The following is a 56,866-nucleotide window of genomic DNA, read 5'->3' on the forward strand; positions in this document are numbered from 1 at the left end:
CAACGAGGTTTTCGAGGTCGCTACACTTTGGGCGCAATTGCCTGCGTTGGCAGAGACCGTAGATGCTGAAACGGTTGAAGCCATTCTCGAAGAAGCGGGCAAGGTCACCGCTAAAAGCATCGCGCCACTGAGCCGTAGTGGCGATGAAGAAGGTTGCCACTGGGACAATGGAGCGGTGACTACCCCGGCCGGTTTTGTCGATGCCTATCGCACCTATGCCGAAGGCGGCTGGGTTGGCGTAGGCGGCGATCCTGAGTTCGGCGGCATGGGCATGCCCAAGGCGGTGTCGGCCCAGGTCGAAGAAATGATCAACTCTTCCAGCCTGTCCTTCGGGCTGTACCCGATGCTGACTGCCGGGGCCTGCGTGTCGATCAACGCCCACGCCAGCGATGAATTGAAAACCACCTATTTGCCGAATATGTACTCGGGTGTGTGGGCAGGTTCCATGTGCCTGACCGAGCCCCATGCGGGCACCGACTTGGGGATTATTCGCACCAAGGCTGAGCCTCAAGGGGATGGTTCCTACAAAGTCACTGGCACCAAGATTTTCATTACTGGCGGCGAGCATGACCTGACGGAGAACATTATCCATCTGGTGCTGGCCAAGCTGCCGGATGCACCGGCCGGGCCTAAAGGTATCTCGCTGTTCCTGGTACCCAAGTTCATGGTTCACGCCGATGGCAGCCTGGGTGATCGCAACCCGGTGACCTGTGGCTCGATTGAACACAAAATGGGGATTCAGGCCTCGGCCACCTGCGTGATGAACTTCGACGAAGCGGTCGGCTACCTTGTGGGCGAACCCAACCGTGGCCTGGCGGCGATGTTCACCATGATGAACTACGAGCGTCTGGGTGTTGGCATCCAGGGCCTGGCTTCGGGAGAGCGTTCGTACCAGAACGCTGTGGAATATGCCCGCGACCGCCTGCAAGGGCGCGCAGCTACCGGCGCTCAGGCCAAAGATAAAGTGGCGGACCCGATTATCGTGCACGCGGACGTGCGTCGCATGCTGTTGACCATGAAGGCTTCGAACGAAGGTGGCCGTGCCTTTTCGACCTACGTGGCCAACCAGCTGGATATCGCCAAATTCAGTGAAGACCCGGCGGCGCGTGAGCGCGCCGATGGCCTGGTCGCCTTGCTGACCCCCGTGGCCAAAGCTTTCCTGACTGACTTGGGGCTAGAAACCACCGTGCATGGCCAGCAAGTATTTGGCGGCCATGGCTACATCCGGGAATGGGGTCAGGAGCAACTGGTACGGGATGTGCGCATTACCCAGATCTACGAGGGCACCAACGGTATCCAGGCGCTGGATCTGGTGGGGCGCAAGATCGTTGGTAACCAGGGGGTTTACTACCGCCAGTATGCAGACGAGATTCGTCAGTTTATTGCCTCGGCAAACCCGGATCTGAATGAGTTCACCCAGCCTTTGGCTGCGGCTTTGGACACACTCGACCAGTTGACGGCCTGGGTTCTGGACCGTTCGCAAAATAACCCGAACGAAATCGGCGCAGCCTCGGTCGAGTACCTTCAGGTTTTTGGTTACACAACGTATGCGTACATGTGGGCGCTGATGGCCAGGGCCGCGTTGGGCAAAGAGTCCGCTGAAGCGTTCTATGCCAGCAAGCTGGGCACTGCACGCTTCTATTTCGCGCGTTTGCTGCCTCGTATCCACTCCCTGAGCGCGTCGGTCAAGGCGGGCAGCGAGTCGCTTTACCTGCTGGATGAAGCACATTTTTAAACTGTTGAGTGCAATGTAAGCATTTGCTTACATTACATGCTGCCATTCTCCCATATCGTCAGATTGGATCCAGAGGTAATCTACTTCCAATGGACGTAGAGCAGGAAGCTCAAAGCAACAACAGGGACACGTAGGATTCTGCCAGGATGGCGGAGTGAAAAGGATGTCAGGGAAACAGTCTGCAAAACCCCGCTTAGGCGGGGTTTTCTTTTTTGTGCGTCAGAAATTTCTGTCCACGGTTTCAGCACATCCCTTGTGGGAGCGGGCTTGCTCGCGATTCAGACGCCGCGGTGTTTCAGTGTGCCAGCGGTGATGCAATCGCGAGCAAGCCCGGCCCCACATTTACATAGTGGCATCCTGTGGGTGCATCACATCCTCAAGCAGTGTGCGCAACAGCCCCAGCGTCGCTTGTTGCCGCTGTACATCGCGGCATACCAATCCCACCTTCAGCGGCACCCTCGGTTCACTCAGGGGTTTCCACAGCAGCGCCTTGTCGTCGTGTTCATGGCGCGAGCGCCCCGGTAACACGGTGGCCAGTTTGCTGTGGGGCAGGCTGTCGAGAATCCCGGCCATGGTGTTCAGCTCGGCCTGAACCTGTGGCCGCCGCCCCAGATTGGCCAGCTGGGTTTGCCAGATCTGGCGCACCTGAAACTCTTCCCCCAGCAGCAACATTGGCAGCTCTGCGGCTTGGCTCAGGGACACCTTCTTGAATTCGCGTAACGGATGCTCAGCCGGGATGACCAGTTGCAGTTCATCTTCGTACAGCATTATCCCGTGCAGCCCCGGTTGGCGCGGCGGCAGGTAGCTGATCCCGATGTCGAGTGAGCCATTGAGCAGGCGCCGTTCGATCTCGATACCCGTGAGTTCGTAAATCTGCACCACCAAATGAGGTTGTGCCTGACGCACCCGCTCCAGCATTTGCGGTACCAGACTGGTGTGCACGGTCTGCAGCACGCCGATGGCAATGGTGCGCAGGGCCTGGCCCTGGAAGTTGTGCAGGGCCTCTTTGGCTCGCTGCAGGCCATCGAGCAGTGGCAGCGCGTGGTTGTACAGGGTGTGCGCCGCGAGGGTAGGCAGCAGGCGTTTGCTGCTGCGCTCGAACAGGCTGACGTCGAGGTTGTGTTCGAGCTGGCGAATCTGCTGCGACAGGGCTGGCTGCGAGATGGAAAGACGCTCGGCAGCACGGCCCACATGGCCTTCTTCATAGACCGCGACGAAATAACGCAGTTGCTTGAAATCCATAAGTAATACTTATCGAAAATGCTTAAAAAACGAAATGGCTCAACGGGCCGCAGGCGCCTAGTCTACGCCCATTCCACAAGGCTCATCGAGCCTGAGATGCTGATGCGCAGCGGCGTTATACATAGGCAGGGCAATAAACCCATCGAGAGGTTTACCTTCTATATAAACAGCCGGCAGTTGCAAATCGAATCTGTTTATGGTCACAAGGTCCGCGTGCATGAACCTGTTTAACCTGCGTCGCCATTCCCCCAGCCTTGAAGAGATGGCTGCTCATTCTGCGCCGTCGATGTCTGGCAACCACCCGTCCCGTCAGTACCTGATGCCCTGTGTTGAGCGCGAAGCCCAAGTGTTTGTGCGCGGGCAGGGTTCGTGGATGTGGGACAGCGACAGCCGTGCGTACCTGGACTTTACCCAGGGCGCTGCCGCCAACAGCCTGGGCCACAGCCCGGCGGTGCTGGTCAAAGCGATGGCTGAGCAGGCGCAATCGCTGATGAATCCAGGCACAGGTTTTTTAAACCGTGGCATGTTGAACTTGGCGCAACGTTTGTGTGAAAGCACCGGCAGCGATCAGGTGCATTTGCTCAACACCGGCGCCGAGGCCAACGAAGGTGCGATCAAACTGGCGCGTAAATGGGGCCAGCTGCATCGCGGTGGCGCACACCGGATAATCACCGCCAGCCGCAGTTGCCATGGTCGCAGCTTCGGGGCCATGTCGGCCTCTGGCAGCGGTACGCTGGATAACCGTTTCGAGCCGCAATTGCCGGGCTTCATCAATGTGCCATTTAACGACTTGCCCGCGCTGCATGCGGCGGTCGATGCACAGACCGTGGCCATCATGCTGGAACCGGTGCAAAGCGATGCCGGTGTGATCCCGGCGACCGAGCATTACCTCAAGGGTGTTGAGCGGTTGTGCCGCGAGCTGGGGATCTTGCTGATTCTGGATGAAGTCCAGACCGGTATGGGGCGCTGCGGCACGTTGCTGGCAGAACAAAATTACGGCATTCGCGCCGACATCATCACCTTGGGCAAAGGCCTGGGCGGTGGTGTGCCGCTGGCCGCGCTGCTGGCTCGGGGCAAGGCCTGCTGCCTGGCACCCGGTGAGCTGGGTGGCACCCACCATGGCAACGCGCTGATGACCGCCGCCGGTGGCGCGGTGCTGGAAACGCTATTGGAAAAAGGTTTTTTGCAGCAGGTTCGGGACACTGGCCAACACTTGCGCGAAGGCCTGGGCCGGCTGGCCAATAGTTATGCACAGGGCGAATTACGTGGTGAGGGGTTGTTGTGGGGCCTGACCTTGTCGGATGACTCGGCGGACGCCGTGGTCAAGGCCGCACTGTACGAGGGTTTACTGATCAGTGCGCCGCAGCCCGACTGCCTGCGCTTTACCCCGGCGTTGTGCGTGAGCAAGGGCAACATCGACGAAATGCTACTGCGCCTGGCCCGGGCGTTTGCCCGGGTACGTACCGCGCAATTGCAGTGCCGCCGTGGGGTTGCAGTCTAAAGAGCGACACCGAATTAAAAGAACCGTCTCGCGGTATAACGCGTCGCCCTGTGCCTGATTTCTTCGGCACGGGGCGTTTTTTTATCTGTGGATAAGTATCGACTGAACCTTTGACCTGAGCCCGCAGTCGATTAACGGTAGGGCTTGATTGAGCCCGCCAATCATTGGGAGCTGTGTATATGGACCTTATTAAAATCATCTTCGCCATTCTGCTTCCGCCACTGGGCGTGTTTATGCAAGTGGGCTTTGCCGGGGCATTTTGGCTGAATATTCTGCTGACCTTGTGCGGCTACATTCCAGGGATCGTGCACGCGGTGTGGATTATCGCCAAGCGTTAAGCACAGATCATTTGTAGCAGCCGCCGCAGCCCATCGCAGCCTGCGGCAGCGGCTACAGGTTATGCACCGGTTTGCATCACCCCACGATAAAACAACCACTCCTGCTCCAGCGCATGGGCCTGGTTGGCGGCCTTGCGAAAGCCATGGCGTTCGTCGGGGTAGTAATGCGCCCGGGCCGGGATGCCGTTGTCTTGCAGGGCCTTGAGCATGTCGCGGGTCTGTTGGGGGACCACCACGGCGTCCAGCTCACCCTGGAAGAAAATCACCGGCACGCTGATCTGGCTGGCGTGCAGCAATGGGGTGCGGGCCGCGTAGCGTTCAGCGTCGCGCACGGGATCGCCAATCAGCCAGTCAAGGTAGTCGCCTTCGAACTTGTGGGTGTCCCGGGCCAGGGCAATCGGGTCGCTGACCCCGTACAAGCTGGCTCCCGCCCGGAAGACGTTGTTGAACGCCAATGCACACAGGGTGGTGTAACCGCCTGCGCTGCCGCCGCGAATAAAAGCGTTGTTGCCGTCAATCAGCCCTTGTCCGGCCAGATGGCTGACGACCGAGCAGGCGTCTTCTACGTCCACTTCGCCCCATTTCAGGTGCAGAGCCTGACGGTAGTCACGGCCATAGCCGCTGCTGCCACGGTAGTTGAGGTCGGCCACGGCGAAGCCGCGCTGGGTCCAGTACTGAATGCGCGGGTCGAGCATCGGGTAGCAGGCCGAGGTCGGGCCGCCATGGATAAAGACCACCAGCGGCGGCTTGATCTCACCGTGCATCGACGGATAGAAAAAGCCGTGGGCCTGTCCGCTGGCCGAGGGATAGCACAGCGTCCGCGGACGGCTGATCTGCTCGGCCGGCAGCGGCGCAACGCCGCCAGCCAGCACATCGACATGGTGATCAGCGCGGTGAATGCGGACCACCGCTGAAGGACATACCGGCGATGCGGCGATGCAGTAGATGAACTCGTCATCCAGCGCCAGGCTGCGAAAACGGCTGTAGTCGCCAGTGAAATCCTCAAGGTTGCCATCAGCTGTACGTATGCCCAAATGTCCGAAACCGGCTTCAGTCCAGCTGGCCAGATATGCTTGTTCGCCCAGCGGCAGCCAGGTGCTGGCGCCCAATTGCCAGGGCGCCGGGGCGTGATCGGCGTCAGCGGCTGGCGCGGGCACCAGGCCTTCGCCCGACTCGGCCCAAGGCTGCCAAAAACCAGCGCGGTCGGTCAGGCAATGCAGGCGGTTGTGTTCGTCGAAGCGCGGTTGTTGCAGCGATTCCTCAGCCAGGTCGCCGGCAATGCAATACGCGGTATTCCAGTGGCCGGCGCTTTGGCCTTCGGCCAGCATCAGTCGGGTAGAGGTCCATGGCTGATGCGGACGGCTCCATTCGATCCAGGCCAGGCGCTGGCCGTCAGGGCTCAGGGTGGGCGAGGCATAGAAGTCGGCACCTTCGGCCAGTACCCGGCGCTCAAGGGTGCCCGGGTGGATGCTGACCAGCCGATGCTGATCGAGGTTTTCTTCGACGGCCAGCACTTGCCCTTCGACAAACTGCACATCGCCGTAGCGGCAAGTGCCTTGGGTCAGCGCCTGCGGGGCGGTGCCATCCAGGCCTTGGCGGTACAGTTGTTGATCGGCTTCGTTGACGAACACCACGCCATCATCGCTCAGGCAAAACGCGCCCCCGCCGTACTCGTATACCCGGCTGCGCACGCTGAAACCCTCTGGCGTCAGGCAATGCGCTTGCCCGTCGCGCCGGTGCCAGATACGGCAGGCGGCGTCAGTGGGGCGGTATTCATTCCAGAACAGGCCGAGGGGGCCGACCCGCAATTCAGCGAAATCGACCCCGGCGGCTACGGCGAGTGCAGCACTGAAGGGTTCAACCTTTTGCGATGAGACGTGAGTTTCGTTCATTTCGGAAGGCCAGTTGTTCGATGGTCTGGGTGGCGTGCTCGGCTTCTTCGCGCGCCTTGAGAATCAGGTCGTGTTGCGGCGACTTGCTGCACACAGGGTCCGCGTTGCTGGCGTCTCCCGTGAGCATAAAGGCCTGGCAACGACAGCCGCCGAAGTCCTTTTCTTTCTCGTCGCACGAGCGGCAAGGCTCGGGCATCCAGTCATAACCCCGAAAACGATTGAAGCCGAACGAGTCGTACCAGATGTGTTGCATGCTGTGGTCGCGCACGTTGGGGAACTCGACCGGCATTTGCCGTGCACCATGACACGGCAGGGCGGTGCCGTCAGGTGTCACGGTCAAAAAGATGCTGCCCCAGCCGTTCATGCAGGCCTTGGGGCGCTCTTCGTAATAATCCGGGGTGACGAAAATCAGTTTGCAGGGGTGGCCTTCGGCTTCAAGTTTGGCGCGGTATTCATTGGTCACCCGCTCGGCGCGCACCAGCTGTTCCTTGGTTGGGAGCAAGCCGACGCGGTTGAGCTGGGCCCAGCCGTAGAACTGGCAGGTGGCGAGCTCGACGAAGTCGGCCTCAAGGGCGATGCACAGCTCGATGATGCGGTCGATCTTGTCGATGTTGTGCCGGTGGGTGACGAAGTTCAGCACCATCGGGTAGCCGTGGGCTTTGACGGCGCGGGCCATTTCGAGTTTTTGCGCGAAGGCTTTTTTCGAGCCGGCCAGCAGGTTGTTTACTTGCTCGTCACTGGCCTGGAAGCTGATCTGGATATGGTCCAGCCCGGCCTTTTTGAAGTCGCTGATTTTTTGCTCGGTCAGGCCAATGCCCGAGGTGATCAGGTTGGTGTAGAAGCCTAGTTTGCGGGCCTCACTGATCAGTTCGGCCAGGTCCTGGCGTACCAGCGGCTCGCCACCGGAGAACCCGAGCTGGGCTGCGCCCATCTCCCGCGCTTCACGAAATACCTTGATCCACTGCTCGGTGCTCAGCTCTTTGCCCTGCTGGGCGAAATCCAGCGGGTTGGAGCAATAGGGGCATTGCAGCGGGCAGCGATAGGTCAGTTCAGCCAGCAGCCACAATGGCAGGCCGACTTCCGGTGTTGGGGGGATGCGGCTGTCAGGCAAGTTCGATCCAGTGCTCTGCACGAGCGACCTCCATAAATTGCTCGATGTCTTCACCGAGTTCGGGTACGCCGGGGAACTGCGCGTCCAGCGAGGCAATGATGGCCGCCACGTCGCGCTGGCCGTCAATCAGGCCGCCGATCAGCGCGGCGCTGTCATTGAGTTTGATCATGCCTTCGGGGTAGAGCAGCACGTGGCCTTTTTGTGCCGGTTCGTACTGGAAACGGTAGCCGGTACGCCAGGTCGGGATTTTGCTGCGGTCGAAGTTCATAGGGTGATTCCTTTATGCCAGACCCGTTCGCAGGTCACGCTGTGAAACGGCGGGCGGTCCAGCTCGTAGGCCATGGTCATGGCATCGAGCATGCTCCAAAGGATGTCGAGTTTGAACTGGAGAATTTCCAGCATGCGCTGCTGGCCTTCCCGGGTGGTGTAGTGCTGCAGGGTGATTGCCAGCCCGTGTTCCACGTCGCGCCGGGCCTGGCCCAGACGAGTGCGGAAATACTCGTAGCCGGCAGGGTCGATCCACGGGTAGTGCTGCGGCCAGCTGTCCAGGCGTGACTGGTGGATTTGCGGCGCGAACATCTCGGTCAGCGAGCTGCTGGCGGCTTCTTCCCAGCTGGCGCGGCGGGCGAAGTTGACGTAGGCGTCTACGGCAAAGCGTACGCCGGGCAGAACCAGCTCCTGGGAGCGCAGTTGATCCGGGTCCAGACCTACGGCCTGACCCAGACGCAACCAGGCTTCGATGCCGCCGTCTTCTCCGGGTGCGCCGTCGTGGTCGAGCAGGCGTTGAATCCACTCACGACGTACTTCGCGATCCGGGCAGTTGGCCAGGATAGCGGCGTCCTTGAGCGGGATATTGACTTGATAGTAGAAGCGGTTGGCGACCCAGCCCTGAATCTGCTCGCGGGTCGCGCGGCCTTCGTACATCGCCACCTGATAGGGGTGGTAGATGTGGTAGTACGCGCCTTTGGCACGCAGTGCGGCCTCGAATTCGGCGGTGGAGAGTGGGGCTTGGGTCACGTGTGTTCTCCAGTCATGTGGGAGCGGGTTTACTCGCGATGGCATCACCGCGATTTGTCAGGCATACCGCGTCGTTTGTATCGCGAGCCAGCCCGTTCCTGCAGGGGAATGCATGGATTATTACAACTCGATGCTCATGCCATCAAAGGCCACTTCAACTCCCCGGCGTGCCAGTTCGGCGCGTTCGGCAGAGTCTTCGTCGAGGATCGGGTTGGTGTTGTTGATGTGGATCAGAATCTTGCGCTGCTCAGGCAGTTGCTCAAGTACTTCGAGCATGCCGCCGGGACCGTTTTGTGCCAGGTGGCCCATTTCTCGCCCGGTGCGGGTACCGACGCCACGGCGCTGCATTTCATCGTCGTCCCACATCGTGCCGTCCACCAGCAGGCAGTTACTGCCTGCCATGATTTCCAGCAGAGGTGCATCTACCTTGCCCAGCCCGGGGGCGTAGAACAGTTTGCCGCCGGTGCGCAGGTCTTCGACGATGAGGCCAATGTTGTCGCCCGGGTGCGGGTCGAAGCGGTGTGGCGAGTACGGCGGCGCGGCACTGCGCAGCGGCAACGGGCTGAAACGCAGGTTGGGGCAGGCCGGGATGGTGAATGAGCCTTCAAGCTCGATGCGGTTCCAGTTCAGGCCGCCATTCCAGTGTTTGAGCATGGTGAACAGCGGGAAGCCGGTGCTCAGGTCTTCATGGACCATGTCGGTGCACCACACCTCATGCGGGCAGCCTTCGCGCAAGCTGAGCAGGCCGGTGGTGTGGTCGATCTGGCTGTCCATCAGGATGATGGCGCTGATCCCGGTATCGCGCAGGGCCCGGCCCGGTTGCATGGGGGCGAAGCTTTGCAGTTGGGCGCGGATGTCGGGTGAGGTGTTGCACAGGACCCAGTTGACGCCGTCATCGGAAATCGCGATCGAGGACTGCGTGCGGGCGGTGGCGCGCAGGCTGCCATCACGAAAACCCGCGCAGTTGACGCAGTTGCAGTTCCACTGCGGGAAGCCGCCGCCAGCGGCGGAGCCTAGAATCTGGACGAACATGGCGTGCTCTCTTGCGAAGCTGAAAATAAAAACGCCCCGGCGAACCGAGGCGTTGGGTTGCTCTGCTGGGCTCTTTATTCAAGAGGCCGGGCAGATCAACGGCTGGCGAAGTACATGGTGACTTCAAAGCCAATACGCAGGTCGGTGTAAGCAGGTTTAGTCCAAGCCATTAGGTGACTCCTTCAGCGGGTGGTTAGTGGGTGTCTCTTGATTAGTCCAGCTCCCGAAGGAGATGTTCAAAAGTTCAGGTGGACATGTTACTAAATTTGAAAGTGTCTGAACGCCCAAAGTTGAAGAAAGCCCATTACATGGTTGGTAACGATCAGCTTCTCCCTGGATAAAACGTTTCAGTGGCCGGGCTTGTGGCCAGGCACAACCAGCGGCTTTCAGGCGCGTTAACCTGCTGGGCCGCTTTGAGTGTAGTGCCTTGATCCAGTGCCATAAGTGCGGTGTAGAGGGCTGTCAGGTAATCCGACGGGTGGCCTGCCAGCTTCGCTTGCCAGAGCAATTCGCTGGCCTGGAGCACGCCCAGGGCCTCACTCGAGAATTGTCGGGCCAAGGTTGTGCGGGCCTGAATGAAAGATGTTTCATCCAGTGCAGAGATCATATTCGGCAAATCCTCGAGGAAGTTTTGGATGTGATCGAAGATTTCTGCTGTCGGGGCGTTGGGCGATTGCACGCCGAACAGCAGGCCGGTTTGGCCATTGATCTGGCGCAGGCCGCTGAACACGGCATAACCCAGTTGCAGCCCGACCCGTAGACGTTGATAGAACGGGGTTTGCGCCACATGACCGAGCAGGCGCCAGGCGGCTTCGTCAGCGATGGTCGCTTCCGGGGCCGGGCAGTACAGAAGGAGTGCGTGCTCGCTGGAGTCGCAGGGCTCGGTGTGCCAGTGACGTTGGGTGTTGTGCTCGCTAGGCCGCACCTGTTGCGCATCCGGGGTGCCCGGGACTTTGTTCAGCACCGGTGTGATCAAGGTCTGTGTGGAAGCAGGCAGTCCGACGGCCAGCCCGTCCCAACGGGCTTGTGCCCAGCAGTCCTGCAGATCGGCGGCAACAGGCCCGCTGCACGGCTGGCACAGTTCGGGCAGGCGTTTGAGCAGTTGGCGGATGGGGATCAACGGTGCGGCTGGTGAGGTACTGCCTGTGAGCTCTGTGACCGGTGCACCGAGTGCGCGCACTGCGTGCTCCAGAATGGCGGGCATGGGTTCGTGGAAACCGTGCATTTTGAGTAGCCAGTCATTGCCCAACGCGTTGAACGACAGTTCGACTCCGGCGTAGCGAGCATCGAGAACAAGTGAGCGCAGGCTGTTTTCCAGGAGCGGCAACAATTCCGGTGCAGGCTTTACCGGCAGGTGCCAGCGCAGATAAATCGCCGCTTCGCCGCTGTGGGCGGGGATTGCCGTGCTGAAACTCATGGCGGACAGGTCGCGGCGACTGCGCAGGCGATCCTGGGCAAATGTGCGCAAGCCGCGGTGAGCACTGGTTTGCCCGCGAATCAGGCCGGCACTGACCGGTTCTTTCGCTGCCAGCAGAAACGGATTGGGCGCAGGCAGTTGCCAGGCATGCTGCCCGGCTGGTTGTGGCGCGCAAGGCAACTGTTCCAGCACGGCCTTGAGGGCTGTAATGCCTTGTTCTGACAGACCGGGTACATATTGCTCACCATCGCGGCGGGCAAGTTCCAGCGCAGCACTGACGTCTAGCTGACGCTGTTGCAGCAGACGGTACTCGTCCCGTAGCGCAGGCCAATCCTGTTGTGCGCTGAAAAACGCCAGCCAGTCATGGAAGGTGTTCTGGATCAGTGCGGCGTGCCCCGCGATGTCGGTGGCGGCACTGAATTCAATCTGCAGCAGGGCCTGACCATTGAAGTGGTAGAGCGATGTAGCTTTGAGGGTGTCGATCACTTGCAGCTGGCGTAACTGCGCAATCAGGCCGCCGGCTTTGTCGGAATTGATCCAGAGGCACAGAAAGTCCAGCGCCTGGTCATACTCGGGCGGCAGTTGTTCAAGGGCGAACATCAGGCTCAGGCGCGGGCCGTCGCAGTGTTGATAGTGTTGCTCGGGGCTGGCCATCAGCAAGGGTGCGCTGGTCTGCTGCACGGTGGTACCGCTGGGGAACTCTGCGCTGCAGCGCTCGGCCAGGGCTATCAGGTCCGGGGCTGACTGCGGGCCTGCCAGGCTCAAAGTCATTTGCCCGGTCTGATAAAACCCTTGGTAAAAATCTTTTAAGGCCTGCTGAAAGCTCGCGCGCGGCACGGGCAGGCTGTAACGGTTGCCTGCATGGAATGCCCGCAACGGGTGGGCCGGGTTCAGCGGCTGGAACAGCTTCATTTCGCGTTGCGCTGAAGCCTCACGGGCCCAGGCGATAAATTCGGCATGTATGACTTCACGCTCGCGCAGTTGGTCGTCCAGATTCATGCGCGGATGGGCGAGCATGTCGCACAAGCGTTGAAGGCCGCCCTCGAAGGTAGCCGGAGGCAATTCAAAAAAGAATTCGGTATGCCGCTCACTGGTTTTGGCATTCACCTGGCCGCCGTGGCGCTGCACATACGCCATCAGGCTATCGGACGCCGGGAAGCGCGCGGTCCCCAGAAACAGCAAGTGCTCCAGAAAGTGCGCCAGCCCAGGCCAGGCTGCGGGCACATCGTGACTGCCTGCGGCGACCCGCAAAACGGCCGCGCAACGCTTGAGGCGCGGCTCGTGGCGCACGGAAAGAGTCAGACCGCTTTTAAGCGTCAAACGTTGGGTGTGAGGGTGGTTCAGCGCAGGCATGGGCACTTCCGGAACAGAGAAGCGCTCATGCTAGCGGATTTAGCGCTTGCTCAGCTCGCGGTAAAGCTCGGGACGGCGGTCGGCCAGGTAAAAATTACCGGTTTTGGCGTCCAGCAGTTGCTGATGATCCAGTGTGGCGACAATCAGTGCCTCGGCCTGTTGGGCCAGCGCGACTTGCTGGCCGTTGGGCGCGGCGATACTGCTTTGACCGCAGTAATGGATGTTGCCTTCATGCCCGCAATAATTGGCGTAGGCCACATAGCACTGGTTTTCGAAGGCACGACACCGCACGGTGACGTCGGCGATAAAGTCGTAAGGCGCCATGTTGGCGGTGGGCACCACAATCAGCTCAGCCCCGGCCAGGGCCAGGCGGCGGGTGTTTTCCGGGAATTCGAGGTCATAGCAAATCAGCAGGCCGAGCTTCCAGCCATTGAGCTCAATGATGGGGAATGCATCGGGGCCTTTGCTGAACATCGAGTGGTCGAGCTCACCGAACAGATGGGTTTTACGGTAGTTGCACAGGCTTTTGCCGTGGGCGTCGATCAATTGCGCGCTGTTGTAGATCTGCCCGTCTGCGCCGCGCTCGGGGTAGCCGTACACAATCGCCGTGCCCGTGGCCCTGGCCAGCCCGGCAATCTGTTGTGCGGCGTCACCGTCGTGGGTTTGCGCCAGCTTGGCCACGGCTGGGGCGCCGATGTTGTAGCCCGTGAGGAACATCTCTGGCAGAACCAGCAGATCAATGTCCTTGGCCTGAGTGGCGACATCTTTCAAGCGCTGCAGGTTGCCGGCCACATCCAGCGGCAGGGGCGGGCACTGATATAGGGCGACGCGCATGGTGTTCTCCTGATGTTCAATTTTCGCGTGGGAGCGGGCTTGCTCGCGACGGGATCGCTGCGCAGTGCCTGATGTACGGCGTTGCTGCCATCGCGAGCAAGCCCGCTCCCGCAGGGATCAATCCGGCAGGGCAATCGGCCCGATTTCGTGGAACACGTCACCCGGGCCGGGGTTCTCGGCATGGGTACTGCCACCGAAGTGGGTCATGATCCCCCAGACCGCATTCAATGAGGTCTGCACCGCGCCTTCAACCCAGGCCGGGGTCCACGACACGTCATCGCCCGCAATGAAGATCCCGCGTTGTTCACCGGGCATCTCTTGCTGCATGAAGTGCGCGTACATCCGCTGGTTGTAACGGTAATGCCCCGGCAGCGCGCCCTTGAAGGCCCCCAAAAAGTGCGGGTCGGCTTCCCACGACACTGTGATCGGGTCGCCGATGATGCGGCTGGCGATATCCACCTTTGGGTAGATCTTTTTCAGCGAATCGAGCGCCAGTTTTACGCGCTTTTCCACAGGGTGCGGGAGCATTTTCAGCGCATCGCTCATCCACGAGTACGACAGGCAAATCACCCCAGGCTTGTCGTCACCGTTGTCGAACAGGTAAGTGCCACGGGTCAGACGGTCGGTGAGGGTCATGCTCATCAGGTCGCGGCCGGTCTCGGGGTCTTTGTCTTTCCAGAACGGGCGGTCGACCATCACAAACGTTTTGGACGATTGCATGTAGCGTGTGCGGTCCAGCGCCATCCACACTTTTTGTGAGAACAGCGATTCTTCGCATTCGATCTGGGTGGTCAGCAGCCAGCTTTGGCAGGTGACCAGTACTGCTTCATAGGGGCGTGTGACACCGAGGATGTCGGTGACAGAAAACAGCCCGTCTGCTGTACGAGAGATGGCTTTGACTCCAGTGCGTGGTGCGCCGTTGTGCAGCGAACTGAGGCTGGTGCCAGCAGGCCAGTGAGCGCAGCGCTCCGGGGCGTGGCGCCAGATACCCAGCGGCACTTGCTCGACACCGCCGACCACCAGGTGTTGGTGGTCGTCGCAGTTGGTCATTACCACCCGGAAAATTTCGAGCATTGAGTTGGGGAAGTCCGAGTCCCAGCCACCGGTGCCGAACCCGACCTGGCCAAATACTTCGCGGTGCTGGAACGACAGCTTGGCGAAGGCTTTGGACGTGGCCACAAAATCGTAGAACGTGCGGTCGTCCCACAGCGGAACCAGGGTGTTCCACAGCTCTTTAAGCCGGGGCACGTCACGGTCACGGATCGCTTGCTGGATATCGCCAAAGCGCGAACCTGATTCCAGTGCATCTGCCCAGGCGTCGGCTACTTCCTGGAACAGTGCAGGCAGGTCCGCCAGTTTTTGTGCGTAGAAGGTCTGGCCTTCGAGGTCGATCACGGTGCTGCCCGAAGCGGGCGTCAGCGGGTTAGGGAAGGGTTTGGTCTCCAGCCCCAGCTTGTCCACGTAGTGGTAAAACGCGGTCGAGGAGACCGGGAAGCGCATGCCGCCCAGTTCGGCAATCACGCCTTCGCTGCCCTCGAATGCTTGCGAGCGCAGGCGCCCGCCCATTTTCGAGGCTTCATAGACCACGGGTTTGAGGCCCAGCTTCATCAGCTCATAAGCCGCCACCATCCCGGCCATCCCGGCGCCGACAATCGCCACTTCCGAGCCCAGCTTGTGTGCCGGGATACTGCCCAGGCCGGCCGGGTGTTCGATCCAGTCATCAAAGGCAAACGGAAAATCCGGGCCGAAGATGGTGATGGGTTTTTTTCCGTCGTTAGGGTGGCGATTATTCTTGTTCATGGCTGACCTTGCTGGCGACTCAAGCGTAACGTTGAGTATAGAAAAAGACAGGCACCATGATAGGGAGCGCGGAGCACGTTAATAAGACGCAAATTGTCGTCGTTATGGCCTTTTTTTGGTCGATGTGACGAGGCTGGCTGGTGAAATGACTTATCCGCGATCGACTTTGCTGCTGAGGATGATCGAAGTGGTGGTTTTTTCGACACCCTCGACGCTGCCGATCTGATCGAGCAACTGGTCAAGTTGCTCGGGGGAGTCGCTGCGCAGCCAGGCCACGTAATCGAACTCGCCGCTGACCGCGCATAGTTGCTGTACCTGGGCCATTGCGCTCAAGCGCCGGACCACTTCTTTGCCGGAGCGTGGCTGCACGGTGATCCCGACATAGGCCTGTAAACCGCCATCAATCAGACGCTGGCCCAGACGAACGCCATAACCGGTGATGACCCCGTTCTTCTCCAGTCGTGCCAGGCGCGAGGTCACGGTAGTGCGCGCAATCCCCAACTGACGCGCCAGCATCGCCACGCTTTCACGGGCATTGAGCTGCAAGGCCGCAATCAATTGACGGTCCATTTCATCCAGCGCAGGCGGGCGGGTATCAGACAAGGGGAGACTCCAGATACACGAAAGCCGCGCAGTGCGCGGCTTTGAGTTTGGTGGGCCCAGTAGGACTCGAACCTACGACCAAGGGATTATGAGTCCCCTGCTCTAACCAACTGAGCTATAGGCCCTCAGTAGGCCGCGGATTATAACGACGGTTTCTCGGTAGTGCTATCCGAAAAGTCTGAAATAAGCAGACGAAGGAAAGTTGCTGCGAATTCTTCGGCTGGTAAAGGCGCGCTGACGATAGGGCCCTGGATCTGTTCGCAGCCGGCTTTGGTCAGAAAGTCCTGTTGTGCCCGGGTTTCGACACCTTCGGCAATGATGGTGATTTGCATGCTGCGCCCCAGTGCAATGATGGCGCGCACGATCGCGGCATCGTGGGTGTCATTGGGCAGGCCCCGGATAAATGACTGGTCGATTTTCAGCGTGTCCAGCGGCAAATGTTTGAGGTAGCTGAGGGACGAGTAGCCGGTACCAAAATCGTCAATGGACAGTTGCACACCTAACTGTTTGAGCTGAAGCAGTACCACAAACGCTTCTTCGGTCTGGCTCGTGATGACGTTTTCGGTGATTTTCAGCTGTAAGCAACCCGGCTTGAGTGCGTAGGTTTTGAGTAACTGATGGATACGTGTCAGCAGTTTTGGGCTGTACAGCTGAGAGCTCGCCAGGTTGACGGATATCGGCCCAAAGGGCTCGTAAACTTGATGCCAGGCATGCAGTTGTTGGCAGACACGTTCGAGCATCCAATCGCCTATTTGTATGATCATGCCGTTTTCTTCGGCCAGATGAATAAAACGCTCGGGTGGGATGTCTCCGAGTTCAGGGTGGTTCCAGCGAATAAGTGCTTTGGCGCCGACCAGACTGAGGTCGCGCAAGCTGATTTTAGGTTGATAGAACAGTACCAGTTGGTCGCGCTCCAGCGCCCGGCGCAGATCCTGCTCCAGAGCGACGCGTGCACTGGCCTGGGCGCTCAGGTCCTGGGTGTAGCGTTCGACACGGTTGCGACCTTTGAGTTTGGAGCGGTACATCGCGGTATCGGCATTTTTGATGAGGATGTCTACTTCAGTGCCGTCTTCCGGATACACGCTGATGCCGATGCTGGCGCTGATAAACAGTTCATGCTCGCCTGCCGGGAAGGGGGCGCTGAAACACGCCAGGAGCTTGTCGGCTATGAGCTCTGCATCACGGGGGGATTTGAGCCCGGGCAGCAGGATAATGAATTCATCGCCGCCAAGGCGGGCAACGGTGTCGATATCGCGCAACTGTTCTTTGAGGCGGGTTGCAATGCCATTGAGCAGCAGATCGCCGACCGGATGGCCGAGGCTGTCATTAATGTTCTTGAAACGGTCCAGGTCCAGAAACAGGACGGCGCCGTGCTGGCCATTGCGCCTCTGATCCGTGAGCACCTCGCGCAGCCGACGCTCAAACAGCAAACGGTTGGGCAGGTTGGTCAGCGGGTCGTGGTGGGCTTGGTGGTCAAGGCGTGACTGGGCATGTTTGAGGCTGGAGATGTCAGAAAATACGCCTACAAAGTGGGTCACCAGGTTGTCGCTGTTGCGTACGGTGCTGATGGTCATCCAGTTGGGGTGTATTTCACCGTTTTTGCGTTTGTTGCTGATTTCGCCCTGCCAGTGGCCATCTTTTGAAAGCTGATGCCACATTGCGGCAAAGAACAGGCTGTTGTGCTGGCCGGAAGCCATAATGCGCGGAGTCTGGCCAAGGACTTCGCTCTCGCAGTAACCGGTAATTTCGGTGAAGGCCCGATTGACCGCGGTGATGACATGCTGGGGATCAGTAATGACGATGCCTTCAGCCGTGCTCTCAAAGACGGTTGCCGTTTGTTGCAGTTTTTCCTGCATCTGATGGCGTTCTGTGATGTCGCGCGCGATGGTGAGTATGCAGTTCTCCGTGCCGATCTTCAGTGGGTAGCTGGAGATTTCACAGAGGCGGATTCGTCCGTCCCTGTGTCGGATGCTGCATCTGAAGTCACGGGCAAAGCCGTTTTCCTCCAGTCGTCTCAGCAGTTCGGTGCGTTGCTCAAGATCGACCCACAGGTGCAGATCCAGCGTTGAGTGGTGCAGGGCAGCGTCGCTGTCATAACCACTGAGCTGGCTAAAGCCTTCGTTTGTTTCGATCATCAGGCCATCGCTTTGTCGAGTTATCAAAAGGCCGTCTGGAGAGGCATGGAACGCTTTGGCGAACTTTTCTTCGGAGAGGCGCAAGGCTTCCTCGACCTGCTTGTTATCGCTGATATTGATCATCAGGCCGCGCAAAACGGCCTGTTGGTTGTGGGTGGTGATACTGGCTATGTCCCGTAGCCACAGGGTATTGCCGTCAGCGGTTATCACTCGATAGTCCAGGCTGTGGTCATGACCGGCGTTGATCTCACTGTCGCGGCAGGCCCGGGCGCGGGCCTGGTCATCGGGATGCAGGATCCGGTGCCAGAACCCCGGGCTTGACCAGTCCGCGATAGGGTAGCCGAGCAAAACTTCGGCCTGGGGCGAGACATAGGTATAGGCATCGCCGTCCAGGCGTGCCTCCCAGGCGATAGCCGAAAGGCTTTCTATCAGGCTTCTGTAGTGATATTCGCTGCTGCGCAGCGCTTGTTCGAGGGCTTTTCGGTGATAAATTTCAAAGCTCGTGCGTCGATTGATGCGGATGACCACGATCAGTATGACGGTCAAAAGTAGTGTGCTGGGGAGGATATAGAGCAGCACGGTGCGCCACAGGGCGCGGTAGTCGCCATTCCAGTGCTGCTGATTATTAGCGATTTCTCCCGGGTTGGTGTCGGGCAGTACTTTGTCGAGCAGCCAGTCGATTCTGGTTTGTCCGGTTAGCTCTGATGCGGCCACTTGTCGGGGGGCAGGGTGCAGGTGTGCATGATCGCTCGTCAGGTCAGCATAGAGCGCGCGCTGGGTTTGAAGCTCAAATGACGGGCGCGCGGTATCGATGCCGAGGAACGGTTCAGGATGGTTTTCGAGTCGTTGCTGCTCTTTATCGCTAAATGTCAGGGCACAGGTGGCAGTGGTCCAGGCGACAAGCGACAGAAGCAGGAAAGCCAGCAATCGTGACATGCGCGTCTCTTCAGTGCGCTTGGATGCATCCAGTGTAGTCGGACTGTGGCGGGGGGAAGGGGCGAGAAGGTGTTTGGGTATAAAGCAAAACCCCCGGCAGGGCCGGGGGTTTTGGGATCACTCGTCGAGGAAGGAGCGCAAATGCTCGCTTCTCGTCGGGTGGCGCAGCTTGCGCAACGCTTTGGCTTCGATCTGACGAATCCGCTCACGGGTAACGTCGAATTGTTTACCAACCTCCTCAAGGGTGTGGTCGGTATTCATGTCGATACCGAAACGCATGCGCAGTACCTTGGCTTCACGGGCTGTGAGGCCGCCGAGTACGTCGCGTGTCGCTTCTTTAAGGCTCTCAACGGTAGCTACATCGATTGGCGACTGCATGGTCGAGTCTTCGATGAAGTCGCCCAGATGGGAGTCTTCGTCATCACCGATCGGGGTTTCCATGGAGATCGGCTCTTTAGCGATCTTCAATACCTTGCGGATTTTATCCTCAGGCATTTCCATGCGTTCGCCCAGCTCTTCCGGGGTCGGTTCGCGACCCATTTCCTGCAACATCTGGCGGGAAATACGGTTGAGCTTGTTGATCGTCTCGATCATGTGCACCGGAATACGGATGGTGCGGGCCTGGTCGGCGATCGAGCGAGTGATCGCCTGACGGATCCACCAGGTGGCATAAGTCGAGAATTTGTAGCCGCGGCGGTATTCAAACTTGTCTACCGCTTTCATCAAGCCGATGTTGCCTTCCTGGATCAGATCGAGGAACTGCAAGCCACGGTTGGTGTACTTCTTGGCGATGGAGATCACCAGACGCAAGTTCGCTTCAACCATCTCTTTCTTCGCGCGGCGGGCCTTGGCCTCACCGATCGACATGCGACGGTTGATGTCCTTGATCTCGGCAATCTTCAAGCCTGTTTCGGCTTCAAGTGCAGACAGCTTTTGCTGGCAACGGATGATGTCCGGTTGCAGGCGACCAATGGCTTCAGCGTATTTGCTTTTGCCTTTGGCCAGTGCGTCGCTCCAGCTTTCGTCGACTTCGTTGCCCGGGAACAGGCGCAGGAAATCAGTACGCGGCATGCGAGCATCACGAACACACAGCTGCATGATGGCGCGCTCTTGTGCACGCAGACGCTCCAGGGCGCTACGAACACGTTCAACCAGGCCTTCGAATTGCTTCGGGACCAGTTTGATCGGCATGAACAGCTCAGCCAGTGCAACCAGCTCGGCAATTGCCTGCTTGCTGCCACGACCGTGCTTTTTCAGTGCCTTGCGAGCGATTTCCATCTGATCGGAAACGGCGCCAAAGCGCTGAGCCGCGATGATCGGGTCGGGGCCGCTTTCGACCTCTTCCTCTTCCTCGGTGGACTCTTCCTTATCTTCCTCTTCGTCATCACCTTCGGCTTTCACCTTTGGGTCGACAGGAGGCGGCACTTCGGCTGCAGGCGGCGCAATACCGTCGTCCGGGTCGATATAACCGCTCAGAACGTCGGACAGGCGACCACCTTCGGTGGTGACGCGAGTGTACTCGGAGAGAATATGGTCAACCGTGCCAGGGAAGTGCGCGATTGCGCCCATCACTTCACGGATGCCTTCTTCAATACGCTTGGCGATTTCGATTTCGCCTTCACGTGTCAGCAGTTCTACCGTGCCCATTTCGCGCATGTACATGCGCACTGGGTCAGTAGTACGACCAATGTCGGTCTCTACTGCCGCCAACGCGGCAGCTGCTTCTTCAGCAGCTGCCTCGTCGGTGTCGGCATCGGCCAACATAAGGGCGTCCGCATCCGGAGCACTCTCGTGTACGGGGATCCCCATGTCATTAATCATGCGGATGATGTCTTCCACTTGCTCCGGATCTGAAATATCTTCGGGCAGGTGGTCGTTGACCTCTGCGTAAGTCAGATACTTCTGCTCACGGCCGAGGGTGATCAACTCTTTGATACGAGACTGCTGTTGCGCTTTTCCGGACATAACACCCTATCCACTGAAGGTCTTGGCGGGCAAAAAACAAGCCGAGGATTATACCTTAGCTATGACCTCACGCGCCAGTTGAGGTCGGGTTTGATGCGGGATTATTGCGACTTAGAAGGTCGCGTAACTGATTTTTTTCCTCGGGGCTTAGCTCGCCTTGACGTGCTTTTCGAAGAAGTTGTTCAAGATTTCGCTCGCGTTGGCGAGCTGACAAGCTAGTTATGGTGTCGAAAAACTGTTGTTCAAGGTTGTCGGCATCAATTAGCCACTCCTTTTCCAGCAGTCTTTGCAGCAAGCGACCCTGTTCAGTGCCGTGCCAGCGGGACAACAACTGTATAGAGCTTAGCTTAGGATTTTTCTGAACGGCCTCCACCAGAGCAATCAGTAGCTGATTATTAGTCTGGTCTTCTGCAGCAAAGTGCCCGGCGTCTTCAACTTTTTTGGCCAGTTGCGGGTGATGCAGCAAGGTGCGCAGGGCTGTCAGTGTAGGCGGCTCAACGCCGACCGGGATCCAGGCCTGCTCACGCTCGACGCCACGCTTGCCTTTTTTGTCCCAGGGTTTGTTTTCCCACTTCTTGCCGCCAGCGCCGGGCTTTTTCGGTGTCCATTCCTGTTGGGGGATGTACATGTCCGGTTGCTGGAAGTCGCTGTAGTCGGGCATTGCATCGTAATCAATGCCCGGATCGTAAGCCGGTTGTACCTGGGGTTTGGGCGGTGCGCTTTGAGCCAGTTGGCTGACCGTTTCGCTGGTCAGGCCGGTGATTTCACTTAAGCGCTGACGCATCAAGGTCCGCAGGTTGGCGCCCGGGACTTTGTCGATCAGCGGTGCTGCCAGCGTCGCCATGTGGGCCTTGCCTTCAAGCGAGCGCGGGTCTGCTTCTTCTATCAGTTGCTGGAAGAAGTAATCGGCCAGAGGCTGCGCGTGCTGGTTGATGCGGGCCTTGAAGGCATCGGTGCCTTCGGAGCGCACCAGTGTGTCCGGGTCTTCGCCTTCGGGCAGGAACAAAAAGCGTGCGCGGCGGCCATCCTGCAAGCAGGGCAGTGTGGCTTCAAGTGCGCGCCAGGCGGCATTGCGGCCAGCCTGGTCGCCGTCAAAACAGAATAAAACGCTGGGAACCACGCGAAACAGGCGCTTCATGTGTTCTTCGCTGGTGGCGGTGCCCAGGGTTGCGACGGCATTGCGCAGGCCTTGCTGGGCGAGGGCGATAACGTCCATGTAGCCTTCAACCACAATGATTTCATCGAGGCTGCGGGTGAATTTGCGCGCTTCGAACAGCCCGTACAATTCCTGGCCTTTGTGAAAGACCGGGGTTTCCGGGGAGTTCAGGTACTTGGGCTTGTCGTCGCCCAGCACTCGGCCGCCGAAGGCAATGATCCGGCCGCGGCTATCACGGATCGGAAACATCACGCGATCGCGAAAACGGTCGTAGCGCTTGCCGGTCTCGGCGTTTTCCACCAGCAGGCCGGCATCGATCATGGCTTTTTGCTGAAGCGTGTCGCTGCTTAGATGCTTGTACAGGTTGTCCCAGCCGGGCGGAGCGAACCCCAAGCCGAAGTCACGGGCGATTTCGCCAGTCAGGCCGCGCCCCTTCAGATAGTCCACGGCCGCTTTACGTGCCGGATGGCTTTTTAAGGCCTGGCGATAAAAGTCGGCTGCAGCAGTCAGAAGCGGGTAGAGCGGAGAGTCAGTGGGTTGCCGGGGTTTATGAGGGCGACCACTTTCTTCTCGGGGGATTTCCATGCCAGCGGCTTTGGCCAGTTCTTCGACAGCCTGGGGGAAGTCCAGATTGTCGTGGTCCATGATGAAGCCGAGGGCATTACCGCCGGCACCACAGCCAAAACAGTAATAGAACTGTTTGTCGGGGCTGACACTGAAAGACGGTGTTTTTTCTTTATGGAAGGGGCAGCAGGCGGTGTAGTTCTTGCCGGCTTTCTTCATTTGCACGCGCGAGCTAACGACATCGACGATATCGGTACGGTTCAGAAGGTCGTCAATAAAGCTCTGGGGGATTAACCCGGCCATGGCGTTCTCGTCAGCACAGTGCAGAAATGGGTCCGTATAACAGGCTTGGTCGTCGTGGCGTGCAGGAGAATGCTCTGCTCGATCGAGGGACGTCTGCTCAATTATTTCGGGGAAGTGTATCTGTCGAAACCCTGCCTGATCATTTTAATCAGAATGTATGGGGGCGATAGGTGTGACGCTCTGAGTCCGGCACTGACCAATGGCTGGTCTCGGATAGCTCATAAGCAGGCACTGGAGAGGTGCCTTGGGCTGATCGTCTTTGGGAAAATCAGAGAGGTGTGCTCGTCGGTAGCCTTGGAAGGCTCGTCAGTAAAGACGTGCACTGCTGGCTATTAGGCCAGGTCTGACGTGATGTAACGCTTGTCGCGGTCGCGTCTGCGGCCTTGACGATAAAGCATGTAACTTGCTGCAACTGCCTACGGCCCGGCTTTAGGCCGGGCTTGGCAGAAGCTTGCAACGAACGTCTGTGTATTAGTACAGACGAACGGCGCGGCGCTGCTCGCGCTGAACTTTCTTCGCGTGACGCTTAACAGCAGCTGCTGCTTTACGCTTACGCTCAGAAGTCGGCTTCTCGTAAAATTCGCGGCTGCGAACTTCAGCCAGAACACCGGCTTTTTCGCAGGAGCGCTTGAAACGACGCAGAGCTACGTCGAAGGGTTCGTTCTCTTTTACTTTGACGGCTGGCATCCAGAGCTACCTTCATTCATTACCGGGGTCAACGTCTCAAGGCAAAATCGCGTTGGAAGACGTCGGTTTTTAAGGGTTGCGGATGTTAACCCCTCATCGCCCGGAATGCAAAGCCTCTGATCGAAAACCGCTGGCCGGGGGCGGGAGTGGCGACTATTATGCGCGCCTTCGAATCTAGCCTCTACAAGGCGTAAACCCATGCTAGTACTGGGATTAGAAACCTCCTGCGACGAAACCGGCGTCGCGCTATACGACAGTGAACGCGGGCTTTTGGCCGATGCACTGTTCAGTCAGATCGACCTTCACCGCGCTTATGGCGGTGTGGTTCCGGAGCTGGCTTCAAGGGATCACGTCAAGCGCATGCTGCCCTTGATTCGTCAGGTGTTGGCTGAGGCTGACTGTGTGCCTACGGAGATTGACGCAATTGCCTATACGGCAGGCCCTGGATTGGTTGGAGCCCTGCTGGTTGGGGCCTCTTGCGCCCAGGCGCTGGCATTTGCCTGGGGCATTCCGGCCCTGGGTGTGCATCATATGGAGGGGCATTTGCTGGCCCCGATGCTGGAAGAACAACCGCCGGAATTTCCGTTCGTCGCTTTGTTGGTGTCGGGCGGTCATACGCAGCTGGTTCGTGTTGATGGCATTGGCCAGTACGAGTTGCTGGGCGAGACCCTGGATGATGCTGCCGGTGAAGCTTTCGACAAGACGGCGAAGATGATGGGGCTCAACTATCCAGGTGGTCCCGAGATCGCGCGACTGGCCGCTCAGGGCGTTGCTGGGCGTTTTGTGTTCCCTCGACCCATGACCGATCGCCCGGGCCTGCAGTTTAGCTTCAGTGGCCTTAAAACCTTTGCCTTGAACACGTGGCAGCGTTGTGTGGCGCAGGGTGACGATACCGAGCAAACCCGTTGCGATATTTCGCTGGCGTTCCAGCAGGCGGTGGTCGAGACGCTGACCATCAAGTGCAAGCGTGCCTTGAAGCATGCGGGCATGAAGCGGCTGGTGATTGCGGGAGGGGTCAGTGCCAACAAGGCGTTGCGTGTCTCGCTTGAAAAAATGCTTGGCGAGATGAATGGCAATGTCTACTACGCCCGGCCGGAGTTTTGCACCGACAATGGCGCGATGATTGCGTTTGCCGGCTGTCAGCGTTTACAGGCGGGCCAGCATGAAACCTTGGCCATTAGCGTGCAGGCACGCTGGCCGATGGAGCAGTTGAAGCCGCTGTAAGGGTCGGGGTGTGAATGTCAGACTGAACGTGAGTGTTTTTCATTCGCTCAATTCAGAAATGCCGTTCGCGCCCGGCCATCAGGTCGCGTAAATTACGCCGGTGTCGCCATACGATCAGCGCCGTCAGGGCGCTCATGGGCAGCAAGGCGGCTGGTTCTTGCCAGGCGAGCAGTGGCAGGGTCAGTGGTGTGGCAATCAGTGCCGCCAGTGAGCTGGTACGGGTCAGCTGGAAGGTCAGCAGCCAGGTGGCAACGGCCAGTAGTGCTGCCGGAGGGTAAAGCCCCAGTAGCATGCCGGCGGCAGTGGCAACGCCTTTTCCGCCCCGAAAGCGGAAGTACAGCGGGTACATGTGGCCGACAACGGCGCAGGTGCCTGTCCAGGCCTGGTCCTGGAGCCCGAAGTCGAGCTGTCTGGCCAGCAGTACTGGCAACAGGCCTTTGCACAGATCGCCGAGTAGCGTCAGGATGGCGAGTTTTTTGCCGGTCAGGCGCAACATGTTGGTTGCGCCGGCATTGCCGGAGCCACTCATTCGCGGGTCGGGGTTACCCGTCAGGCGGCTGAGCAAAATGGCAAAGGACAGAGAGCCAAGCAGGTAGGCGAGGATCGCCAGTAACCAAAACATGCTAACTATTCCGGGCGAGGACGCCCTGATTCTAACGGCGCATTGCGCCCTTGTCGTGCTGCGGAGAAGAGTGCTTGGACAGAGTGTTTATCGAAGGCCTGGAAGTTGACACCGTAATCGGTGCTTATGACTGGGAACGTGGCATCCGCCAGTGCCTGCGACTTGATCTGAGTTTTGCGTGGGACAACCGTCCTGCTGCTGCAGGCGATGACCTGACGCTAGCGCTGGATTACGCGAGTGTGTCGTCGCGAATTCAGGCATTTGCCGAGCAGGCTCAGTTTCAGCTGGTAGAAACCTTTGCGGAGCGACTGGCTGAAGTGTTGATGAGCGAGTTCAATATTCCCTGGCTTCACCTCAAGCTGACCAAGCCCGGCGCCGTAGCGGCGGCCACTGGGGTGGGTGTGGAGATTGAGCGCGGATGTCGCTAACTCAGGTTTATCTCGGGCTGGGCAGCAATGTCGAGCGCGAAAAGCATTTGCAGGCCGGGCTGGAAGCTCTGGCTGGTTTCTTGCTCGATATACGCTGTTCGGCGGTGTTTGAAAGCCAGCCCGTAGGCATCAAAAGCGGGCCCTTTTTTAATCTCGTGGTGTCGGCCAATACGGATTTGCCGTTGGCTGAATTGAGTCGCCGTTTGAAGGTGATCGAAGCTGATAACGGACGTTATGCCCAGGATCGTAAAGGTTTGCCGCTGGATATCGACGTGTTGTTTTACGGCGATTTAGTCGGCAACTTTGATGGCCTGATCTTGCCTCGCGCGGAAATTCTCAAGAATGCGTTTGTGTTGTGGCCGCTGTCGTTGATAGCGCCGGACAAGCAGCATCCGGAAGTGGGTAAAACCCTTTCTCAGCTGTGGGCTGAAGCACAGATAGATCAAGTGCTCGTACCTGCTGCGTTTGAATGGCGCGGTGAGCAGTTGACGCCCTTGGAGATGCTTCCGCCAGGTCAGTCGCACTGATTTCGGCAGGATTGAGTGCTAGTGACAGGCAAGCCTTGTGGGAGTTGGCTGCCAGCTCCCACAAGTGACTCATGACCTGGCCGCGTCCTTGTAGGCCTGCAGTGCCTTGAGCCGTTCGTGTTTCAGGGCCTCGCCCAACTCAGGGCCTTTAAAGCCCCGTTCCAGCAGCGGTTGGACGGCAACTGCCAAGGCCGCCAGGGCCGCTCCCCGCAAGTAGTCGGCCTGTGGATATGGGCGGTTTTCCAGGCCCAGGCGTCCTCTGGCGTCCATCTCGCAGGCGACGATAAATTCCTCGAACCGCTGCGGTCGACGGTACACGTCAAAACGTTGCAGTAACTCCAGTAGTGTCGAAGCCTTTAGCTCAAGGGCGCGATGGGCGTGAGTGTGATATTCGCCCACCAATAAGGCCAGCTCCTGACAATCTCTTGGTACTTTGTACCGTTCATTGACCGCTTTGATCAGGCGCAGCCCTTTGTGCTCGTGGGCAATGTGTCTTGGCCAGTCTGTCTCCGGTGTAAGTCCCTTGCCCAGGTCGTGCAGCAAGCAGGCCCAGCGGACGGTCAGAGGAAGCTTGTGCAGGGCTGACTGCTCCAGCACGCTGAGGGTGTGTATCCCGCTGTCGATTTCCGGGTGATGTGCAGGGGGCTGCGGTACGCCAAACAGGGCATTCACTTCGGGCAGCAATACTTCAAGAGCGTCGCAACTGCGCAGCACTTCAATAAAAACCTGGGGGTGGTCTTCCATCAGAGCGCGGGAAATTTCTTTCCAGCAGCGCTCCGGGGTCAGGGCTTGCAGTTCGCCGGATCTGGACAGTTGGCGCATCAGTTCCAGAGTTTCGGGAGCGATGCTGAAGCCGAGGCCTGCGTAGCGCGCAGCGAATCGGGCTACACGTAGAACTCGTAGGGGATCTTCGGCGAACGCGGGGGAAACGTGGCGTAGTATACGGGCTTCAAGGTCACGTTGGCCGTGGTAGGGGTCCGTGATATTACCGGTCTCGTCCTCCGCCATCGCATTGATGGTCAAGTCGCGGCGGATCAGGTCTTCTTCGAGAGTGACATCGGGGCTGGCATGAAAAATAAATCCGCCATAACCATGGCCGCTTTTGCGCTCGGTCCGTGCCAGCGCATATTCGTCACCGGTTTTTGGGTGAAGAAATACCGGGAAGTCCGAGCCTACGGGGCGGAATCCCTTTTCCTGCATTTGTTCGGCCGTTGCGCCGACAACCACCCAGTCAATGTCGGTTACAGGCTTGCCCAGCAGGCGATCACGTACAGCACCGCCAACTTTATATATCTGCATAAAAAACCTCCGTTAGCGCGACAGGATAACGCTTGTGTCGCGTTAACGGAGGCTGCGTGTGCTACAGGTGAATGGCATTCATGTCCAGACGTCCGCGGTCAGTATCGCCGTGATCACCTTTTGGTGGCACGTGATGGACTTTTACTATCTGGTCGCCCTGTAATGTTTCTAGATGGATGTCGAACCCCCACAAGCGGTGCAGGTGCTTGAGGACTTCATCGGTTGAGTCTCCCAACGGTTTGCGGTCATGTTGCTGGTGGCGCAGGGTGAGCGAGCGGTCGCCACGGCGGTCGATGCTCCAGATTTGAACGTTGGGTTCACGATTGCCCAGGTTGTACTGTGCTGCCAGGGTTTCACGAATGATGCGGTAGCCGTTTTCGTCGTGAATGGCGGGTACCAGCAAGTCGTCTTTTTGATCGTCGTCCATGATGCTGAACAGTTTCAGGTCGCGGATCACCTTGGGGGACAGATATTGCAGAATAAAACTCTCGTCCTTGAAGCTGCTCATGGCGAACTTGATGCTCGATAGCCAGTCGCTGCCAGCCAGGTCCGGGAACCAGTAGCGATCTTCATCGGTAGGGTGCTCGCAGATGCGCCGGATATCGCAATACATCGCAAACCCCAGTGCGTAGGGGTTGATCCCGCTGTAGTAAGGGCTGTCAAAGCCTGGCTGGAATACCACGCTGGTGTGGGAGATGAGGAACTCCATCATAAAGCCCTCGGTCACCAGGCCTTCGTCGTAGAGGTCGTTCATCAGGGTGTAGTGCCAGAACGTGGCCCACCCCTCGTTCATCACTTGTGTTTGCCGTTGTGGGTAAAAGTACTGCGCTATCTTGCGCACGATGCGTACGATTTCGCGCTGCCAGGGCTCCAGTAGCGGCGCATGTTTTTCTATGAAATACAGGATGTTTTCCTGAGGCTCATCGGGGAAGCGTGCGTTGTCCTTTTCGCTGAGTTTGTCTGCGTTCTTGGGGATGGTGCGCCACAGATCGTTGATCTGTTTCTGCAGGTGCTCCTCGCGCTCTTTTTGCCGGCGGCGCTCCTCTTCGGCTGAAATCGGATCGGGCCGTTTGTAACGGTCTACACCGTAGTTCATCAGGGCATGGCACGAGTCGAGCAGGTCTTCAACGGCGTCGATACCGTGGCGCTCTTCACACTGCATGATGTACTGCTTGGCAAACACCAGGTAGTCGATGATCGAACTGGCGTCGGTCCAGGTGCGAAACAGGTAGTTGCCCTTGAAGAAACTGTTATGGCCATAGCAGGCATGGGCCACCACCAGTGCTTGCATGCAGATGGTGTTTTCTTCCATCAGATAAGCAATGCACGGGTCAGAGTTGATGACGATTTCGTATGCCAGCCCCATCTGACCACGACTGTAGGATTTCTCGGTGCTTAAGAAGTGCTTGCCATAGGACCAGTGGTGATAACCCAGTGGCATGCCTACGGAGGCGTAGGCGTCCATCATTTGCTCTGCGGTGATGACCTCGATCTGATTGGGATAAGTGTCGAGCGCGTAGCGTGCCGCCAGGCGGCCGATTTCGCGGTCGTAAGCCTGGATAAGGTCAAAGGTCCACTCTGAGCCAGTGGAGATGGGGTGGCGTTTATTCTCTTTGGCGGTCATGTCACTAACCTGCGCTGGAAGAGTTCACGGAAGACCGGATAAATATCGCCGGCCGAGACCAGTTGCTGCTGTGCGAAGGTGTCGGGAAATGCCTCGCTGATGCGTTCGTATTCGTACCAGAGCGCCTGATGTTCTCGTGGTGTAATTTCAACATAAGTGAAGTACTGCACGAATGGCATGATCTGGTTGATCAGAATGTCGCGGCAAATGGGTGAGTCGTCGTTCCAGTTATCCCCGTCAGAGGCTTGCGCGGCGTAGATATTCCACTCGTTGGTGGGGTAGCGCTCGGCCATGATCTCCTGCATCAGCTTTAGTGCGCTGGAAACAATGGTGCCGCCGGTTTCTCTGGAATAGAAAAACTCTTCTTCATCGACCTCGCGGGCGCTGGTGTGATGGCGAATGAAAACTACGTCAATCTTGTCGTAGTTCCGCTTCAGGAACAGGTACAGCAAGATGAAAAAGCGTTTGGCAATGTCCTTCGTGGCTTGGGTCATGGAGCCAGAAACGTCCATCAGGCAGAACATCACGGCCTTAGAACTGGGGTTGGGCTGTTTGACCAGCAGGTTGTATTTGAGATCAAAGGTGTCGAGGAACGGCACGCGGTGAATACGTGCGCTGAGTTTCTCGATTTCGGCCTCGATGGCTTTGATATCGCCGAAGTTGTCCGGCTCTTCGCGTTTAAGCCGCTCCAGTTCGGCTTTGGCTTCCCGGAGCTTTGCCCGGCTGCTGCCGGACAGGGCAATACGACGTGCGTGGGCTGAGCGCAGGGTGCGAATGATGTTGATGCGGGACGGGTTGCCCTCGTTGCTGATACCGGCGCGCACGGTTTTAAAGGTGTCGGTGCCGGTGAGGTTACGTTTGACCAGGTTGGGCAGTTCGAGGTCTTCGAACATGAATTCGAGGAACTCTTCCTGGGTTATCTGGAAGACGAACTCATCCATGCCTTCGCCGGAGTTACCTGCCTTGCCGGGCCCGCCACCGCCTCCCGCTCCGCCTTGCGGGCGGGGGATATGTTCGCCGCTTGTGAATTCCTTGTTGCCGGGGTGAACCACTGTCTGCTTGCCGCCGCGCCCATGATGCAACACCGGCTCATCGATATCGCGGCCAGGGATGCTGATTTGCTCGCCATGCTCCATATCCGTAATGGAGCGGCGGCCCACGGCCTCTTCTACGGCCTTTTTGATGTGGTCACGGTAACGCCGCAGAAAACGCTGACGGTTTACCGTGCTCTTGTTCTTGCCATTGAGACGTCGGTCGATCACATAGCTCATTAGGCCCTCCGGGCAGCTTCAAGTTGTGAGCTGCAAGCTGCAAGTCGAAGCAATTGGGCATGCTTTGCCTTGCAGCTTGAGGCTTGAGGCTTACAGCTACCTCACTGCGATTTGCGGACCCGCAGGTACCACTCGGAGAGCAGGCGTACTTGTTTGTCGGTGTAGCCACGTTCGACCATTCGAGTAACAAAGTCGTTGTGCTTCTGCTGGTCTTCTTTGCTCGCCTTGGCGTTGAAGCTGATAACCGGCAGCAGATCTTCGGTGTTGGAGAACATTTTCTTCTCGATCACCACACGCAGCTTCTCGTAGCTGAGCCAGGTCGGGTTTTTGCCGTTGTTGTTGGCCCGGGCGCGCAGCACGAAGTTGACGATTTCGTTGCGGAAATCTTTCGGGTTGCTGATGCCTGCCGGTTTTTCGATCTTCTCCAGTTCCTCGTTGAGGGCCACGCGGTTGAGAATTTCGCCGGTTTCCGGGTCGCGATACTCCTGATCCTGAATCCAGAAGTCGGCGTAGAGCACGTAGCGGTCGAAGATGTTTTGTCCGTACTCGCTGTAGGACTCCAGGTAAGCGGTCTGGATTTCCTTGCCGATAAACTCGATATAGCGCGGTGCCAGGTACTCTTTGAGGAATCGCAGGTAGCGCTCGCGAGTCTCGGCCTGGAACTGTTCCTGTTCGATCTGCTGTTCGAGCACATAGAGCAAGTGAACCGGGTTGGCGGCAATTTCATGCGGGTCGAAGTTGAACACCTTGGACAGAATCTTGAATGCGAAGCGGGTCGAAAGGCCGTTCATGCCTTCGTCGACGCCAGCGTTATCGCGGTATTCCTGAATGGATTTGGCCTTCGGATCGGTGTCCTTGAGGTTCTCGCCGTCGTAGACCCGCATTTTGGAGTAAATGTTGGAGTTTTCCGGTTCTTTGAGGCGTGAGAGCACGGTGAACTGGGCCAGCATTTTCAGGGTGTCGGGTGCGCAATGGGCCTTGGCCAGCGAACTGTTGAACAGCAGTTTGTCGTAGATCTTCACTTCGTCGCTGACCCGCAGGCAGTACGGTACTTTGACGATGTAGATCCGGTCGATAAACGCTTCGTTGTTCTTGTTGTTACGGAAGGTGTGCCACTCCGATTCGTTGGAGTGGGCCAGCAGGATGCCCGTGAACGGAATCGCGCCCAGGCCTTCGGTACTGTTGTAGTTGCCCTCTTGAGTGGCGGTCAGCAGTGGGTGCAGCACCTTGATCGGCGCCTTGAACATCTCCACGAATTCCATCAGGCCCTGGTTGGACCGGCACAGCGCACCGGAGTAGCTGTAGGCGTCGGCGTCGTTCTGCGGGAATTCTTCAAGTTTTCGGATATCGACCTTGCCCACCAGTGCCGAAATATCCTGGTTGTTCTCATCCCCCGGCTCAGTCTTGGCCACTGCGATCTGATTGAGGATAGAGGGGTAGAGCTTGACCACGCGGAACTGGCTGATGTCGCCACCGAATTCGGCCAGTCGCTTGGTAGCCCATGGCGACATGATGGTGCTCAGATAGCGTTTAGGAATGCCGAAGTCTTCTTCCAGGATCGCGCCATCTTCGGTGGCGTTGAACAGCCCCAGAGGTGACTCGAAAACAGGAGAACCCTTGATCGCATAGAAGGGCACTTTCTCGATCAGTTGCTTCAGTTTTTCGGCAAGCGATGACTTGCCGCCACCGACCGGGCCGAGAAGGTAGAGGATTTGCTTCTTCTCTTCCAGGCCCTGTGCGGCATGGCGGAAGTAGGAGACGATCTGGTCGATGCATTCTTCCATTCCGTGGAAGTCTTCAAAGGCCGGATAACGACGAATCACTTTGTTGGAGAAAATTCGTGACAGTCGTGAGTCGTTAGAGGTGTCCAGCAGTTCCGGTTCACCAATGGCCAGCAACAGCCTTTCAGCAGCAGAGGCATACGTGCTTTTGTCTTGCTTGCACAGTTCAAGATATTCCTGAAGCGTGAGCTCTTCCTGGCGTGTGGACTCAAAGCGTTGTTGGAAGTGGCTAAAAATACTCATGACGTCACCTCGCTCGATACGTGGAGTCGGCGATAGATCGGTCAGTTCGAGTGCTGGCATGCAGCAGCATTTCAGCTGCTGTGTACCCCCCAGGACACCATCAAGGTGGCTAAGCCCTTGAAGTTACTACCGATGATCCATTCGCCGGTGTACCGGCTCTCCCCAGATTTGGATGGCCTGAGGTAAAGGATAGTTGGTAATCAGGGAGGTCAAGGCGAGATGCGTGATTTGTTACCCCTGACCGTTGGTCAGGTAGGGCGCCAGCCCAATGATCACGCGGGCTGGGCGCTGATAAAAAAATTATTCGGCAGTGCTCTGGGCCGTTTCGTCCGGATAAGTCGCACGCCATAGCTCGAAGCCGCCATCGAGGCTGTAGACCTCGCTAAAACCCTGGCTTACCAGGTACGCCGCAGCGCTTTGGCTGGAGTTGCCGTGGTAGCAGGCAACAATCAGGGGCGCGTCAAGGTCGGCATTGGTGATGAAATCATGCAGCGAGTGGTTGTCCAGATGCTTCGCCCCGCTGATGTGGCTGGCAGCGAAGGCCTGCGGGTCGCGCACATCAACCACGACGGCGCCTTTTTCGCGCAAGGCCTGGGCCTGTTCGGGCGGGATACGTTTGAATTCGGTCATTGGATATTCCTGTGGCCTGACAGCGGGCGCGGTTAGCAGGCGCCCAAGGGGTGGGAAGGTGAGTCGGTTTGCGGGGCTACGGAGGGGGCCGCAAAGCCTGGTTCGTCACAGTCGCAGCTCAGGCGCTGGCCGGTGTCGACATTGAGCAGGGTCATGGCCCCGCCCCAAACGCAGCCGGTATCGAGCGCGAAGATGCCTGGCTCCTTGCAGTTGCCTTCCAGCGCCGCCCAATGCCCAAAGATGATCTTGAGGCCTTGGGTTTTGCGTTCTTTGTAACTGAACCACGGCGCGTAGCCGGGTGGTGCGCTACCGACACCCTCTTTGCTTTTGAGGTCGAGTTTGCCTTCTCGGGTACAAAAACGCATACGGGTGAAATAGTTGGTAATAACCCGCAAGCGGGTGACGCCAGTGAGGTCATTGTCCCACTTGGCAGGGTCGTTGCCGTACATGCCGTCGAGATAAGGCCCGATGAGGTTGTCATCGCGCAGGGCCTGTTCAACTTCGCTGGCGCATTTGAGGGCTTTTTTCAGTGTCCACTGCGGTGGTATTCCGGCATGCACCAGTGCGATGTTGCGCTCGGCATCATAGTGCAGCAGCGACTGCTGGCGTAACCAGGCCAGTAGTTCATCGCAATCGGGGGCCTGGAGGATTTCGCGCAGCGTGTCGCCTTTTTTAAGGCGTTCGATGTTATGGCCCACGGCCAGCAAGTGCAGGTCATGGTTGCCCAGCACGCACACCAGTGATTCACGCATGCGGTACAAAAAACGCAGGGTTTCCAGCGATTGCGGGCCACGGTTGACCAGGTCACCCACCAGCCAGAGTTTGTCTTTGGCGGGGTCGAACGCGACACGTGCCAGCAGGCGTTCGAGTGGCTGCAGGCAGCCTTGCAGGTCACCAACGGCGTACACCGCCATCAGTGCAGGGCTCCGGGCACCGCAAGGCGGAAGGGCGCAATGGTGGCTTTGAACTCGTGGCCGTCGTCAGCATGCATCAGGTAGCTGCCTTGCATGGTGCCGACCTGGGTGGTGATGACCGAGCCGCTGCTGTAGGAGTGTTCGCTGCCGGGTTCGATCTTGGGCTGTAGCCCTACAACGCCGGCACCACGGACTTCTTCAACATGACCATCGCCGTCGGTAATTACCCAGTGCCGGGACAACAGCTTCGCGGGGACCGAGCCGTTGTTGCGCACCGTGATGGTATACGCAAAGGCGAAGCGCTGATGTTCGGGCTGTGATTGTTCTGGCAGGTAACGCGTGACGACGCTGACGTCGACCAGATAGCGGGGATCGTGCATGCGAGAGGCCTTACGTGAAAGCGAAGACACAGTTCGGGATAAAACTGATGCCTGAGTCTAGGCCAAGTCACGGGTACTAGGCCAGACGTGGTGTCTGACCCAGGTCCCGTTTTTTCTCAGCAATCAGTCGGCAACGGGCGCTACGACAGGTTGTTCGCCGAGTTTGTCGGCCAGGCGCACAAAGGCGGCCAGGTCGAGTTGCTCCGGGCGTTTGCTGCCATCGACGCCGGCGGCTTCGATTTCATCGTTGCTGAGCAAGGCTTTCAGGGTGTTGCGCAAGGTTTTGCGACGCTGGTTGAAGGCTTCGCGAACCACGCGCTCAAGCAGGCGATGGTCTTTGGCAGGGTGGGGCAACACTTCGTGCGGCACCAGGCGGACAATCGCTGAATCAACTTTTGGCGGTGGGTTGAATGCACCGGGACCAACGTTGAACAGGTGTTCGACACGGCAGTGGTACTGAACCATGATCGACAGACGCCCCCAGTCGCCACCGCCAGGCCCGGCGGCCATGCGCTGGACCACTTCTTTTTGCAGCATGAAGTGCATGTCGCGGATCAGGTCTGCGTTTTTCAGAAGGTGAAAAATCAGCGGGGTGGAGATGTTGTACGGCAGGTTACCGACGACGCGCAGGGTGCGGGGGGCCGCGTTGAGGCTTTTGAAGTCGAACTTCAGCGCATCACCTTGGTGCAGGGTGAAGTTGCTCATCCCCGCGAATTGACGGTTGAGGATCGGGATCAGGTCTTTGTCGAGTTCCACGACGTCAAGCTGGCCACCGCTGTTAAGAATGCCTTCGGTCAGGGCGCCCTGGCCCGGGCCGATTTCCAGCAGGCGATCGTCAGCCTTGGCGTGGATGGCGCGCAGGATGCGGTCGATAACGCCAGCATCGTGCAGGAAGTTTTGGCCAAAGCGCTTGCGCGCCTTGTGTTGGTATTGCTCGTTCATATACGGGTCTCGGCCATCTGGTAGGCGGTTTCCAGGGCGACTTGCAGGCTGCCGGTATCGATCTTGCCACTACCTGCCAGATCCAGGGCGGTGCCATGGTCGACAGAGGTACGGATAATCGGTAAACCCAGGGTGATGTTGACTGCGGCACCAAACCCCTTGTACTTCAGTACGGGCAGGCCTTGGTCGTGGTACATCGCCAGCACTGCGTCGCAGTGTTCCAGATATTTGGGGGTAAACAGAGTGTCGGCAGGCAGCGGGCCACGCAGGTCCATGCCCTCGCTGCGCAGAAGCTCCAGGGTTGGTTCGATGATATCGATTTCTTCATGGCCCAAATGACCGCCTTCACCGGCATGGGGGTTGAGCCCGCACACCAGGATTCGCGGTTGGGCGATGCCGAATTTTTGTTGCAGGTCGGCGTGCAGGATGCGGGTAACCCGCATCAGTCGCTCGGGGGTTATTGCGTCGGCGACCTGGCGCAGTGGCAGGTGAGTGGTGACCAGTGCCACGCGCAGTCCGCGTGTGGCAAGCATCATGACCACTTGCCCGGTATGGGTCAGGTCAGCGAGGAATTCGGTATGTCCGGAAAACGGGATGCCTGCTTCGTTGATCACCCCTTTGTGTACCGGGGCGGTGATCATGCCCGCGAAATCGCCATCCAGGCAGCCTTGCGCGGCACGGGTAAGGGTCTGCAGTACGAATGCTGCATTGGCCTTATCCAGTGTGCCGGCGGTGACCGGGGCGTTCAGGGAGGTATCCCACACGTACAAACTGCCCGCCGGTGCCGGTTGTTCAGGCCAGTTGCCCGGCCCGACCGGCAGCAGGCTGACAGCCACACCGAGCTGCGTGGCCCGCTCAAGGAGCAGGTCACGGCTGGTGATGGCAATCAGGGGGTGCGGCTGGCGTTGCGAAGCGAGCAACAGGCACAGGTCTGGACCTATACCTGCCGGTTCGCCGGGTGTCAGTGCAAAACGCTGTGTTTTCACTGCGTGGCCTGATCTGCGCTTTCTGTCGAGTTAGCGCCAGGAAGTTTGATTTCAACATAGGCTTCGTCGCGGATCTGACGCAACCAGGTTTGCAGCTCTTCATCGTACTTGCGGTTACGCAATGCGTTCATTGCCTGCTGCTCGCGGGCCTGGGTGGTGCTGTCAGTGGCGCGACGGCCAAGGACTTCCAGGACATGCCAGCCGTATTGGGTCTTGAACGGCTTGGACAGAACGCCTTGCGGGGTATCGGCCATCGCTTCACGGAACTCGGGTACCAGAGAGTTCGGGTCAACCCAGTTCAGGTCGCCGCCGTTAAGGGCGGAACCCGGGTCTTCCGAGTAGGTTTTGGCCAGGGTAGCGAAGTCTTCGCCCGACGTGATGCGGTCGTAGATTTTGGCTGCCAGCTCTTTGGTCTGCGCTTCGCTGCGAATTTCGCTTGGCTTGATCAGGATATGGCGAACATGAACTTCGTCCACCACCACCGACCCGCCGCCGCGTTTTGCGTTGAGTTTGAGAATGATGAAGCCACCAGGCGTGCGCACCGGAGGTGTAACGTCACCCACAGGCATCTCGCTGAGCATGCGGTCGAAAGGAGGTGGCAGTTGAGCAGCTTTACGCCAGCCCATGTCGCCGCCTTCCAGTGCCGTGTCGCTGCCGGAGCGAGCGATAGCCATTTGCCCGAAGTCCGCGCCTTGCTTGAGCTTGTTGTAGACCTCTTCAGCTTGCTTGGCAGCGTTCTGGATGGCTTCCGAATTCGCGCTTTCAGGCGTTGGAATCAGGATATTGGCCAGATTGAATTCTTCGGACATTTGCATTTTGCCCAGGTCGGATGCCAGGAAGTTCTTCACTTCCTGATCCGTGACCTGAATGCGCTCAGCCACGCGGCGTTGACGCACGCGGCTGATGATCATCTCGCGACGAACCTGCTCGCGGGCATCTTCATAAGACAGACCGTCGTGGGCCAGGGCCTGACGGAACTGCTCGATGGTCATGTTGTTGCGCTGGGCAATGGTGCCAATGGCCTGGTTCAGCTCTTCATCCGTGATACGGATGCCGGAGCGCTCGCCGATCTGCAGTTGCAGGTTTTCGACGATCAGGCGCTCAAGCACCTGCTGATCCAGAACGCTGGCAGGCGGTACGCCCTGACCACGCTTGGCGATGGTTTGCTGAACTTCGTGGACACGCTGGTCCAGTTGGCTCTGCATGATCACGTCGTTGTCGACGATGGCCACCACTTTATCCAGGGGCTGTACCGCAGCGCTTGCTGCAGTCCCCAGGAACAACGCGCCCAGCATTAGCGGGCGCAGACACTCAGAAAGCTTGATCTTCACGTTCACGATAACCTTGGATGCCTTTGTCGAGGAAGCTCTCTACTTTGGTGCCAACAACGCCACCGAGACCTTTCAGCACAACTTGGAGGAAGAGACCATGGTCGCCCTTCTCGTTTTGAGGGGCTTCTTGGGTGTACTCGTCGTTGGATACCCAATAACGGCTGATCAGACGAAGCTTCCAGCAGCAGTTGTCGTACTCAAAGCCACCGAAGGCTTCCAGGGTACGGTTGCGGTTGTAGTCGTACTGCCAGCGGCTGATGGCGTTCCACTGCGGCACGATCGGCCAGATAACCGAGAAGTCGTGCTGCTGGATCTTGTAGTAATCCTTGATGTAGCCCGGCTGCCCTGGAGACAGGTAATCGCCGCCGCCCACGGTCCACTTGCCGGTGTACTGGTCGTAGCGTACCTGGTCGTTGCGATAGCGATACCCGACGTTGACCACCTTGTTCGGGTTGTCTTCAGGCTGGTAGTGCATCATCGCACTGCCTGAACGCGGGCTGCGGGTTTCCGGGTCCCAGTTGTAGTCAGCCGTTGCGCGCCAGTCGCGATTGAAGCGATAGGCGTATTCCAGTGCATAGGGCGATACGTTGGAGGTCGCGTCCTTACGGTCTGCGTCAATACCAGGCAACTGAACCTTGCGGTCCTTGAAGTAGTAAGCCTGGCCCACGCTGATACGTTGACGTTCAAAGCCGTTGTCTTCGATCAGGCGGCTGGTCAGGCCCAGCGACAGCTTGTTCTCGTCGCCGACGCGGTCAGTACCGGTAAAGCGGTTGTCACGCCACAGCGAGGAGTAGCTGAAAGTGCTCTCGCTGGTGTCGAAAATCGGGATGTCATCCTGATTGCGCTCGGGCACGTAGAGGTAGAACGCGCGCGGTTCGAGGGTCTGGCGGTAGTCGGTGCCGAACCAGTTGGTGTTGCGGTCGAAATACAGGCCGCTGTCGACGCTGGCGATTGGGACGCTGCGGCTAACCGAACTGTTGAATTTATCGCCGGCAGCAAGTTCCCCTTTACCCTTGCCATCCAGATCCAGATCGTACTGGGTGTACATGTACTTGAGGGATGGCGTCAGGAAGCCGTAGCTCCAGTTCAGCGGCAGGCTGACACTCGGTGCCAGGTTCATGCGTGTGCCGTTGGCGCGGGCAAGGCCTTGAACATTGGTATCCAGTCGCTTGGATGGCAGGCCGTCTTGATCGTAGAAAAGCCCGTTTTCCAGATCGCGATCGAATCGAACCAGCTCGGTGTTGTAGGCGAAGTTCAGACCTTCCGGGTGCTGTGGCAGCACACCATTGAGTGTGAGTTGCGGCAACTTATCGTAAGGCGTGATCTGGGTAACGGTAGCCAGTTGATAGGCCTGCACATTCAGCCTTGCAGTGTAGTTGTCGCCACGGTAGCTGACTGCGCCTTGCTGGTTCAGAAAGTCACGGCTTTCAACGCCGATCTGATCACTCTCCAGATCCTGGAAGTAATACGGGTCGCTGATTTTGGTGTAGTCGACTTCGGTCAGTACACGGGAATCCAGACCGCCCTTGTGCTGCCAGTTGAGCATGTAGCGCTTGTCGGTGTAGTCGGTCTGGCGCTTGCGATCGTCGTTGTCGTCGTTGAGGTATGCGGCACCGAACTGACCCTCGCTGGACTCGGTCAGGTAGCGGAACTCGCCTTCCATCAACAGGCCGCGCTTGGTCATGTAGCGCGGATACAACGTGGCATCGTAGTTGGGTGCCAGGTTGAAGTAGTACGGGGTCACGAGCATGAAGCCGGTGTCGGTGCTGCTGCTGAAAGACGGCGGCAGGAAACCGGACTGACGGCGATCGTCGATCGGGAAGTAGATGTACGGGGTATAGAAGATCGGGATGTCTTTAACCCGCAGCGTCACGTTGGTAGCTGTACCGAAACCGGTAGCCGGGTTCAACGTGATGTTGTTGCCCTTGAGTTGCCAGGCGTTGCTGTTCGGTTCGCACGTGGTGTAGGTACCATCCTTGAGGCGGATGATCGCGTCTTCGGCACGTTTGGCGTACAGCGCACTGCCGCGAATACGCGACTTGTGCAGAACATATTCAGCGTTGTCGACCTTGGCGGCACCGGTGTCCAGCTGAACATCGGCGTGGTCGCCGACAATCAATGCACCGTTGTCACGCAGGCGAACCTTGCCATTGAGTTCGCCACGGCTTTCAGCCTGGTACAGGCTGGCTTCGTCGGCTTCGATCTGCATGCTGCCCTGACGCAAAACAACGTCACCGGCCAAGGTCGCGAGCTGCTCTTCCTGCTGGTAGCGGGAGGCCTTGGCGCTGACGAAGGTCGGGGCGTCGCTTTTGCTGGTCGGGTCGCTCATGCCCGGACGGATGGGCTCTACGTATGAACCGGCGCAATACGGGCCGGTTTCGGCCAGTTGGGCTGCGGTCAGCTTGTCACGTGGCACCCAGTCGAGGTGGCTGTAGTCGTCACTGCGCGCCTTGAGCCCACGGCCTTTGGCTTCAGTTACCAGCGGTGTGCGCTCGGCCTGCTCGCCCGTCTCGACGTTGGCGGCTACCGAGGCGTCACCGTGCGACGGACGCGGCGGCAGTTGCGCGGCGTTCGTTTTTGGCGCGCAATCCCAGCCACCCGTAGCCGACACGGAACAGTCATACTGCTCCTCAGCGAAAGCGAACGGCGTGGCTAGAGGTTGCATGGCCAGCAAACTGCCGGTTACCAGCAACGGAAATTTTTTACGAAACGCGGGGGATTTCAATGCCATCTTATTAGTCCGGGCTTCCTGCGTGCCATCAGCCCGCGGTGGGGGACCGCACGCCTATCGATGGTCTGGAAAAGATTCTGGATAATAAAGCATGACCCGCTTGACGGCTAGCGCCGTCGGAGACCCTTGTAATGCCTGACCAAGATGTACGCTTGCAACACCTGAAAGTTTGGCTCGATGAACAGTTGGCAACCTTGTTCGCGGATGAGGGTTGGGGGGCCGTACCCCCAGCCACGCTGACTGCTGCCAGTAGCGATGCGAGTTTCAGACGCTACTTTCGCTGGGAGGGCGAGGGGCGCAGCTTTGTCGTCATGGACGCGCCGCCACCCCAGGAAAACTGCAAACCTTTCGTCGATATTGCTGATTTGTTGCGGACCTGCCAGATAAACGTGCCGAAAATTTACGCTCAGGACCTCGCTCGCGGCTTTCTTTTGCTCAACGATCTGGGCAATAAAACCTTTCTCGACGTGATCAACAGCACCAACGCCGATGAATTGTTCAAGGATGCCATCGAAGCCTTGCTGGCCTTCCAGCAACTGCCAATGGTTGAGCCCTTGCCCTGCTATGACGTGGCATTGCTGACCCGCGAACTTGAGCTGTTCCCCGAGTGGTACGTGCGTGCCCATCTGGGCCACGAGTTCGATGAACAGCAACTGGCGGCCTGGAAGCGGGTCAGCGGGCTGTTGATCGACAGCGCGCTGGCGCAACCCCAGGTGCTGGTACACCGCGACTTTATGCCGCGCAACCTGATGCTCAGCATCCCCAACCCTGGCGTGCTGGATTTCCAGGACGCGGTGTATGGCCCGGTGACCTACGACATCACGTGCCTGTTCAAGGACGCCTTTTTGAGCTGGCCCGAAGAGCGTGTGCGCGCCTGGCTTCAGGATTACTGGAATCTGGCGTTGCCGTTGGGCATCCCGGTGCAGTCGAGCTTTGACGAGTTCCTGCGTGCCAGCGACCTGATGGGCGTGCAGCGACATTTGAAAGTGATCGGCATTTTTGCCCGTATTTGCCATCGCGATGGCAAGCCGCGCTATTTGGCCGATGTGCCGCGATTCTTCTCTTATATAGAAGCTGTGTTGGCGCGACGCCCTGAGTTGGCTGAACTGGGCGAACTGTTTGCCAGTCTTGGCCTGGTCAGCGAGGCTGATCTATGAAAGCGATGATTCTGGCGGCAGGCAAGGGTGAGCGCTTGCGGCCATTGACCCTTCACACGCCCAAGCCATTGATTCGTGCCGGCGGCGTGCCGTTGATCGAGTACCACTTGCGGGCACTGGCGACGGCAGGCTTTACCGAGATCGTGATCAATCACGCCTGGCTGGGCCAGCAGATTGAAGACCACTTGGGCGACGGCTCGCGATTTGGCGTCAGTATTCAGTATTCCGCTGAAGGTGAGCCGCTTGAAACCGGTGGCGGGATTTTCAAGGCGTTGGCGCTGCTGGGTGACAGCCCGTTTGTGGTGGTAAACGGTGATATCTGGACCGACTACGACTTTGCCGGTTTGCGCCAACCGCTAACAGGGTTGGCTCATCTGGTGCTGGTAGATAATCCGGCGCACCACACCACAGGGGATTTCTGCCTGAGCGGTGCCCGGGTTCAAGATGGCGCACCGGGTGCGGATACGCTGACCTACAGCGGTATCGCAGTGTTGGCCCCTGAACTGTTCCACGGTTGTACGGGGGGCGCGTTCAAGTTGGCACCGCTGTTGCGAAAGGCCATGGCCGCCGGGCAAGTCACAGGTGAACGTTTGCAGGGGCATTGGGTGGATGTGGGTACCCATGAGCGCTTGGCCGAGGTCGAGTCGCTGATCAAGGGCGCCTGCTGACATGTTGTGGCCAGGGACTCTGATTGGAGCCGGAGCGGGCTTTTTCATCGCCAGTATTCCGGGGGCCATGCTCGGTGCTTTATTAGGGCAGGCGCTGGATCGGCGCTTGCAGCTGCACAGTTGGGGGCACCTGCTTGAACGCCTGGGCGCCCGCCCGGTCCTGCGCAACGATGAGCTGTTGTTTGTCTTGCTCGGCCGGCTGGCAAAAAGCGGCGGGCAGGTGGTGGACAAACATATCGAGCAGGCGCGGCATGAGATGCGCCAGCTTGATATGGAGCCTGCGGCACAGAAGCGTGCCATTGCAGCGTTCAATCGTGGCAAGGCCGGGACTGATTCGTTGCGCGGCTACCTGCAGCGCCTCAAGGCCCAGCCCCACGCAGCAGAAGGCGTATTGTGCGCCTGCTGGCGCATGATCCATGCGGACGGCCGTGTCGCCCCCCAGGAGCGTGAGTTGATTGTGCTTTGGGGGCGATGGCTGGGCTGGAGCGCGCAACAGGTTCTGGCGCTGGGGGGCGAAAAGGAAGCCCATAGACAACCCGTGGCGACCCGTGGCGGTACTTATCAGCAATCGCTGACCCTGCTCGGGGTTGTGGCAAGCAGCGACCCGGCGCAGATCAAGCGCGCCTATCGCCGTTTACTCAGCCGTCATCACCCGGACAAGGTTGCCGGTACTGGCGCCAGTGCATCACAGGTACGTGAGGCCACTGAAAAAACCCGCGAGTTGCATCAAGCCTATGCCTTGATTCGCGAGCGACACGGTTTTTAGTGCCGCTTACTTATCTGCAGGCAGCGGGCTGAGCCAGCCCCGCACCCGACGGAATAACTGTTCCTGCTCAGCGTCCCGATTCCCCGGGATGCCGAGCAATCCGACCTGTTTGAAATTAGCCCCGTTCGCCCGTTTGCTGGCCTGCAGCCGCTGCAACGCGGCCTCGCGGGCGGATGCCTGGTCTTTATAGAAAACATCCAGCAGCGCCACGTTTAGACCGGGAGTCAACTGGCTCAAGTCGGGCTGTGCCTGAACGGGCTTGCGGGCGGCCACGATGATCAGCTTGTTAACCTGGGCCGGGTGCTTTGCGCTGATATAGCGCGATGCCCAGTAGGCCCCCGAGCCGTGGCCCAGCAACACAATGCTGCGCATATTTTGTTGCTGGGCAAAGGCGATGGCAGCGTCGATGCGTTCGAAGATGCGCTCTGCGTCGACAGTGTTCAATTGATCAAACGTTGGAGTGGCCGCAGGCTCCGGACTCTCGGTGCCTGCACTGGCCGCCTGCTCGATGGGTTTGGCTGTGGTGCTGGCTGCTTTGCTGCTGTCTGTCGCTAATGCCGTAGGAGGCTTCTCCGGTTCGACTTCCCGCGCCAGGCTGGCTTCGCTTTGCATGTCCGGCAAGCTCAGGCTCAGACTGGCCCAGTTGGCGTCCGGCAACTTGCGGCGCAAAGGGCCAACGGTCTGCGGCCAGTCAGCGGTTTCACCGGCCCCGGGGATGATAATCACCGCACCACTGGGGGCGCTGCTGTTGGCGGGTTTCCAGAGGGCGAGAAAATTGCCGTTCGGCGTTTGCAACTGTTGTTGCTCATGTTGCGGGGTTTGTCGCTCAAGCGCCGTCGCGTCTTCCTGGCTGCGTTCGGGCAGCGAGTCACGCACTGCGGGCGTGGCGGGGGCCTCGCTCTCGGCTGCAAGTACTGGCAGGGCAAGCGGCAACATCAGCGACAGGCACAACGCCGGCAGTGCCAGACGATAAGAAAGCATCAGTTATTCCAGGCCAGAAGTAGTCCCGGCAGCGTAATGGGTTGATCAGTATTTGTCAGGGTGTGAGCGTTTAGATGAGACGTTTTTGCTATCCGTGGATTATCGGCTGGTTATGGCTGCCCTTGATGGGGCATGCGGCGCCGGTGCCGCATGCCCGGTTCGATCAACGCTTGCAGCAATTGTCGAGCGGATGAAATGGCTGGTGCAGGCTCTCAACGTTGAATGGGTGTGGCGTAGCTATTCGGATCTGGCGCTGGGAGAAGTTGCGCACGGCTCAGCCCTAGACCCAGCAGGCATCCCATAAGGGGTAGTCACCGATCCGTGTGGTCAGTTGGGCGCGGATCGGGCTTTTGATGAGGTAGCGGGCGGCGGCTTTCAAGTCGTCCTCTTTACGTAATACCCGGTCGTGATAACCCTTTTGCCATAGACGGGTTCTGGATTGGGCAGCCTCGTTGACGGCCACACTGCTGCGCGACTTGATGCGGCACATCAGCTCACCCAGGGTTTTGCTGTGCAATTCGACCAGCCAATGACAATGATCAGGCATGACTACCCAGGCGATGGAGTTGACGATGCCCTCGTCATGGGCGTGCCGGAGTTGGTTGACCACGAGGCGTCCCAGATGAAAATCGCGAAAAATCGGGCGTCTTTGCTCAGTAACTGTGGTGAGCAGGTAGATGCGGCCGGATTCGGAGTGGCGGCCCTTTAATAGTTGATTACCGTTATGGATGCGCGGCATTCCTTTGCCCTCGTTGTTATGGATGTCTGTTCAAAACTAGGCGTCAAACTTTGATGTGGCTGATGTGTTTATTCGCAAGATATTGCAGGAAGGTCCTTCGGCCTTTATCGCTGCCGAAGGTTACGATCGGTCGCGAAGCGGCCGCAAATCCTGAGTCCCGACTTTGCCTGACACAACGCGGTGTGGGGTTTGTTATGCGCCAGTCAATCATCGCTACTACGGTGTGCGCGTCACGGTGGGCGGTATACAATGCGCGCCACCGTGTTTAGCCCACTAAAAGGTGCGTCATGCAGCCCTTCGCTATTGCCCCATCGATTCTATCCGCCGATTTCGCCCGCCTTGGCGAAGAAGTGGACAACGTACTCGCCGCGGGTGCTGACATCGTTCACTTCGATGTCATGGACAATCATTACGTACCCAACCTGACCATCGGCCCGATGGTCTGCGCTGCCTTGCGCAAGTACGGCATCACCGCTCCCATCGATGCGCATCTGATGGTCAGCCCGGTTGACCGGATCATCGGCGACTTCATCGAAGCCGGCGCGACCTACATCACGTTCCACCCCGAAGCGACCCAGCACATCGACCGCTCCCTGCAACTGATCCGTGAAGGCGGTTGCAAGGCAGGTCTGGTGTTCAACCCGGCGACCCCGCTGGATGTGCTCAAGTACGTGATGGACAAGGTCGACATGATCTTGCTGATGAGCGTCAACCCGGGTTTTGGCGGGCAAAAATTCATCCCGGGCACGCTGGACAAACTGCGTGAAGCCCGTGCGCTGATCGATGCTTCCGGTCGCGAGATTCGCCTCGAAATCGACGGCGGCGTAAACGTCGGCAACATCCGTGAAATCGCGGAAGCCGGAGCCGACACCTTTGTCGCCGGTTCCGCGATTTTCAACACGCCGAACTATGAAGAAGTCATCCAGAAAATGCGTGCCGAGCTTGCGTTGGCCCGTCCATGAGCCGTTTTGAGCAGCTACTCCAGGGGCAGCTGCCAAAACTGGTGATGTTCGATCTGGATGGCACCCTGATTGACTCAGTACCGGATCTGGCAGTCGCCGTGGAAACCATGCTGCTCAAGTTGGGTCGTCCCCCCGCCGGAATTGAAAACGTGCGGCTGTGGATCGGCAACGGCGCACCCATGCTGGTGCGTCGTGCCCTGGCCGGTAACATGGATGGCAGCGGTGTCGACGATGCCGAAGCCGGGCAGGCGCTGGAGATTTTCATGGAGGCATACGACGGCGGCCATGAACACACCAAGGTCTACCCGGGCGTGCGTGAAAGCCTCAAGTGGCTGCAAAAGCAGGGCGTTGAAATGGCCCTGATCACCAACAAACCGGAGCGCTTCGTGGCGCCTTTGCTGGATGAGTTGAAGCTGGGGCGGTTTTTTCGCTGGATTGTCGGTGGCGACACCATGCCACAGAAAAAGCCAGACCCGGCGGCACTGTTGTTTGTGATGAAAATGGCCGGTGTAACGCCCGCCCAGTCGATGTTTGTCGGCGATTCGCGCAATGACGTGCTGGCCGCCAAAGCCGCCGGTGTGCGCTGCGTAGCCCTGAGCTATGGCTACAACCACGGTCGGCCGATTGAAGAGGAATCACCGGATATGGTGATTGGCAACCTGCAAGAACTGATAGCCGGTTGCTTAGATTCTGCGCCTGAGATAACGTTGGGCAATTCTGTTTCCCCCTCTCGAAGAGACTCTATCGTGGTGGTCACTCGCAAACTCTGGATGAAAGTTATCAAGGCCCTGGCCCGTTGGCGTTGGCGCGCCTGACTTGAATCTGGCCGCATAGCCGGCACGTTTGCATACCTGACCGTTTTACCCTCAGACCACGAGGCACCTCATGACCCGCGAAGAATTCCTGCGTTTGGCCGCTGCCGGCTACAACCGTATCCCCCTTGCACGTGAAACCCTTGCCGACTTCGACACGCCGCTGTCGATCTACCTGAAACTGGCTGATCAGCCCAACTCCTATTTGCTGGAGTCGGTGCAGGGCGGTGAAAAGTGGGGGCGTTATTCGATCATTGGTTTGCCATGCCGCACGGTTTTGCGTGTGCATGATCACCAGATCAGCGTGACCCATGATGGTGTCGAGATCGAGTCCTGCGAAGCTGAAGATCCACTGACCTTCGTTGAAGAATTCAAGGCGCGTTATAACGTGCCGACCATTGCCGGTTTGCCGCGTTTCAACGGTGGCCTGGTGGGCTATTTTGGTTATGACTGCGTGCGCTATGTGGAAAAGCGTCTGGGCAAGTGCCCTAACCCTGATCCGCTGGGCGTGCCGGACATTTTGCTGATGGTTTCGGACGCTGTCGTGGTGTTCGATAACCTGGCCGGCAAGATGCACGCCATCGTGCTGGTTGACCCGTCTCAACCTGACGCCTACGAAGAAGGTCAGGCCCGGCTTGAGACACTGCTCGAGCAGCTGCGTCAGCCGATCACCCCGCGTCGCGGTCTGGACTTCACTGCACAGCAAGCGGCCGATCCGGTGTTCCGTTCCAGCTTCACCCAGAACGACTACGAAAAAGCCGTCGACACGATCAAGGACTACATCCTTGCAGGCGATTGCATGCAGGTGGTGCCGTCGCAGCGCATGTCCATCGACTTCAAGGCCGCACCGATCGATTTGTATCGTGCGCTTCGTTGTTTCAACCCGACGCCTTACATGTACTTCTTCAACTTTGGTGACTTCCACGTAGTGGGTAGCTCGCCGGAAGTACTGGTGCGGGTCGAAGACAACCTGATCACCGTGCGCCCGATTGCGGGCACTCGCCCCCGTGGCGCAACCGAAGAGGCCGATCTGGCCCTCGAAGAAGACCTGCTCAGTGATGACAAGGAAATCGCCGAACACTTGATGCTGATCGACCTGGGACGTAACGACACGGGCCGTGTCTCTGAAATCGGCTCGGTCAAACTTACCGAGAAGATGGTGATCGAGCGTTACTCCAACGTGATGCACATTGTGTCCAACGTGACTGGCCAACTGAAAAGCGGGTTGACGGCCATGGATGCACTGCGGGCGATTCTGCCGGCGGGTACGTTGTCCGGTGCACCGAAAATCCGTGCCATGGAAATCATCGACGAGCTGGAACCGGTCAAGCGTGGTGTGTATGGCGGCGCGGTCGGTTACTTCGCCTGGAACGGCAATATGGATACCGCCATTGCTATCCGCACTGCGGTGATCAAGAACGGCGAATTGCATGTACAGGCTGGCGGCGGCATTGTCGCTGACTCGGTTCCCGCCCTGGAATGGGAAGAGACGCTGAACAAGCGTCGCGCAATGTTCCGTGCCGTGGCCCTGGCCGAGCAAACCCCTCGGGATTGAACCTGGTGGCATACATTGTGGGAGCGAGCCTGCTCGCGAACGGCCTTCGCGAGCAGGCTCGCTCCTACAAGCACTGCGGTGTTTTTAGAAGTTCAGGCTGAGCCCGATATTGGCTCCCTGTTGAATTACGCCATCACTCTTCCTCACGTTATAAGCCGCCTGCAGCGCAAGGTCGGCGGTCAGCATGTGGCTGGCCCCCAGGCTGATGCGGTCGAGGTTGCTTTGTGGTGTATAGCCTTCGAGCTTGAAGCTGTTGTTGGGCAGGCTGTTAAGCGCGATGCTCAGGCGCTGGGTGGCATCCTGGAACTCATGCTCATGGGCTGCTTCTGCAAACAGCCGGGTCTGCGGGGTGAACTGGTAGCTGGCGAGCAAGCCCGCGCCAAGGCGATTTGAAACGAGTGTCTGCACTTCATAATTCAATGCGGTCGAGCGCCGCCCTTTCTCTTCATAGCGATTAACCTCTACTCGTGAATAGTCGGCGCTGATAAAGGGCGACAGGTGCCACGTGGCTGAGGCCTGTGCGATGTCATAACCCAGGCGCGTGCTCAATGCCCGCAGGTGGCCGTCGGTTTGCCCTTTTTCCACCCTTTCGCTGGCGCCAAGGGCGAACTTTCGGTTGAGGTCGTCGTAATCCAGCCTGCCCAAGGTCAGCGCGGCATCAGCCCACCAGTGATTGTGTTGGTATTGCGCAAACGCGCTGCCCAGATAGCTATTGAGTTTGTAGTCCGATTCGTTGGCACCCGTTTCCAGACGTTGCCGATAGAACCCGGCCGCAACGCCCAGCCGCCAGCGTTCATCCAGTCGAAAGCTGGTGCCGATATTGACGTTGTAGCCTCTGCCATCAGCGCTTACAGAGGTGTTCTGCTCGTCAATATTCAAGCGTTGCCCACCCCCTGCGACGAACGCTCGCCATTGCCCTGCGGCTTGCCATTGACGGTTGTCGCTGCCCCACTGATTGCGCAGTTGGTCTTGATGAGCGTTCAGCGTGCCTTGGGCCATCACCGGTAACAGCGTCACCTCCCACGGGGCGGCCAGCAATGAGTGGGCATAGTCGGCGATTAACCGTTGCCCCGTTTCGGTGGGGTGGACCGAGTCGTTGAACAACAGCCTGGAGGGATCGGGCGTCGGGCTATTGATGCCGTACTGCGGGTTTTCCGTGCATTCGTCACCGCTGAAGCAGGTGCCGACAAGATCGTGCCCGGTGGCCAGGCCAAAACGAGCGGGATTGGCGACAGCTTCACGAAACAAGAGCGGGATGTTGAGGGGAATTACCTCGGCGTCTATCTGGCTGAGTTGATGGGCCAGTTCGGTGTTGAACACGGCACTGAGGTAGCTGCTGCCAGCCTGGGCAGGTGTGCCGTAAATGGCCGGGGTCAGGCCCAGGTCGGGCAACATCCAGACCATGATGTAGCGCGCCCCGGCCTGTTGCAGGGCGAAGGCACTGTCTGCCAGATTCTGTGCAGCTTTAGCTGCCTCGGCGGGACTTCTTACTCTCTCATCAAGGAAGTCGTTACCGCCGCCCGAGATGAAGTACAACGCCTTGGGGTCTGCCTTGAAACCGTTTTCCACAAGATAGCCGCGTCGGCTGCGCAATACTGAACCTGCCCCGAACCAGCCTTTGGGTACGCTTACTTTTGACACTTTGGTAACGGATTTGAATATCTGGTCGGTCCGGTAGCCGCCCACTGCCCAGTTGTTGCCATCGGTGTCGCTGGTCATCGACGTGGACGGCGCAAGATCGCGGGGCGCGATGCCCAGCTTTGCTCCCAACAGCATCGGTGCAACAGGTGCATAGGCTTCACCCTTGAACTCCTTGTATGTAGGCCCGGTACGGTTGGTGAAGCGTGTGCTGTCGCCGACCGCGCCACTCAAGTCGATGTACTGCCCCGAGTCACTCAAACTGTCGCCGAATACGATCATCGTGGAGTAGGGAGCTGGGGCCGCTATGGCGCGTTCGCTAACGAAGGACAAAATGCATCCCGCCAGGGGGATGAGTAGTGAAAGTCTGCGCATGGGAGGGTCTTTTTTATTGTTGGGAGCGCGGACATTATCAAAACAATTCGTATTAAATGTTTCGTGATAAATAAAGACACAAAGTATTGTCAGTATGTTTTACCCCGTATTTGCTGCCCCGTGTTGCGCCTTCTGCGAGGCTACGTTACTGTGCCGGGACGTAGAAATGAGACCCTTCCTGTGTTGATCATCAGCAAACTCTTTATGCGAGTTGTTAAGGCCCACGGCCGTTGGCGTTGGCGCGCCTAATATTTCTCTGCCGGCCACGCCGGACCTGCCCCCTGCGTTTTCTTGAATGGCTTCCCCTCGGTTGGTGTGCTCAAACCAGCAACTGAAACTGCGGGTATAGAGTTCTGAAAACAGTTTTGAATGTCAGTGAATTCAGAGGTTTAGCAACATGCTGCTGATGATCGATAATTACGACTCTTTTACTTACAACGTTGTGCAATACCTCGGCGAGCTGGGTGCCGAAGTCAAGGTCGTGCGCAATGACGAACTGACCGTGGCCGAGATCGAAGCGCTCAAGCCAGAGCGCATTGTGGTCTCCCCCGGCCCATGCACGCCGAACGAGGCGGGCATCTCCCTCGAAGTCATCAAACACTTTGCCGGCAAGCTGCCGATCCTGGGCGTGTGCCTGGGCCATCAATCCATCGGCCAGGCTTTCGGCGGTGATGTGGTCCGCGCCCGGCAAGTGATGCACGGCAAGACCAGCCCGGTTTATCACCTCGATACAGGGGTATTTCAGGGCCTGAACAATCCGCTGACCGTGACCCGCTACCACTCGCTGGTGGTCAAGCGTGAAACCCTGCCGGACTGTCTGGAACTGACCGCCTGGACTCAGCTTGAAGATGGTTCGGTGGACGAGATCATGGGCCTGCGCCACAAGACGCTAAACATCGAAGGGGTGCAGTTTCACCCTGAATCGATCCTGACCGAACAAGGTCATGAATTGTTTGCCAACTTTCTTAAACAAACCGGCGGCACGCGCTAAGGACTTCAAATGGATATCAAGACAGCCCTGAACCGTATCGTCGGCCACCTCGACCTGACCACCGATGAAATGCGCGATGTCATGCGCGACATCATGACCGGTCAATGCACCGAGGCGCAGATTGGCGCGTTCATGATGGGCATGCGCATGAAGAGCGAAAGCATCGACGAGATCGTGGGTGCCGTCACTGTCATGCGCGAGCTGGCTGACAAGGTTGAACTCAAGACCCTCGATGGGGTGGTCGACATTGTTGGTACCGGTGGCGATGGCGCGAATATTTTCAACGTGTCGACGGCTTCGGCCCTGGTGATTGCTGCCGCCGGCTGCACCGTGGCCAAGCATGGCAACCGTGCCGTCTCGGGCAAAAGCGGCAGTGCCGACTTGCTGGAAGCGGCCGGCGTATATCTGAACCTGACGCCGGTTCAAGTCGCCCGCTGCATCGACAGCGTGGGCATCGGTTTTATGTTTGCCCAGTGCCATCACGGCGCAATGAAACACGCGGCTATCCCGCGTCGGGACCTTGGCCTGAGAACCTTGTTCAACATGCTTGGCCCGCTTACGAATCCGGCTGGTGTGTTGCATCAAGTGGTCGGCGTGTTCAACCAGGCACTGTGCCGGCCATTGGCTGAAGTGTTGCAGCGTCTGGGCAGCAAGCACGTACTGGTGGTGCATTCGCAAGACGGGCTGGATGAGTTCAGCCTGGCCGCGCCTACCTATGTTGCAGAGCTGAAGAACGGTGAGATCTCCGAGTATTGGGTTCAGCCTGAAGACCTGGGGATCAAGAGCCAAAGCCTGTTTGGCCTGGTGGTCGATAGCCCGGAACAGTCGCTGGAACTTATCCGCGATGCACTGGGGCGTCGTAAAACTGAAGCGGGACAGAAAGCCGCTGAAATGATTGTGCTCAATGCGGGTGCTGCACTGTACGCCGCAGACCTTGCCTACACACTCAAAGAAGGTGTGGAATTGGCCCACGACGCGCTGCACACCGGGTTGGCCCGGGAAAAGCTCGAAGAGCTGGGCGCATTTACCGCGATTTTCAAGCAGGAGAATGAAGCATGAGTGTGCCAACCGTTCTGGAAAATATTCTGGCACGCAAGGTTCAAGAGGTTGCCGAGCGAAGCGCGCGCGTGAGCCTGGCTGAACTTGAACGTATGGCGGCTCAGGCCGATCCTGTCCGCGGCTTTGCCAGCGCCTTGCTGGCGCAGGCCAAGAAAAAACAGCCTGCGGTAATTGCGGAAATCAAAAAGGCTTCGCCGAGCAAAGGTGTGATTCGCGAGCACTTCGTCCCTGCCGAAATAGCCAAAAGCTACCAGTCGGGCGGTGCTACGTGCTTGTCCGTGCTGACCGATATCGATTACTTCCAGGGCGCCGACGCGTACCTGCAACAGGCCCGTGCGGCCTGTACCTTGCCGGTGATCCGCAAGGACTTCATGATCGATCCGTATCAAATCGTTGAAGCCCGGGCGTTGGGTGCCGACTGCGTGCTGCTGATCGTATCCGCTCTGGACGACGTTAAAATGGCCGAGCTGGCTGCCGTTGCCAAAAGCGTCGGGCTGGATGTGCTGGTAGAGGTGCATGATGGCGATGAGCTTGAGCGCGCACTGAAAACCCTCGACACGCCGCTGGTGGGCATTAACAACCGCAACCTGCATACCTTTGAAGTCAGCCTGGAAACCACACTGGATTTGTTGCCACGTGTGCCGCGTGACCGTCTGGTGATCACCGAGAGCGGAATTCTTAACCGTGCCGATGTCGAACTGATGGAAATCAGCGAGGTCTATTCGTTCCTGGTTGGCGAGGCCTTCATGCGTGCCGAGAACCCGGGTAATGAACTGCAGCGCTTGTTCTTCCCGGAGCGGGCTTTACAGGTAACCGGTTCGACGCTGGACTGACTCGCAAAACTACCGGTGGGAGCGAGCAGGCTCGCTCCCACAGTCATTGTTGTTCTGCGCTCGAAAGGATTCGCATGCCTCTGATCAAACACCTCACCGTCGAAGCGGGTCTTAAGGCCGAGCAGGATTTGCTGGCCTCGGTTTGCGCCGGGGAAATAGAGGCGGGAGTGTTGTTCTGGCAACCCACGGATCGGGCCTTGGTCATGCCGCGGCGCTTGAGCCGTTTACCGGGCTTTGATCAGGCCAGCGTCGAGCTGGCAGCCAGCGGCTGGCCCATCCTGTTGCGTGAGACGGGCGGCGAGCCGGTTCCTCAGTCGGCCTCGACGATCAACATCGCCCTGGTCTACGCACCTTTGCGCAGTGAAGGCGATCACGGCCGAATCGAAGCCGCGTACCGGCGCTTGTGCGAACCCGTTTGTGATTTGCTGACCCAGTTGGGTGGGGCTGCATCGTTGGGGGAGGTTGAAGGCGCCTTTTGTGATGGCCGTTTCAACGTCAATCTAAACGCACGAAAACTGGTAGGCACCGCTCAGCGCTGGCGCCAGAGCCAAGGTGGGCAGCGCCCTGTCGGCTTGGTACACGGTGCGTTACTGGTAGAAGACGAGCGTGAGTCGATGGTGGCCGCGGTTAACCGCTTCAATCAGTTGTGTGAACTGGAGCAGCGCTGCCGGGCCGACAGCCATATAGCGTTGCATGAAGTGTTTGCGGCGCCCGACTTCTTTGAGCGCTTGAGTGCCAGTTATCAACAGATCCTGGCGCCCCTGCTAAAGCCTTAACGTGTTCCGAATACCACCATGGTCTTGCCTTTGACGCTCACCAGGTTCTGTTCTTCCAGCCCCTTGAGCACGCGTCCTACCATCTCCCGCGAACAGCCAACGATCCTGCCAATTTCCTGACGGGTAATTTTTATTTGCATGCCATCCGGATGAGTCATGGCATCGGGTTGCTTGCAGAGCTCCAGCAGGCAACGAGCGACCCTTCCCGTGACATCAAAGAACGCCAGATCACCGACCTTGCGCGTAGTGTTACGCAGGCGCTGTGCTATTTGGCCACTAAGCGCGTAAAGAATTTCTGGCTCTTGCTGAGTATATTCTCTGAATTTTTGATAGTTGATCTCTGCAACTTCGCACTCGGTCTTGGCCCTAACCCATGCACTGCGTGTCTGCTCATGCCCTGCTTGTTCAAACAGGCCCAGCTCGCCAATAAAGTCACCAGAGTTGAGATAAGCGATGATCATTTCGCGACCTTCCTCGTCCTCAATCAAAACTGTTACTGAGCCTTTGATAATGAAGAACAGGGTGTGCGAGGACTCCCCGGCGCAGATGATATTGCTCTTGGACGGGTAGCGTTTGCGTTGGCAATGAGTCAAAAATTTGTCGAGGTTCTTGATCTTTGGTATGGGAGTAAGGGCAACCATGGTTGTATCCCGAAAAGCTTGCACAGTAAGGGTTGGATCTATTTTTATATAGAGCGTTTGCTGGCAGGCGCCAGCGATTTGGCGCCAGCTTACCAGACAGGTTCTACGGGGTTTGTAGAATTTTCTGAGTGTGTTGTTAGAGAAACGCTTCAGTGTAGCGAGTTATCGATTTCGGGCCCTGTGCTAAGCTGGCGCCCCTTTTAAAACAGTGGAGTCTGGGCGATGAAGGCACGCATTCAATGGGCTGGCGAAGCCATGTTTTTGGGCGAATCAGGCAGTGGTCACGTTGTTGTGATGGACGGTCCGCCTGAAAGCGGCGGTCGCAATCTGGGTGTACGCCCGATGGAAATGCTGTTGCTGGGGCTCGGTGGTTGCAGCAACTTTGACGTTGTCAGCATTCTGAAGAAGTCGCGTCAGGCAGTTGAGAGCTGCGAAGCCTTCCTGGAAGCCGAGCGCGCCACTGAAGATCCAAAGGTATTCACCAAGATTCACCTGCACTTTGTGGTCAAGGGCCGCGGCCTTAAAGAGGCCCAGGTCAAACGTGCCATCGAGCTGTCGGCCGAGAAGTATTGCTCGGCGTCGATCATGCTGGGCGCAGCAGGTGTTGCCATCAGTCATGACTATGAAATTGTTGAGTTGGCGTGAGTGGACATTCAATTTTCATAAATGCGATGCAGACTCTGGCGAACAGTCGCTGACGTCTGCATAATGCGCCACTTTTTTCAGGGTAGTGGCGGGGGTAGTTCCCGGCCGCATGTCCGAACAGATAACCAAAATCGCCATCGCGAAGAGGTGTTAACCGTCCTACGCAGGTGCGTCCTACGCACTTGACGGGCATGCTGGATCACGCGGCCGAGCCGCATCGACATAGAGAGTTTTATAACGGTGAAAAGCAAACTCAAGCTCCACGGGTTCAATAACCTGACAAAGACCTTGAGCTTCAACATCTATGACATCTGTTATGCGGAAACCCCGCAAGACCAGCAGGCATACGTTGAGTACATCAATCAAGAGTACGACGCAGAACGCCTGACGCAGATCCTTACAGATGTGGTTGATATCATTGGTGCCAACATCCTGAACATCGCCCGTCAGGATTACGATCCCCAAGGTGCCAGTGTGACTATTCTGATTTCCGAGCAGCCGGTGATTCCTACCGAAAGCCAGATCGAAGAGTCCCCAGGTCCGCTGCCCGAGACCATCCTGGCTCATCTCGACAAAAGTCATATCACGGTTCATACCTATCCGGAGATTCACCCGGTAGACGGTATTGCAACATTCCGCGTGGATATTGATGTGTCGACGTGCGGCGTTATTTCACCGCTTAAAGCTCTCAACTATCTGATCCATCAGTTTGATTCGGATATCGTGACTGTCGACTACCGCGTACGTGGTTTTACCCGTGATGTGGAAGGTAAAAAGCACTTTATCGATCACGAGATCAATTCGATCCAGAACTACCTTTCCGAAGACACTCGCGACGGTTACCAGATGACCGACGTGAATGTGTATCAAGAGAACCTGTTCCACACCAAGATGCTGCTCAAGGAGTTCGAACTGGATAACTACCTGTTCGGCGATGCGACCAGCAATCTTTCGGTTGAACAGCGCGCGCAGGTCACTGAGCGTGTGAAGCACGAAATGCTGGAAATTTTCTACGCTCGCAACATGGCGTAAATTTGCGGCAACAAAAAAGGCGGCTAACCGAGAGGTAGCCGCCTTTTTTATGGCGGCTGTCAGATGCGGTACGTGCTTTTAGTCATGACTTTGGCCATCAGGCTCATGCCGAACTTGACCGGGGCAGGGAAACGGTAGCCGCCAGCATTAAGGGCCGACTCGGCATGCTGTTCCTCGTCGATACGCATTTGTTCAAGAATCGCCCGCGATTTTTCATCTTCAGCGGGCAGTTGCTCAAGATGCTCGTTCAGATGCTTGCATACCTGATCTTCGGTCGCGGCCACGAACCCCAGACTGACCTTGTCGCTAATCAGCCCTGCTGCTGCACCGATGCCGAAGGACAGGCCGTAAAACAGCGGGTTCAGCACGCTGGGATGACTACCCAATTGGCGGATACGCTGTTCGCACCAGGCCAGGTGGTCGATTTCTTCTTCAGCGGCATGTTCCATGGCTTCGCGTATGCGCGGCAGCTTGGCGGTCAGGGCCTGGCCTTGATACAAGGCCTGGGCGCAGACTTCGCCGGTATGGTTGATACGCATCAGCCCGGCGACATGGCGGGTAGCCTGCGGGTCCAGCTGGGTCTCGGGCTTGACGATGGCCGGCGATGGGCGATGGGGCTGGCCGCTGAACGGCAGCAAGGTGCGCAAGGCGGTATCGGCTTGTAACAGAAGACGGTCAATCG

At 58.2% G+C, this 56,866-nt stretch carries 50 protein-coding genes and 1 tRNA gene (2 of these 51 only partly in view); 18 read left to right on the top strand and 33 right to left on the bottom strand.

What is annotated here, in order from left to right:
* A protein-coding gene (locus tag ACZRMS_RS06270; RefSeq protein ID WP_463994575.1) for an acyl-CoA dehydrogenase C-terminal domain-containing protein crosses the window boundary here: on the top strand, positions 1–1,735 show its 3' portion. The gene continues 44 nt to the left of window position 1, outside the view; the window shows 1,735 of its 1,779 coding nt (coding positions 45–1,779); its start codon lies off the left edge, out of view; the stop codon is at positions 1,733–1,735.
* A 342-nt stretch (positions 1,736–2,077) separates the two neighbouring features.
* Here the strand turns inward: ACZRMS_RS06270 and ACZRMS_RS06275 are convergent, their stop codons facing one another.
* Positions 2,078–2,977, bottom strand: coding sequence for a LysR family transcriptional regulator (locus ACZRMS_RS06275; protein ID WP_463994576.1), 900 nt, complete (start codon positions 2,975–2,977; stop codon positions 2,078–2,080).
* Positions 2,978–3,194: 217 nt separating this feature from the next.
* Between ACZRMS_RS06275 and ACZRMS_RS06280 the strand changes: the two genes are divergently transcribed.
* Positions 3,195–4,478, top strand: coding sequence for an aspartate aminotransferase family protein (locus ACZRMS_RS06280; protein WP_463994577.1), 1,284 nt, complete (start codon positions 3,195–3,197; stop codon positions 4,476–4,478).
* A 179-nt stretch (positions 4,479–4,657) separates the two neighbouring features.
* Positions 4,658–4,816, top strand: coding sequence for a YqaE/Pmp3 family membrane protein (locus ACZRMS_RS06285; RefSeq protein ID WP_004419451.1), 159 nt, complete (start codon positions 4,658–4,660; stop codon positions 4,814–4,816).
* 59 nt (positions 4,817–4,875) lie between these two features.
* On the opposite strand, the gene ACZRMS_RS06290 is transcribed toward ACZRMS_RS06285, so the two are convergent.
* The 15 genes from ACZRMS_RS06290 to rpsU form a co-directional block, all read right to left on the bottom strand.
* On the bottom strand, positions 4,876–6,708 hold the full coding sequence (locus tag ACZRMS_RS06290) for a S9 family peptidase (RefSeq protein ID WP_463994578.1): 1,833 nt from the start codon (positions 6,706–6,708) through the stop codon (positions 4,876–4,878).
* The gene (gene pqqE, locus ACZRMS_RS06295; RefSeq protein ID WP_463994579.1) at positions 6,674–7,840 is read right to left on the bottom strand and encodes a pyrroloquinoline quinone biosynthesis protein PqqE; all 1,167 of its coding nucleotides are present in this window, start codon (positions 7,838–7,840) and stop codon (positions 6,674–6,676) included. The genes ACZRMS_RS06290 and pqqE overlap by 35 nt, the downstream gene beginning before the upstream one ends.
* Positions 7,812–8,087, bottom strand: a complete 276-nt coding sequence (pqqD, locus tag ACZRMS_RS06300; RefSeq protein WP_463994580.1) for a pyrroloquinoline quinone biosynthesis peptide chaperone PqqD — start codon at positions 8,085–8,087, stop codon at positions 7,812–7,814. Before pqqD ends, pqqE begins: the two co-directional genes overlap by 29 nt.
* Complete coding sequence (gene pqqC / locus ACZRMS_RS06305; protein ID WP_463994581.1) at positions 8,084–8,836, bottom strand: pyrroloquinoline-quinone synthase PqqC; 753 nt, start codon at positions 8,834–8,836, stop codon at positions 8,084–8,086. Before pqqC ends, pqqD begins: the two co-directional genes overlap by 4 nt.
* Positions 8,837–8,956: 120 nt before the next feature.
* Positions 8,957–9,868, bottom strand: coding sequence for a pyrroloquinoline quinone biosynthesis protein PqqB (pqqB, locus tag ACZRMS_RS06310; RefSeq protein WP_463994582.1), 912 nt, complete (start codon positions 9,866–9,868; stop codon positions 8,957–8,959).
* 95 nt (positions 9,869–9,963) lie between these two features.
* Positions 9,964–10,038 (bottom strand): pyrroloquinoline quinone precursor peptide PqqA, encoded by a 75-nt coding sequence (gene pqqA, locus ACZRMS_RS06315; protein WP_003444522.1) that lies wholly within the window; start codon positions 10,036–10,038, stop codon positions 9,964–9,966.
* Between the two features lie 152 nt (positions 10,039–10,190).
* Entirely contained in the window at positions 10,191–12,638 is a 2,448-nt protein-coding gene (gene pqqF, locus ACZRMS_RS06320; RefSeq protein ID WP_463994583.1) for a pyrroloquinoline quinone biosynthesis protein PqqF, read from the bottom strand.
* Between the two features lie 39 nt (positions 12,639–12,677).
* The gene (locus ACZRMS_RS06325; protein WP_463994584.1) at positions 12,678–13,472 is read right to left on the bottom strand and encodes a carbon-nitrogen hydrolase family protein; all 795 of its coding nucleotides are present in this window, start codon (positions 13,470–13,472) and stop codon (positions 12,678–12,680) included.
* A 117-nt stretch (positions 13,473–13,589) separates the two neighbouring features.
* Entirely contained in the window at positions 13,590–15,272 is a 1,683-nt protein-coding gene (locus tag ACZRMS_RS06330) for a flavin monoamine oxidase family protein (protein WP_463994585.1), read from the bottom strand.
* 150 nt (positions 15,273–15,422) lie between these two features.
* Positions 15,423–15,875 carry an Lrp/AsnC family transcriptional regulator gene (locus ACZRMS_RS06335; protein WP_463994586.1) on the bottom strand — a complete coding sequence of 151 codons (453 nt, stop codon included), beginning with the start codon at positions 15,873–15,875 and terminating at the stop codon, positions 15,423–15,425.
* A 48-nt stretch (positions 15,876–15,923) separates the two neighbouring features.
* Positions 15,924–16,000, bottom strand: a tRNA-Ile gene (locus ACZRMS_RS06340).
* 15 nt (positions 16,001–16,015) lie between these two features.
* Positions 16,016–18,946, bottom strand: a complete 2,931-nt coding sequence (locus ACZRMS_RS06345) for a sensor domain-containing protein (RefSeq protein ID WP_463994587.1) — start codon at positions 18,944–18,946, stop codon at positions 16,016–16,018.
* Between the two features lie 117 nt (positions 18,947–19,063).
* Positions 19,064–20,911, bottom strand: a complete 1,848-nt coding sequence (gene rpoD, locus ACZRMS_RS06350; protein WP_463994588.1) for an RNA polymerase sigma factor RpoD — start codon at positions 20,909–20,911, stop codon at positions 19,064–19,066.
* A 67-nt stretch (positions 20,912–20,978) separates the two neighbouring features.
* Complete coding sequence (gene dnaG, locus ACZRMS_RS06355) at positions 20,979–22,934, bottom strand: DNA primase (RefSeq protein WP_463994589.1); 1,956 nt, start codon at positions 22,932–22,934, stop codon at positions 20,979–20,981.
* A gap of 471 nt (positions 22,935–23,405) precedes the next feature.
* Complete coding sequence (rpsU, locus tag ACZRMS_RS06360; protein WP_002551877.1) at positions 23,406–23,621, bottom strand: 30S ribosomal protein S21; 216 nt, start codon at positions 23,619–23,621, stop codon at positions 23,406–23,408.
* Between the two features lie 198 nt (positions 23,622–23,819).
* On the opposite strand from rpsU, the gene tsaD reads away from it, so the two are divergent.
* Positions 23,820–24,845: a tRNA (adenosine(37)-N6)-threonylcarbamoyltransferase complex transferase subunit TsaD gene (gene tsaD / locus ACZRMS_RS06365; RefSeq protein WP_463994590.1), complete on the top strand. Its 1,026-nt coding sequence runs from the start codon at positions 23,820–23,822 to the stop codon at positions 24,843–24,845.
* A gap of 52 nt (positions 24,846–24,897) precedes the next feature.
* On the opposite strand, the gene plsY is transcribed toward tsaD, so the two are convergent.
* A complete protein-coding gene (gene plsY, locus ACZRMS_RS06370; RefSeq protein WP_463994591.1) occupies positions 24,898–25,467 on the bottom strand; it encodes a glycerol-3-phosphate 1-O-acyltransferase PlsY in 570 nt (189 codons plus the stop codon).
* Positions 25,468–25,541: 74 nt separating this feature from the next.
* On the opposite strand from plsY, the gene folB reads away from it, so the two are divergent.
* Both folB and folK read left to right on the top strand, forming a co-directional pair.
* The gene (gene folB / locus ACZRMS_RS06375) at positions 25,542–25,895 is read left to right on the top strand and encodes a dihydroneopterin aldolase (protein ID WP_095031104.1); all 354 of its coding nucleotides are present in this window, start codon (positions 25,542–25,544) and stop codon (positions 25,893–25,895) included.
* Entirely contained in the window at positions 25,886–26,422 is a 537-nt protein-coding gene (gene folK / locus ACZRMS_RS06380; RefSeq protein ID WP_463994592.1) for a 2-amino-4-hydroxy-6-hydroxymethyldihydropteridine diphosphokinase, read from the top strand. Before folB ends, folK begins: the two co-directional genes overlap by 10 nt.
* A gap of 69 nt (positions 26,423–26,491) precedes the next feature.
* Here folK and ACZRMS_RS06385 read toward each other — a convergent pair whose 3' ends face one another.
* The 11 genes from ACZRMS_RS06385 to ACZRMS_RS06435 all read right to left on the bottom strand — a co-directional run bounded on the left by ACZRMS_RS06385 (position 26,492) and on the right by ACZRMS_RS06435 (position 40,554).
* Positions 26,492–27,721, bottom strand: coding sequence for a multifunctional CCA addition/repair protein (locus ACZRMS_RS06385; RefSeq protein WP_463994593.1), 1,230 nt, complete (start codon positions 27,719–27,721; stop codon positions 26,492–26,494).
* Between the two features lie 61 nt (positions 27,722–27,782).
* Positions 27,783–29,345 carry a SpoVR family protein gene (locus ACZRMS_RS06390; RefSeq protein WP_463994594.1) on the bottom strand — a complete coding sequence of 521 codons (1,563 nt, stop codon included), beginning with the start codon at positions 29,343–29,345 and terminating at the stop codon, positions 27,783–27,785.
* On the bottom strand, positions 29,342–30,616 hold the full coding sequence (locus tag ACZRMS_RS06395) for a YeaH/YhbH family protein (RefSeq protein ID WP_463994595.1): 1,275 nt from the start codon (positions 30,614–30,616) through the stop codon (positions 29,342–29,344). Before ACZRMS_RS06395 ends, ACZRMS_RS06390 begins: the two co-directional genes overlap by 4 nt.
* Before the next feature lie 101 nt (positions 30,617–30,717).
* Positions 30,718–32,640: a PrkA family serine protein kinase gene (locus ACZRMS_RS06400; RefSeq protein ID WP_048361122.1), complete on the bottom strand. Its 1,923-nt coding sequence runs from the start codon at positions 32,638–32,640 to the stop codon at positions 30,718–30,720.
* A gap of 300 nt (positions 32,641–32,940) precedes the next feature.
* Positions 32,941–33,270, bottom strand: a complete 330-nt coding sequence (glpE, locus tag ACZRMS_RS06405; protein ID WP_463994596.1) for a thiosulfate sulfurtransferase GlpE — start codon at positions 33,268–33,270, stop codon at positions 32,941–32,943.
* Between the two features lie 32 nt (positions 33,271–33,302).
* Positions 33,303–34,184 carry a symmetrical bis(5'-nucleosyl)-tetraphosphatase gene (locus ACZRMS_RS06410; RefSeq protein ID WP_463994597.1) on the bottom strand — a complete coding sequence of 294 codons (882 nt, stop codon included), beginning with the start codon at positions 34,182–34,184 and terminating at the stop codon, positions 33,303–33,305.
* Entirely contained in the window at positions 34,184–34,564 is a 381-nt protein-coding gene (gene apaG / locus ACZRMS_RS06415; protein ID WP_463994598.1) for a Co2+/Mg2+ efflux protein ApaG, read from the bottom strand. Before apaG ends, ACZRMS_RS06410 begins: the two co-directional genes overlap by 1 nt.
* 123 nt (positions 34,565–34,687) lie before the next feature.
* On the bottom strand, positions 34,688–35,506 hold the full coding sequence (gene rsmA / locus ACZRMS_RS06420) for a 16S rRNA (adenine(1518)-N(6)/adenine(1519)-N(6))-dimethyltransferase RsmA (protein WP_463994599.1): 819 nt from the start codon (positions 35,504–35,506) through the stop codon (positions 34,688–34,690).
* Positions 35,503–36,492 carry a 4-hydroxythreonine-4-phosphate dehydrogenase PdxA gene (gene pdxA, locus ACZRMS_RS06425; RefSeq protein WP_463994600.1) on the bottom strand — a complete coding sequence of 330 codons (990 nt, stop codon included), beginning with the start codon at positions 36,490–36,492 and terminating at the stop codon, positions 35,503–35,505. The genes rsmA and pdxA overlap by 4 nt, the downstream gene beginning before the upstream one ends.
* Positions 36,489–37,823, bottom strand: coding sequence for a peptidylprolyl isomerase SurA (gene surA / locus ACZRMS_RS06430; RefSeq protein WP_463994601.1), 1,335 nt, complete (start codon positions 37,821–37,823; stop codon positions 36,489–36,491). The genes pdxA and surA overlap by 4 nt, the downstream gene beginning before the upstream one ends.
* Positions 37,804–40,554: an LPS-assembly protein LptD gene (locus tag ACZRMS_RS06435; RefSeq protein WP_463994602.1), complete on the bottom strand. Its 2,751-nt coding sequence runs from the start codon at positions 40,552–40,554 to the stop codon at positions 37,804–37,806. Before ACZRMS_RS06435 ends, surA begins: the two co-directional genes overlap by 20 nt.
* A gap of 131 nt (positions 40,555–40,685) precedes the next feature.
* Between ACZRMS_RS06435 and ACZRMS_RS06440 the strand changes: the two genes are divergently transcribed.
* The 3 genes from ACZRMS_RS06440 to ACZRMS_RS06450 are packed head-to-tail and all read left to right on the top strand — an operon-like array spanning position 40,686 to position 43,145.
* Positions 40,686–41,711 carry an aminoglycoside phosphotransferase family protein gene (locus ACZRMS_RS06440; RefSeq protein ID WP_463994603.1) on the top strand — a complete coding sequence of 342 codons (1,026 nt, stop codon included), beginning with the start codon at positions 40,686–40,688 and terminating at the stop codon, positions 41,709–41,711.
* A complete protein-coding gene (gene murU / locus ACZRMS_RS06445) occupies positions 41,708–42,379 on the top strand; it encodes an N-acetylmuramate alpha-1-phosphate uridylyltransferase MurU (protein ID WP_463994604.1) in 672 nt (223 codons plus the stop codon). Before ACZRMS_RS06440 ends, murU begins: the two co-directional genes overlap by 4 nt.
* A 1-nt stretch (position 42,380) precedes the next feature.
* Positions 42,381–43,145 carry a TerB family tellurite resistance protein gene (locus tag ACZRMS_RS06450; protein WP_463994605.1) on the top strand — a complete coding sequence of 255 codons (765 nt, stop codon included), beginning with the start codon at positions 42,381–42,383 and terminating at the stop codon, positions 43,143–43,145.
* Between the two features lie 6 nt (positions 43,146–43,151).
* Here ACZRMS_RS06450 and ACZRMS_RS06455 read toward each other — a convergent pair whose 3' ends face one another.
* Positions 43,152–44,126, bottom strand: a complete 975-nt coding sequence (locus ACZRMS_RS06455; protein ID WP_463994606.1) for an alpha/beta hydrolase family protein — start codon at positions 44,124–44,126, stop codon at positions 43,152–43,154.
* Between the two features lie 280 nt (positions 44,127–44,406).
* Positions 44,407–44,865: an REP-associated tyrosine transposase gene (locus ACZRMS_RS06460; protein WP_463994607.1), complete on the bottom strand. Its 459-nt coding sequence runs from the start codon at positions 44,863–44,865 to the stop codon at positions 44,407–44,409.
* 287 nt (positions 44,866–45,152) lie between these two features.
* On the opposite strand from ACZRMS_RS06460, the gene rpe reads away from it, so the two are divergent.
* The 3 genes from rpe to trpE all read left to right on the top strand — a co-directional run bounded on the left by rpe (position 45,153) and on the right by trpE (position 48,194).
* Positions 45,153–45,827 (top strand): ribulose-phosphate 3-epimerase, encoded by a 675-nt coding sequence (rpe, locus tag ACZRMS_RS06465; protein WP_019823117.1) that lies wholly within the window; start codon positions 45,153–45,155, stop codon positions 45,825–45,827.
* Positions 45,824–46,642 carry a phosphoglycolate phosphatase gene (locus ACZRMS_RS06470; RefSeq protein WP_463994608.1) on the top strand — a complete coding sequence of 273 codons (819 nt, stop codon included), beginning with the start codon at positions 45,824–45,826 and terminating at the stop codon, positions 46,640–46,642. The genes rpe and ACZRMS_RS06470 overlap by 4 nt, the downstream gene beginning before the upstream one ends.
* A 70-nt stretch (positions 46,643–46,712) precedes the next feature.
* Positions 46,713–48,194 carry an anthranilate synthase component I gene (trpE, locus tag ACZRMS_RS06475; RefSeq protein ID WP_463994609.1) on the top strand — a complete coding sequence of 494 codons (1,482 nt, stop codon included), beginning with the start codon at positions 46,713–46,715 and terminating at the stop codon, positions 48,192–48,194.
* Positions 48,195–48,278: 84 nt separating this feature from the next.
* Here trpE and estP read toward each other — a convergent pair whose 3' ends face one another.
* Positions 48,279–50,207, bottom strand: coding sequence for an esterase EstP (estP, locus tag ACZRMS_RS06480; protein WP_463994610.1), 1,929 nt, complete (start codon positions 50,205–50,207; stop codon positions 48,279–48,281).
* A 397-nt stretch (positions 50,208–50,604) separates the two neighbouring features.
* Between estP and ACZRMS_RS06485 the strand changes: the two genes are divergently transcribed.
* The 4 genes from ACZRMS_RS06485 (at position 50,605) to ACZRMS_RS06500 (ending at position 53,866) form a co-directional block, all read left to right on the top strand.
* Positions 50,605–51,198: an aminodeoxychorismate/anthranilate synthase component II gene (locus ACZRMS_RS06485; RefSeq protein WP_463994611.1), complete on the top strand. Its 594-nt coding sequence runs from the start codon at positions 50,605–50,607 to the stop codon at positions 51,196–51,198.
* A gap of 9 nt (positions 51,199–51,207) precedes the next feature.
* Positions 51,208–52,257: an anthranilate phosphoribosyltransferase gene (gene trpD / locus ACZRMS_RS06490; RefSeq protein ID WP_463994612.1), complete on the top strand. Its 1,050-nt coding sequence runs from the start codon at positions 51,208–51,210 to the stop codon at positions 52,255–52,257.
* Complete coding sequence (gene trpC / locus ACZRMS_RS06495) at positions 52,254–53,090, top strand: indole-3-glycerol phosphate synthase TrpC (RefSeq protein ID WP_463994613.1); 837 nt, start codon at positions 52,254–52,256, stop codon at positions 53,088–53,090. The genes trpD and trpC overlap by 4 nt, the downstream gene beginning before the upstream one ends.
* A gap of 74 nt (positions 53,091–53,164) precedes the next feature.
* Positions 53,165–53,866, top strand: a complete 702-nt coding sequence (locus ACZRMS_RS06500; RefSeq protein WP_463994614.1) for a lipoate--protein ligase family protein — start codon at positions 53,165–53,167, stop codon at positions 53,864–53,866.
* Here ACZRMS_RS06500 and crp read toward each other — a convergent pair.
* Positions 53,863–54,507 (bottom strand): cAMP-activated global transcriptional regulator CRP, encoded by a 645-nt coding sequence (gene crp, locus ACZRMS_RS06505; protein WP_463994615.1) that lies wholly within the window; start codon positions 54,505–54,507, stop codon positions 53,863–53,865. The two genes, ACZRMS_RS06500 and crp, sit on opposite strands and share 4 nt — an antisense overlap.
* Before the next feature lie 222 nt (positions 54,508–54,729).
* On the opposite strand from crp, the gene ACZRMS_RS06510 reads away from it, so the two are divergent.
* Positions 54,730–55,152, top strand: a complete 423-nt coding sequence (locus tag ACZRMS_RS06510; RefSeq protein ID WP_463994616.1) for an OsmC family protein — start codon at positions 54,730–54,732, stop codon at positions 55,150–55,152.
* A 240-nt stretch (positions 55,153–55,392) separates the two neighbouring features.
* On the top strand, positions 55,393–56,184 hold the full coding sequence (speD, locus tag ACZRMS_RS06515; protein WP_016782404.1) for an adenosylmethionine decarboxylase: 792 nt from the start codon (positions 55,393–55,395) through the stop codon (positions 56,182–56,184).
* A 59-nt stretch (positions 56,185–56,243) separates the two neighbouring features.
* Here speD and coq7 read toward each other — a convergent pair whose 3' ends face one another.
* A protein-coding gene (gene coq7 / locus ACZRMS_RS06520; RefSeq protein ID WP_463994617.1) for a 2-polyprenyl-3-methyl-6-methoxy-1,4-benzoquinone monooxygenase crosses the window boundary here: on the bottom strand, positions 56,244–56,866 show its 3' portion. The gene runs 25 nt beyond the window's last position; the window shows 623 of its 648 coding nt (coding positions 26–648); its start codon lies beyond the right edge, outside the window — the gene reads right to left on this strand; its stop codon occupies positions 56,244–56,246.

The organism is Pseudomonas sp. B424 (genome assembly GCF_055408345.1).

Coding starts and splice junctions, on each gene's coding strand:
- ACZRMS_RS06275 (WP_463994576.1), bottom strand. CDS start 2,977: ATGGATTTCAAGCAACTGCGTTATTTCGTCGCGGTCTATGAAGAAGGC.
- ACZRMS_RS06280 (WP_463994577.1), top strand. CDS start 3,195: ATGAACCTGTTTAACCTGCGTCGCCATTCCCCCAGCCTTGAAGAGATG.
- ACZRMS_RS06285 (WP_004419451.1), top strand. CDS start 4,658: ATGGACCTTATTAAAATCATCTTCGCCATTCTGCTTCCGCCACTGGGC.
- ACZRMS_RS06290 (WP_463994578.1), bottom strand. CDS start 6,708: ATGAACGAAACTCACGTCTCATCGCAAAAGGTTGAACCCTTCAGTGCT.
- pqqD (WP_463994580.1), bottom strand. CDS start 8,087: ATGAACTTCGACCGCAGCAAAATCCCGACCTGGCGTACCGGCTACCGT.
- pqqB (WP_463994582.1), bottom strand. CDS start 9,868: ATGTTCGTCCAGATTCTAGGCTCCGCCGCTGGCGGCGGCTTCCCGCAG.
- pqqF (WP_463994583.1), bottom strand. CDS start 12,638: ATGCCTGCGCTGAACCACCCTCACACCCAACGTTTGACGCTTAAAAGC.
- ACZRMS_RS06325 (WP_463994584.1), bottom strand. CDS start 13,472: ATGCGCGTCGCCCTATATCAGTGCCCGCCCCTGCCGCTGGATGTGGCC.
- ACZRMS_RS06330 (WP_463994585.1), bottom strand. CDS start 15,272: ATGAACAAGAATAATCGCCACCCTAACGACGGAAAAAAACCCATCACC.
- ACZRMS_RS06345 (WP_463994587.1), bottom strand. CDS start 18,946: ATGTCACGATTGCTGGCTTTCCTGCTTCTGTCGCTTGTCGCCTGGACC.
- rpoD (WP_463994588.1), bottom strand. CDS start 20,911: ATGTCCGGAAAAGCGCAACAGCAGTCTCGTATCAAAGAGTTGATCACC.
- dnaG (WP_463994589.1), bottom strand. CDS start 22,934: ATGGCCGGGTTAATCCCCCAGAGCTTTATTGACGACCTTCTGAACCGT.
- rpsU (WP_002551877.1), bottom strand. CDS start 23,621: ATGCCAGCCGTCAAAGTAAAAGAGAACGAACCCTTCGACGTAGCTCTG.
- tsaD (WP_463994590.1), top strand. CDS start 23,820: ATGCTAGTACTGGGATTAGAAACCTCCTGCGACGAAACCGGCGTCGCG.
- plsY (WP_463994591.1), bottom strand. CDS start 25,467: ATGTTTTGGTTACTGGCGATCCTCGCCTACCTGCTTGGCTCTCTGTCC.
- folK (WP_463994592.1), top strand. CDS start 25,886: ATGTCGCTAACTCAGGTTTATCTCGGGCTGGGCAGCAATGTCGAGCGC.
- ACZRMS_RS06385 (WP_463994593.1), bottom strand. CDS start 27,721: ATGCAGATATATAAAGTTGGCGGTGCTGTACGTGATCGCCTGCTGGGC.
- ACZRMS_RS06390 (WP_463994594.1), bottom strand. CDS start 29,345: ATGACCGCCAAAGAGAATAAACGCCACCCCATCTCCACTGGCTCAGAG.
- ACZRMS_RS06395 (WP_463994595.1), bottom strand. CDS start 30,616: ATGAGCTATGTGATCGACCGACGTCTCAATGGCAAGAACAAGAGCACG.
- ACZRMS_RS06400 (WP_048361122.1), bottom strand. CDS start 32,640: ATGAGTATTTTTAGCCACTTCCAACAACGCTTTGAGTCCACACGCCAG.
- glpE (WP_463994596.1), bottom strand. CDS start 33,270: ATGACCGAATTCAAACGTATCCCGCCCGAACAGGCCCAGGCCTTGCGC.
- ACZRMS_RS06410 (WP_463994597.1), bottom strand. CDS start 34,184: ATGGCGGTGTACGCCGTTGGTGACCTGCAAGGCTGCCTGCAGCCACTC.
- apaG (WP_463994598.1), bottom strand. CDS start 34,564: ATGCACGATCCCCGCTATCTGGTCGACGTCAGCGTCGTCACGCGTTAC.
- rsmA (WP_463994599.1), bottom strand. CDS start 35,506: ATGAACGAGCAATACCAACACAAGGCGCGCAAGCGCTTTGGCCAAAAC.
- ACZRMS_RS06435 (WP_463994602.1), bottom strand. CDS start 40,554: ATGGCATTGAAATCCCCCGCGTTTCGTAAAAAATTTCCGTTGCTGGTA.
- ACZRMS_RS06440 (WP_463994603.1), top strand. CDS start 40,686: ATGCCTGACCAAGATGTACGCTTGCAACACCTGAAAGTTTGGCTCGAT.
- murU (WP_463994604.1), top strand. CDS start 41,708: ATGAAAGCGATGATTCTGGCGGCAGGCAAGGGTGAGCGCTTGCGGCCA.
- ACZRMS_RS06450 (WP_463994605.1), top strand. CDS start 42,381: ATGTTGTGGCCAGGGACTCTGATTGGAGCCGGAGCGGGCTTTTTCATC.
- ACZRMS_RS06455 (WP_463994606.1), bottom strand. CDS start 44,126: ATGCTTTCTTATCGTCTGGCACTGCCGGCGTTGTGCCTGTCGCTGATG.
- ACZRMS_RS06460 (WP_463994607.1), bottom strand. CDS start 44,865: ATGCCGCGCATCCATAACGGTAATCAACTATTAAAGGGCCGCCACTCC.
- rpe (WP_019823117.1), top strand. CDS start 45,153: ATGCAGCCCTTCGCTATTGCCCCATCGATTCTATCCGCCGATTTCGCC.
- ACZRMS_RS06470 (WP_463994608.1), top strand. CDS start 45,824: ATGAGCCGTTTTGAGCAGCTACTCCAGGGGCAGCTGCCAAAACTGGTG.
- trpE (WP_463994609.1), top strand. CDS start 46,713: ATGACCCGCGAAGAATTCCTGCGTTTGGCCGCTGCCGGCTACAACCGT.
- estP (WP_463994610.1), bottom strand. CDS start 50,207: ATGCGCAGACTTTCACTACTCATCCCCCTGGCGGGATGCATTTTGTCC.
- ACZRMS_RS06485 (WP_463994611.1), top strand. CDS start 50,605: ATGCTGCTGATGATCGATAATTACGACTCTTTTACTTACAACGTTGTG.
- trpD (WP_463994612.1), top strand. CDS start 51,208: ATGGATATCAAGACAGCCCTGAACCGTATCGTCGGCCACCTCGACCTG.
- trpC (WP_463994613.1), top strand. CDS start 52,254: ATGAGTGTGCCAACCGTTCTGGAAAATATTCTGGCACGCAAGGTTCAA.
- ACZRMS_RS06500 (WP_463994614.1), top strand. CDS start 53,165: ATGCCTCTGATCAAACACCTCACCGTCGAAGCGGGTCTTAAGGCCGAG.
- crp (WP_463994615.1), bottom strand. CDS start 54,507: ATGGTTGCCCTTACTCCCATACCAAAGATCAAGAACCTCGACAAATTT.
- ACZRMS_RS06510 (WP_463994616.1), top strand. CDS start 54,730: ATGAAGGCACGCATTCAATGGGCTGGCGAAGCCATGTTTTTGGGCGAA.